At 61.5% G+C, this 42,823-nt stretch carries 50 protein-coding genes and 2 pseudogenes; 25 read left to right on the top strand and 27 right to left on the bottom strand.

What is annotated here, in order from left to right:
* From ACXJKO_RS11085 to ACXJKO_RS11070, 4 genes and pseudogenes are all read left to right on the top strand, one after another.
* Nucleotides 1-190, top strand: a pseudogene (locus ACXJKO_RS11085) (ISNCY family transposase); the annotation flags it as partial.
* A gap of 177 nt (nt 191-367) precedes the next feature.
* Complete coding sequence (gene ctrA / locus ACXJKO_RS11080; RefSeq protein ID WP_457091145.1) at nt 368-1,063, top strand: response regulator transcription factor CtrA; 696 nt, start codon at nt 368-370, stop codon at nt 1,061-1,063.
* A 506-nt stretch (nt 1,064-1,569) separates the two neighbouring features.
* Nucleotides 1,570-1,938, top strand: coding sequence for a hypothetical protein (locus ACXJKO_RS11075; protein ID WP_457091144.1), 369 nt, complete (start codon nt 1,570-1,572; stop codon nt 1,936-1,938).
* 246 nt (nt 1,939-2,184) lie between these two features.
* Nucleotides 2,185-2,652: an HU family DNA-binding protein gene (locus ACXJKO_RS11070; protein WP_457091143.1), complete on the top strand. Its 468-nt coding sequence runs from the start codon at nt 2,185-2,187 to the stop codon at nt 2,650-2,652.
* Between the two features lie 84 nt (nt 2,653-2,736).
* Here ACXJKO_RS11070 and ACXJKO_RS11065 read toward each other — a convergent pair whose 3' ends face one another.
* A complete protein-coding gene (locus ACXJKO_RS11065; RefSeq protein ID WP_457091147.1) occupies nt 2,737-3,030 on the bottom strand; it encodes an SWIB/MDM2 domain-containing protein in 294 nt (97 codons plus the stop codon).
* A 174-nt stretch (nt 3,031-3,204) separates the two neighbouring features.
* A complete protein-coding gene (locus tag ACXJKO_RS11060) occupies nt 3,205-3,495 on the bottom strand; it encodes a hypothetical protein (protein WP_457091142.1) in 291 nt (96 codons plus the stop codon).
* A 112-nt stretch (nt 3,496-3,607) separates the two neighbouring features.
* On the opposite strand from ACXJKO_RS11060, the gene ACXJKO_RS11055 reads away from it, so the two are divergent.
* From ACXJKO_RS11055 to ACXJKO_RS11040, 4 genes are all read left to right on the top strand, one after another.
* Complete coding sequence (locus ACXJKO_RS11055) at nt 3,608-3,874, top strand: hypothetical protein (protein ID WP_457091141.1); 267 nt, start codon at nt 3,608-3,610, stop codon at nt 3,872-3,874.
* 407 nt (nt 3,875-4,281) lie between these two features.
* On the top strand, nt 4,282-5,124 hold the full coding sequence (locus ACXJKO_RS11050) for a hypothetical protein (protein ID WP_457091140.1): 843 nt from the start codon (nt 4,282-4,284) through the stop codon (nt 5,122-5,124).
* 221 nt (nt 5,125-5,345) lie between these two features.
* Nucleotides 5,346-5,747: a hypothetical protein gene (locus ACXJKO_RS11045; protein WP_457091139.1), complete on the top strand. Its 402-nt coding sequence runs from the start codon at nt 5,346-5,348 to the stop codon at nt 5,745-5,747.
* Between the two features lie 433 nt (nt 5,748-6,180).
* Nucleotides 6,181-6,336, top strand: a complete 156-nt coding sequence (locus ACXJKO_RS11040) for a hypothetical protein (protein WP_457091138.1) — start codon at nt 6,181-6,183, stop codon at nt 6,334-6,336.
* A 371-nt stretch (nt 6,337-6,707) separates the two neighbouring features.
* On the opposite strand, the gene ACXJKO_RS11035 is transcribed toward ACXJKO_RS11040, so the two are convergent.
* From ACXJKO_RS11035 to ACXJKO_RS11020, 4 genes are all read right to left on the bottom strand, one after another.
* Nucleotides 6,708-6,932, bottom strand: coding sequence for a hypothetical protein (locus ACXJKO_RS11035; protein WP_457091137.1), 225 nt, complete (start codon nt 6,930-6,932; stop codon nt 6,708-6,710).
* A gap of 136 nt (nt 6,933-7,068) precedes the next feature.
* Nucleotides 7,069-8,211 carry a nucleotidyltransferase family protein gene (locus ACXJKO_RS11030; protein WP_457091136.1) on the bottom strand — a complete coding sequence of 381 codons (1,143 nt, stop codon included), beginning with the start codon at nt 8,209-8,211 and terminating at the stop codon, nt 7,069-7,071.
* A 69-nt stretch (nt 8,212-8,280) separates the two neighbouring features.
* Nucleotides 8,281-8,733, bottom strand: a complete 453-nt coding sequence (locus ACXJKO_RS11025; RefSeq protein ID WP_457091135.1) for a hypothetical protein — start codon at nt 8,731-8,733, stop codon at nt 8,281-8,283.
* 140 nt (nt 8,734-8,873) lie between these two features.
* Complete coding sequence (locus ACXJKO_RS11020; RefSeq protein ID WP_457091134.1) at nt 8,874-9,278, bottom strand: hypothetical protein; 405 nt, start codon at nt 9,276-9,278, stop codon at nt 8,874-8,876.
* 372 nt (nt 9,279-9,650) lie between these two features.
* On the opposite strand from ACXJKO_RS11020, the gene ACXJKO_RS11015 reads away from it, so the two are divergent.
* On the top strand, nt 9,651-10,115 hold the full coding sequence (locus ACXJKO_RS11015) for a hypothetical protein (protein ID WP_457091133.1): 465 nt from the start codon (nt 9,651-9,653) through the stop codon (nt 10,113-10,115).
* A 263-nt stretch (nt 10,116-10,378) separates the two neighbouring features.
* Here the strand turns inward: ACXJKO_RS11015 and ACXJKO_RS11010 are convergent, their stop codons facing one another.
* Nucleotides 10,379-10,588, bottom strand: a complete 210-nt coding sequence (locus ACXJKO_RS11010) for a hypothetical protein (RefSeq protein ID WP_457091132.1) — start codon at nt 10,586-10,588, stop codon at nt 10,379-10,381.
* 416 nt (nt 10,589-11,004) lie between these two features.
* Entirely contained in the window at nt 11,005-11,145 is a 141-nt protein-coding gene (locus ACXJKO_RS11005) for a hypothetical protein (RefSeq protein ID WP_457091131.1), read from the bottom strand.
* Between the two features lie 72 nt (nt 11,146-11,217).
* On the opposite strand from ACXJKO_RS11005, the gene ACXJKO_RS11000 reads away from it, so the two are divergent.
* Both ACXJKO_RS11000 and ACXJKO_RS10995 read left to right on the top strand, forming a co-directional pair.
* A complete protein-coding gene (locus tag ACXJKO_RS11000) occupies nt 11,218-11,916 on the top strand; it encodes a DUF5983 family protein (protein ID WP_457091130.1) in 699 nt (232 codons plus the stop codon).
* Between the two features lie 145 nt (nt 11,917-12,061).
* Nucleotides 12,062-12,760: a DUF1281 family ferredoxin-like fold protein gene (locus ACXJKO_RS10995; RefSeq protein WP_457091129.1), complete on the top strand. Its 699-nt coding sequence runs from the start codon at nt 12,062-12,064 to the stop codon at nt 12,758-12,760.
* 17 nt (nt 12,761-12,777) lie between these two features.
* On the opposite strand, the gene ACXJKO_RS10990 is transcribed toward ACXJKO_RS10995, so the two are convergent.
* The 7 genes from ACXJKO_RS10990 to ACXJKO_RS10960 all read right to left on the bottom strand — a co-directional run bounded on the left by ACXJKO_RS10990 (nt 12,778) and on the right by ACXJKO_RS10960 (nt 17,399).
* Nucleotides 12,778-13,230, bottom strand: a complete 453-nt coding sequence (locus tag ACXJKO_RS10990) for a hypothetical protein (protein WP_457091128.1) — start codon at nt 13,228-13,230, stop codon at nt 12,778-12,780.
* Between the two features lie 2 nt (nt 13,231-13,232).
* The gene (locus ACXJKO_RS10985; protein ID WP_457091127.1) at nt 13,233-13,415 is read right to left on the bottom strand and encodes a hypothetical protein; all 183 of its coding nucleotides are present in this window, start codon (nt 13,413-13,415) and stop codon (nt 13,233-13,235) included.
* Nucleotides 13,416-13,574: 159 nt separating this feature from the next.
* Nucleotides 13,575-13,871: a hypothetical protein gene (locus ACXJKO_RS10980; protein WP_457091126.1), complete on the bottom strand. Its 297-nt coding sequence runs from the start codon at nt 13,869-13,871 to the stop codon at nt 13,575-13,577.
* Between the two features lie 16 nt (nt 13,872-13,887).
* Nucleotides 13,888-14,685, bottom strand: a complete 798-nt coding sequence (locus ACXJKO_RS10975; protein WP_457091125.1) for a metallophosphoesterase — start codon at nt 14,683-14,685, stop codon at nt 13,888-13,890.
* Nucleotides 14,686-14,991: 306 nt separating this feature from the next.
* A complete protein-coding gene (locus tag ACXJKO_RS10970; protein ID WP_457091124.1) occupies nt 14,992-16,542 on the bottom strand; it encodes a hypothetical protein in 1,551 nt (516 codons plus the stop codon).
* A 79-nt stretch (nt 16,543-16,621) separates the two neighbouring features.
* The gene (locus tag ACXJKO_RS10965) at nt 16,622-16,981 is read right to left on the bottom strand and encodes a DUF6634 family protein (RefSeq protein ID WP_457091123.1); all 360 of its coding nucleotides are present in this window, start codon (nt 16,979-16,981) and stop codon (nt 16,622-16,624) included.
* A gap of 109 nt (nt 16,982-17,090) precedes the next feature.
* The gene (locus tag ACXJKO_RS10960) at nt 17,091-17,399 is read right to left on the bottom strand and encodes a hypothetical protein (RefSeq protein ID WP_457091122.1); all 309 of its coding nucleotides are present in this window, start codon (nt 17,397-17,399) and stop codon (nt 17,091-17,093) included.
* A gap of 250 nt (nt 17,400-17,649) precedes the next feature.
* On the opposite strand from ACXJKO_RS10960, the gene ACXJKO_RS10955 reads away from it, so the two are divergent.
* Nucleotides 17,650-17,868, top strand: a complete 219-nt coding sequence (locus ACXJKO_RS10955) for a hypothetical protein (protein WP_457091121.1) — start codon at nt 17,650-17,652, stop codon at nt 17,866-17,868.
* Nucleotides 17,869-18,396: 528 nt separating this feature from the next.
* Here the strand turns inward: ACXJKO_RS10955 and ACXJKO_RS10950 are convergent.
* The 4 genes from ACXJKO_RS10950 to ACXJKO_RS10935 form a co-directional block, all read right to left on the bottom strand.
* Nucleotides 18,397-19,863 (bottom strand): hypothetical protein, encoded by a 1,467-nt coding sequence (locus tag ACXJKO_RS10950; protein ID WP_457091120.1) that lies wholly within the window; start codon nt 19,861-19,863, stop codon nt 18,397-18,399.
* 76 nt (nt 19,864-19,939) lie between these two features.
* Nucleotides 19,940-20,368, bottom strand: coding sequence for a hypothetical protein (locus ACXJKO_RS10945; RefSeq protein ID WP_457091119.1), 429 nt, complete (start codon nt 20,366-20,368; stop codon nt 19,940-19,942).
* A gap of 184 nt (nt 20,369-20,552) precedes the next feature.
* Complete coding sequence (locus ACXJKO_RS10940; RefSeq protein ID WP_457091118.1) at nt 20,553-22,154, bottom strand: DNA cytosine methyltransferase; 1,602 nt, start codon at nt 22,152-22,154, stop codon at nt 20,553-20,555.
* Nucleotides 22,112-22,426, bottom strand: coding sequence for a hypothetical protein (locus ACXJKO_RS10935; protein WP_457091117.1), 315 nt, complete (start codon nt 22,424-22,426; stop codon nt 22,112-22,114). The genes ACXJKO_RS10940 and ACXJKO_RS10935 overlap by 43 nt, the downstream gene beginning before the upstream one ends.
* Nucleotides 22,427-23,234: 808 nt before the next feature.
* Here ACXJKO_RS10935 and ACXJKO_RS10930 point away from each other — a divergent pair.
* The gene (locus ACXJKO_RS10930; RefSeq protein WP_457091116.1) at nt 23,235-25,169 is read left to right on the top strand and encodes a hypothetical protein; all 1,935 of its coding nucleotides are present in this window, start codon (nt 23,235-23,237) and stop codon (nt 25,167-25,169) included.
* A 120-nt stretch (nt 25,170-25,289) separates the two neighbouring features.
* Here the strand turns inward: ACXJKO_RS10930 and ACXJKO_RS10925 are convergent, their stop codons facing one another.
* From ACXJKO_RS10925 to ACXJKO_RS10915, 3 genes are all read right to left on the bottom strand, one after another.
* Nucleotides 25,290-26,090, bottom strand: a complete 801-nt coding sequence (locus tag ACXJKO_RS10925; RefSeq protein WP_457091115.1) for a restriction endonuclease — start codon at nt 26,088-26,090, stop codon at nt 25,290-25,292.
* A gap of 90 nt (nt 26,091-26,180) precedes the next feature.
* On the bottom strand, nt 26,181-26,528 hold the full coding sequence (locus ACXJKO_RS10920) for a PIN domain-containing protein (protein ID WP_457091114.1): 348 nt from the start codon (nt 26,526-26,528) through the stop codon (nt 26,181-26,183).
* 80 nt (nt 26,529-26,608) lie between these two features.
* The gene (locus ACXJKO_RS10915; protein WP_457091113.1) at nt 26,609-27,229 is read right to left on the bottom strand and encodes a DUF433 domain-containing protein; all 621 of its coding nucleotides are present in this window, start codon (nt 27,227-27,229) and stop codon (nt 26,609-26,611) included.
* A gap of 350 nt (nt 27,230-27,579) precedes the next feature.
* Here ACXJKO_RS10915 and ACXJKO_RS10910 point away from each other — a divergent pair, with 350 nt between their 5' ends.
* The 5 genes from ACXJKO_RS10910 (at nt 27,580) to ACXJKO_RS10890 (ending at nt 31,259) form a co-directional block, all read left to right on the top strand.
* Nucleotides 27,580-27,825, top strand: a complete 246-nt coding sequence (locus ACXJKO_RS10910; protein ID WP_457091112.1) for a DUF4262 domain-containing protein — start codon at nt 27,580-27,582, stop codon at nt 27,823-27,825.
* 13 nt (nt 27,826-27,838) lie between these two features.
* Nucleotides 27,839-28,060, top strand: coding sequence for a DUF4262 domain-containing protein (locus ACXJKO_RS10905; protein WP_457091146.1), 222 nt, complete (start codon nt 27,839-27,841; stop codon nt 28,058-28,060).
* 8 nt (nt 28,061-28,068) lie between these two features.
* The gene (locus ACXJKO_RS10900) at nt 28,069-28,389 is read left to right on the top strand and encodes a hypothetical protein (protein ID WP_457091111.1); all 321 of its coding nucleotides are present in this window, start codon (nt 28,069-28,071) and stop codon (nt 28,387-28,389) included.
* Nucleotides 28,390-29,614: 1,225 nt separating this feature from the next.
* Nucleotides 29,615-30,475: a hypothetical protein gene (locus ACXJKO_RS10895; protein WP_457091110.1), complete on the top strand. Its 861-nt coding sequence runs from the start codon at nt 29,615-29,617 to the stop codon at nt 30,473-30,475.
* Nucleotides 30,476-30,638: 163 nt separating this feature from the next.
* Entirely contained in the window at nt 30,639-31,259 is a 621-nt protein-coding gene (locus ACXJKO_RS10890) for a hypothetical protein (protein WP_457091109.1), read from the top strand.
* Between the two features lie 210 nt (nt 31,260-31,469).
* Here ACXJKO_RS10890 and ACXJKO_RS10885 read toward each other — a convergent pair whose 3' ends face one another.
* Nucleotides 31,470-32,177, bottom strand: a complete 708-nt coding sequence (locus ACXJKO_RS10885) for a hypothetical protein (protein ID WP_457091108.1) — start codon at nt 32,175-32,177, stop codon at nt 31,470-31,472.
* Between the two features lie 492 nt (nt 32,178-32,669).
* On the opposite strand from ACXJKO_RS10885, the gene ACXJKO_RS10880 reads away from it, so the two are divergent.
* Entirely contained in the window at nt 32,670-33,110 is a 441-nt protein-coding gene (locus ACXJKO_RS10880; RefSeq protein ID WP_457091107.1) for a hypothetical protein, read from the top strand.
* Nucleotides 33,111-33,179: 69 nt separating this feature from the next.
* Here ACXJKO_RS10880 and ACXJKO_RS10875 read toward each other — a convergent pair whose 3' ends face one another.
* Nucleotides 33,180-33,452 (bottom strand): hypothetical protein, encoded by a 273-nt coding sequence (locus tag ACXJKO_RS10875; RefSeq protein ID WP_457091106.1) that lies wholly within the window; start codon nt 33,450-33,452, stop codon nt 33,180-33,182.
* A gap of 325 nt (nt 33,453-33,777) precedes the next feature.
* Here ACXJKO_RS10875 and ACXJKO_RS10870 point away from each other — a divergent pair, with 325 nt between their 5' ends.
* The 4 genes from ACXJKO_RS10870 (at nt 33,778) to ACXJKO_RS10855 (ending at nt 37,819) form a co-directional block, all read left to right on the top strand.
* Entirely contained in the window at nt 33,778-34,563 is a 786-nt protein-coding gene (locus ACXJKO_RS10870) for an ImuA family protein (RefSeq protein WP_457091105.1), read from the top strand.
* Nucleotides 34,481-35,983, top strand: coding sequence for a Y-family DNA polymerase (locus ACXJKO_RS10865; protein WP_457091104.1), 1,503 nt, complete (start codon nt 34,481-34,483; stop codon nt 35,981-35,983). The genes ACXJKO_RS10870 and ACXJKO_RS10865 overlap by 83 nt, the downstream gene beginning before the upstream one ends.
* A 190-nt stretch (nt 35,984-36,173) precedes the next feature.
* Nucleotides 36,174-36,935, top strand: a complete 762-nt coding sequence (locus ACXJKO_RS10860) for a histidine phosphatase family protein (protein WP_457091103.1) — start codon at nt 36,174-36,176, stop codon at nt 36,933-36,935.
* Nucleotides 36,932-37,819 (top strand): NAD(P)H-hydrate dehydratase, encoded by an 888-nt coding sequence (locus ACXJKO_RS10855; protein WP_457091102.1) that lies wholly within the window; start codon nt 36,932-36,934, stop codon nt 37,817-37,819. The genes ACXJKO_RS10860 and ACXJKO_RS10855 overlap by 4 nt, the downstream gene beginning before the upstream one ends.
* A gap of 8 nt (nt 37,820-37,827) precedes the next feature.
* On the opposite strand, the gene ligD is transcribed toward ACXJKO_RS10855, so the two are convergent.
* On the bottom strand, nt 37,828-40,410 hold the full coding sequence (gene ligD, locus ACXJKO_RS10850; RefSeq protein WP_457091101.1) for a DNA ligase D: 2,583 nt from the start codon (nt 40,408-40,410) through the stop codon (nt 37,828-37,830).
* Nucleotides 40,411-40,444: 34 nt separating this feature from the next.
* Nucleotides 40,445-41,329, bottom strand: a complete 885-nt coding sequence (ku, locus tag ACXJKO_RS10845) for a non-homologous end joining protein Ku (RefSeq protein ID WP_457091100.1) — start codon at nt 41,327-41,329, stop codon at nt 40,445-40,447.
* 197 nt (nt 41,330-41,526) lie between these two features.
* On the opposite strand from ku, the gene ACXJKO_RS10840 reads away from it, so the two are divergent.
* On the top strand, nt 41,527-41,715 hold the full coding sequence (locus ACXJKO_RS10840; RefSeq protein WP_457091099.1) for a DUF3606 domain-containing protein: 189 nt from the start codon (nt 41,527-41,529) through the stop codon (nt 41,713-41,715).
* Nucleotides 41,716-41,770: 55 nt separating this feature from the next.
* On the top strand, nt 41,771-42,502 hold the full coding sequence (locus ACXJKO_RS10835) for a DUF72 domain-containing protein (RefSeq protein ID WP_457091098.1): 732 nt from the start codon (nt 41,771-41,773) through the stop codon (nt 42,500-42,502).
* Nucleotides 42,503-42,578: 76 nt separating this feature from the next.
* Here ACXJKO_RS10835 and ACXJKO_RS10830 read toward each other — a convergent pair.
* Nucleotides 42,579-42,776: pseudogene (locus tag ACXJKO_RS10830) on the bottom strand (transposase); the annotation flags it as partial.
* Between the last annotated feature and the right edge of the window lie 47 nt (nt 42,777-42,823).

The raw sequence follows: 42,823 nt of genomic DNA, 5'->3' as shown, positions 1-42,823 counted from the left end.
GGGCGAGGTGCTGGCCTATATCAAGGAGCGGCAGGACCAGCTTCCTCGACCGAAGGTCAAGACCAACAGCGAGAAGACCGGCTACAAGCCGCGGGGTTCCAAACCGGGACGCAAGACTGATGTGATGTCCGATCCGGCCATCGCCGCCAAACGTGAGCGGGCACTGGCTCGCCTCGCCGCCGCGGAGTGACATTTCTGCTTTGCAGGCTAGCGGACATTTCAATCTGGCAGCCACATAGTTAGCCGGCTAATCCTCTTGACCCTTGGAACAGGGTCGGCGCCGTAAAAGCGTGAACGTGCCACCGGCGTTAACTCCTCGTTGAGCATACTTCCCTCACAGTAGCTGAGGTCTCGGGGAGGTGGTGAGATGCGGGTGTTGCTGATTGAGGATGACATCTCTGTCACTCAGAGCATTGAGCTTATGCTCCAGCGCCTCAACGTCCAGATCTCCGTGGCCGATCTGGGCGAGCACGGCATCGATCTCGGCCGGCTCCCCGACTACGACATCATCCTGCTCGATCTCAACCTCCCGGACATGTCAGGCTATGAGGTCCTGCGCCAGCTGCGGCTTGCCAAGGTGAGCACGCCCGTCCTGATCCTCTCAGGCCTAGACGGTATCCAGAACAAGGTCAGAGGCCTCGGCTATGGCGCCGATGATTACCTCACCAAGCCGTTTCACAAGGACGAACTCATCGCCCGCATGCAGGCCATCATCCGCCGCTCGTCCGATCAGACCGAAGCGGTGCTCCAATGCGGCGATCTGACGGTCAAACCTCAGGCTCAACAGGCTGAGATCGCAGGACGTCGGGTGAACCTGACCGGCACGGAATACAAGATCCTGGCGTTTCTGGCTCAGCGCCAGGGCAGCACGCTCACCAAAGAGATGCTCCTCAATCATCTGTATAGCGGTATGGATGAACCTGAGATCAAGATTATCGACGTGTTCATCTGCAAGCTGCGCAAGAAGCTCGCGGAGGCTTCAGGCGGCAGGAACTACATCGAGACCGTCTGGGGCCGCGGCTACATGCTGCGCGAGCCACAGCTCGTCAAGTTGGCAAGCTAAGTCTCAGGGCCACGATTGCATCCCACATCCTCTGCTCCGCGTTCTGTCGGCGGATTGCAGGTTTTCTGGTTTCGATTGCCCTTGTGAAGCCAGTCCCCTCGCCCCAATCTGTGGCAGCATCGCCACCTGTCGAAATGAGGACGCCCTAACTGAAGCCTCTTCCAAGCTCCAGTCAGGGCGCATGCGATGCCGGTTGCAACACCGCGCTGCTATCCTACCCTTCTCCCGAAGTGCGTCAACAACAGGCGAAACAGAGGCAGCGCAGCGGCGGCCGAACCTTAGATTTCCTGGGAGGGAACATGAGATCGGTTCTGATAGTGCTCTGCAAATATGGCCACTGAAGTAGTGAGAAAAGCGTGTGAGAGCGCTTCCCATGCAATCGTGGCAGGCCCTTGTTGTGTCGCTTTCCCTTCTCGCTCGAAGCCCTTAGTTAACCATGAAAGTGCATGTTTTCTCGTGTGGACGCAGGGCTGGGCGGGCGTCCTCTGACCTGGAGACGGTTGCTCATGACGGAGAAATCTTTCACCGACGCGATCGAGGAGAAGTTGGCACCGATCGCCCCAACTGTGAGGGCCATCGAGTTCGGAGGAGACCTGCCCTACCTGCGTGAACTGCAGACGCTCCTCAGGCAGCACTTGGCAGGCCTTGTCCTGTTCGAGCGGGATACCGGCCTGGATGCCGCCACCGCCGATCTGTACGCGGCGGCTGCCGCCGTTGTGCAGGCCACCACAACAGCCTCCCAGCCGCTCGCCCGAAAACGCCGTCTGCTCAACGAGGCTCAAACCCGCTTTCAGGCGCGCATTGCGACAGCGCGCCCGAACGGAGGACGAGCCTGCCCGGCTTGGCGAGAGAATGAACTCTTCCTGGTAGCCTGATCCAAGCCTGGGTCCCGCATCAGCAACGCTGTGTGTCGGAACCCAGTCCCTGCCCTTCTCCCGCAGGAGTTGCTCGTCTGGTTGCCTGACGAGCAATCCGTCGCAAATCTCGTGCTGACCCAAGATCCTGTGAACTCATGCTTGTATGGCTATTGAGGAAACAACTCTCTGGATCAATTCTGAGAGGCAAGCACTTTGCTCATCGACTGACCGCAAGGTTAATAGCCCATCAGGAGGGTCTCACGCATGGCGAAATCTGCAACCAAAGCCACAGCCAGGAAAGCCCCGGCCCGTAAAGCCGCAGCAAACAAGACGGCTAAAGCGACGGGAACTGCCCGCACAGCAGCCAAGAAGCCCACGAAGACAGCGGCTAAGACGGCTGCCAAGACCACTGCAAAGGCAGCCAAGAAGTCTGCGAAAGCGGCTGCCAGCACCAACGGTATCCTGACCCTGCGCCACATCGCGGAGACGCTTTCCACAGTGCACGAACTCCCGAAGYGTCAGGCGAATGAGATGCTCACCCAAGTGATCGAGATCATCGCCAAGAGCCTGAAGAAGGGCGACAAGATCCGCCTGACGGGTCTTGGCATTCTGCAGGTCCGCAAGCGCGCTGCGCGCATGGGGCGCAACCCGCAGACCGGCGAACCGGTGAAGATCAAAGCCTCGAAGAAGATCGCCTTCCGCGCTGCTAAGGACCTCAAGGAATCGATCTAACCGAGTACGACAGGTAAGGTGACAGACGGCACGCCCGCCTCGCCAGACCTCTGGCGGGGCAGGCGTGTCATTGCATGCTCCTACTCAGGAGAGATACTGAGCGAAGTATTTGTTCATCTCGAACATGCTGATTTTGTCCTTGCCGCCAAACACCGCCTGGAGCTTTTCGTCAGCCAAGATCTCGCGTTTGTTCTCAGGGTTCTGCAGATTGTTGGCCTTGATGTATTCCCACACCTTGCTCACAACTTCCGTGCGCGGCAGCGGGGACGATCCGACCACAGCAGCCAACTCGGGCGAGGGCTGCAACGGCTTCCTCAATGCCGGGTTCGCCTTCGTGGTTGCCGTTGTACCAGCTTTGGCTGTTTTTGATGCTGCTATTGTCAAACTCCATTGTTCCGTCCCTCGACCCTGTGTGAGGGCAAGATGTCGTGACTATGGCGATCAAAGAACTAACAGCCTCTTGACTTGGAGCGTTCTCATCAAGGTTCGACGGCAGCCGGACAGGGCTGAGCCTGGAAGATCTGCTTTCTGTCCGGCCGATCACTGCGTTGGCTAGGTGCCTGCCGAGGACTTCTTGCGCGAGAAGGACCGTCTGCGGCCTTTGCTGCTTTCACCGTTGCCGCGGTCCTCGCCCGACGAACCGCCCAAGGCGCTGGTTACGACCTCCCCTGCGGCTCCGATGGCCGCCRCTGCGACCTCCAGCGGAGCAGCGACGATCTCAGCGCCAAGGCTTCCTGCGGCCGACACGGCGTCCCTGCCCTGCTGCAGGCCGCTGCCCTGCTCCTGCTCGCTACCTTGTGGCTTCTCCAGAACGTTCGCGACCGCCCTGAGAGCTTCCGCCATTACCGCGCGTGCTTGTGGGGAAATGAGCGTTGTCTCAAGACTCGAGAGCCATGCCATCGGGTTCAGCAGACTGCTTTGAGACCGTGAGCGGGACGCGGAGCGGGCCCGCGTCGTGGAACGTGATTGCGATGCCCCGGAGGTCGAACGTGCTGCCGTGCGCGATCCTGCGGAGGAACGGGACTTTGCGGGAACCGCCTGGGACTTCGTCGCGGACCGGGAGCCTGCCATCCCCTTGGGCTGTGCAGGCTTGGGCGCGCCAGCTTCCTTCTTCGTGGCAGACCGGGAGACGGACTTGGAGGCCGACTTCGTCGGCGCCTTCCGGCTCCTGCTGGGTTGTGAAGGTCCGTCCTTCTGTTTCGTAGCCATGATCATTCCTTAGTTTGCTGAGGCCGCAAGCCGGCCGTGCCGAGGAACAGTGATCCTCAATCATAACAATGAAAACGTGGCTGTTCGGTTCGTACACACCGTCTCAAACTGGGCCGACGAGGGAGACTATCTGGGTGTCTACTGTTGGTCGCCATTAGGGCGCTGCTCCTCATCGAGCATTTATGTGCCCGCTTTCCGGCAACATGCCGAGATGATCAAGCGCGAGGGACTGCCGCTCGGACTCCTCGACTGGATGGCGGGAACGATCCCGAAAGGTCGGGCCCTTCCGGTCGTTAACCGAGCGAACACGTCGCAGTTGTGAGGGTTGCCACGACACTCCCTCGAGCGGTGGCTGCATGGTAGACGGCTGTGCCGCAGTGCCGGCGGCGGATCGCAGGTGGCGACAGCAGAAGGTGTAAAGTGGATTACGTGACGTTTGTAGAGGCCTTAAGGAAGCGGCAGGTGCTTCAGGAGATGGGATCGGCGGGCCGCCCCAAGGCTTTGAATGAGATCTATCGACGCTTGGATTGGGCGATCCCCAATTACGATTTCGGGTCGCAGTTTTATTCCCCGGGGAGAAAGACGGGCCCTGCCTTGGATTTCTCCCGCATGTTTCTTCAATGGATGGCGGAGCGGCCAGTTCGGTTGCCGTTTCCCGAAGTCGTATTCCTGCTTGAAGGCCCCAGGCATCACTTCGCAGTGCGAGCGCAGGAGGAGGACGATGGCTACTTCGTTCTGCTGACATTTGCTCGTAGGAAAGACGGTGGGCCGATCGTTCGCTGGCCCGTTGCAATCCGGTTCCGCCGGCACCCCACGAGCGACAGTCTTGGCAGCTACGCCCCTGACATTGCACTGGCAATTGAGGAAGGCGCGGAAGGGGTCGGCGGCGACGTTACGATGAAATGGGCGCGGGGCATGATCTTCGACACGATGATTTGCTCTTTTGCGTTGGTCGCTGCGAAGCCAGATGGTGAATTTCTCGCAGCCACAGAAGCGGAGACGATCTCTCTCGAGTCAGCCAATAGAGGACGGGTATCGGCGGGACTGAACCCTCTCCCGGCGACGAAGGTTCTCACGGTCCGCTTCAACGCGCTCGACAAGCTCGTGTGGCGGAAGCGGGAAGGCTCCCACAGCCCGAAGGCTCCTCACATCCGCCGCGGTCACGAGCGTCGCTATCCAGACGGAAAGGTCCTCTGGATTGAGGCGACATCGGTCAAGGGTGGCGCGGCTCCGAAACCATTCACGGTCGATGTGGAACTCTAGTCATGGACTACGTGACGTTCGTTGAAGCCCTACGGAAGCGGCAGGTCCTTCAAGGCATGGGTGACGGATTCCCCAAGCCGTTGGCAGACTTCTATCGGCGGCAGGACTAGGCGATCCCAAGTTACGATTTCGGTGACGGGTTGGTTGCGGGCCGGGACGCGAACGAGGCATCTCGCCGGAAGCTCACGGACGCATTTACGCGCTGGGTTGCGGAAGGACGGATGCGGCTGCCATTCCCCGATTGCGTTTTCATTCATGAGTTGACCCACCATCCCGAGGTCCACCGTCCCGAGGTGACGGAACTCGTGACGAGGGCGACGGAACAGGATGACGGCTCAATCGTCCTGCTTAATTTCGGTCGTCGCCGCGGAAACTCGTTCATATACCGCTCCCTGTTTCTGCTCCGAGTCGAGACTCAGCAGGAAGGCACAGGCGCGGCCGAGATGGTGACGCGGGTCCGCGTGGAGGAAGGGGCCGATTGCGATCAGGCTTACCGCGATGCATGGTCAGGCATGATCTCTCTGCACGTCATGCTGTCCGCGTTCATGCTCACGTCCGTCCCTCCCGACGATGAGGCCTTCACCGTCACGACACAGGAAACGTCCGCGCTCCAAGTCGGCTAACCGAGGGCGTGTTTCGGCCGGGTTGGTCCCTCTCCTGGCGACAAGCGTCATCAAACTGCGCCTGAATGAGATCGACAGGATTGTCTGGCAACGGGGCGAAGGTTCCCATAGCCCCAAGTCTCCTCACCTCCGGCGCGGGCACGAGAGGCGATACAAAAATGGGAAAGTCGTCTGGATCGACGCAATGTCCATTAAAGGCGGGACCACTCCAACACCTCGCAAGGTCATCGTAGAGCTCTAGCGGCTCGAGTTCCCGGCTGGATGGATGTTGGTGCGGATGGCCCCGAGGGGGACGATCCCTCTGTTCGCCTCCCCTCCGGGGCGGACCTGCTTTTGGGTAGTTGGGTAAGAAAGGAGAAACCACATATAGTCTGACGACGTACGCCCAAGTCCTTTGCCCCGAGGATCGCATCCGGCTCGACCGGAAAAGACTGTGTCGATCAGTCGTGTCTCGGATGGTGGCGGCGTGAAGCCCAAAACCATCGGCGATGCCGTTGTGGTCCTTCAGTCCTGGCGCTTGGGCGACCTCACCTTCGATCTAACGAAGATTACCTCCTATAACGGCGTCCTGCAMTTGACGTCGCCGTAGCAGGACCATTCCCGCGACAGCCGTGTTCAAGGAAACGAACCGATCCAAATGTAAGGGTTGCAGAGGCCCTTCAGATTGGTTGCTGCCCCTCCCCCTTTATCCGACCGGGCCGGAGACCTCAGAACATTGCCGCGTCACTGCGGATGGGTTTGAGCTCTGGGTGGCCCAGCCACGCGCAGAGCTCGCCGAAGTTCGCGAAGGCACGTTCGATGTCCGTGAACGGTGCCGGCCAATACGCCGCGGGAAGCTCCTCGAGCAGTTCGGCCGTCCAGACCGCTGGTTTGCGTGATGCGCTCCGCACCACGCTGGCGACGATGGCGTCATCCAGGAGGAGGTCGAGCTGCCGGGAGTCAATTGGATCTGGCGGTCAGTCATGGGCTTTCCTGACCGCCTGCGGCATGGGCCTCGATCCACTGACGAGCCTTCGTCAGCACGGTTTCCTGATCCGCGGCAAGGATGATGCTCGGCCGCTCCCGGGGAGGCGTCATCACAGCCATCCACTCGAGCGCGGTTTGTTGGAGATGAACCGTGTAACCGTGGATCTCGATCACCTGCGGGATAAAGGCCTCGTGGCCTGGAGGATGCAGATCGGTCATTCCGTCTCAATCGTCTCAAAAGGTGACTCACGACGAGCGCTCTTGAGCTACCTCCTGGCGTCCGGTGTCAATCCTGACAAGGACAGACGGATCGGGCGAAGCCATCCTGTGGGTCCGCCTTGTTGCGTGGCTATTCCTAAAACCGCCTCTTCGCAGCCGATGCCCCAACGCCATACTTTTCGGGTTCCTCCTCAATCTCCGTGAGGCCGATGGCCAGGCCGTCCACGATCGGCGCAAGCAGCTTCCCGCTCATGAAGCCCATGCCCTTGGCGATGCCTTCCTTCCAGGACGGGCCGCGCTTCCAGGCTTCGGCGTAGGCTTCCGCCAGTTCCGAATGGCGCCGCGTCTTGATCAGGGCGTCCATCAGGATCTCGGCCTGTTTCACATCCTTGTCCCGCTTCAGGATGCCGTTGCCGTCGGCCTGGCGCCGCGAGGCCACGATCAGCTTGTGAACGGCATAACGCTCCGGGGCCGGAACGGTAACGGCAATCCCGCTGCGGTGGAGCATCACCGAGCGGACCGGATCGGTCAGGAGGAAGTCCAGGAAGCGAAGCGGTTGGGCGTAGGCACCCCCGAGCGCGGGCATGGGTGCAGGTTTCCCATCATGATCGGCAGATCCCATATTAGGGGTCAGGAACTCGATCCGGTAGCGGTCCTTGTTCTCGAACGCGAAGGATCTGCGTGCGTCCGTCTGGCTAGGGATCTCACGGAAGGTGGGATCGAGCTTGCGGAGAATGTCGAGCATCGGGGGAAGTGTGTCCGCGACGGCGGCCGAGATCGCATGGGACTGGGCGAAATCGGCATCGCCGGTCTGCAAGGCGGAGCCACCCAGCCTGACCCCAAGCAATCCGGCATAACACTGGAAGGCCACGGTCCCGACGAGAACGCCCCGGAGCCGGAACATGCCGGCCGCCGCCAGAGCGTCGACCACATCCCCGGTGAAGCGGTCGGGCGCAGGAAGGCCCGCCTCACGGACGAGCGTCGAAACGAGCTTGCGACGGGCCTTCTGATCGTCCTTGATGCGCTCGAACTCCTGCACCCGCTGGGTGATCTCGGAGTCGGCAACAGGACCGACATAGATCTGCTTGCGGCCATCCGCCGTGGATCCCTTGTGATACCAGTAGTCCCGCTCCTTGACCCTCATCTTGAAGAAGGCTCCCTCCACGGAAAAGGTGCCGTCCACCTTCTCGATCCGGAAGTCCCGAACGAATTGGGCGTCCATGCAACGCTGGCCGAGTTCTGCGAACATCGTCCGGTAAACGAGGTCGATTTCCCGCATGACACCCTCCGCTATAGACAATTTGTGGTTTGCCTATAGATAAGCTGTTATAGACATTTCGCAATATGTCTATAACGCTTTGCCACCGACAGGCTTGGCTGGCCGAGGCTCCCGCAGCAGTTCGAAGATGGGCCCGGTCAGCTCCTTTCCGGACGGCAGCTCCGCCAACTCTTTAACGCCTCCTGTTGACCAGTCGCGCATGAGCTCGTACGCCGCGCCTTGCGTGGCTCCGCGCCGATCGGCAGCGCTCAAGATCATCACCTCACGGCGGGCAGGCTGCTGGCTGGGTCGAAGCGCTGAACCAGCGTTTCCCATCCACGCTTCCGCGGCGAGCACGTAGCAGTCTGCTTCCAGCAGACGCAGCTTGAGCCGGAGATCGTCATAAATCGTCTCGCGGTCGTCCGCATCGTCGTCCGGGCACGACATCACGACGACGCCAACCGGCACAACAGCGAAGAGGCGAGGCACCCACACCTGGTGTGGACGAGCCGTCGCGTAGAAGGAGCGAACCTCTGCGGTCATGATCCTCATGAGATCGGCCATTGACGATAGGCTGGCGGTATTAAAGCTCGTATCCAACATCGCAATTCCCTTTCGTTCTGGGACCCACATTCCTCCGAAGCCTGATGACAGATCGCTTGAGATGCGACTGCCCCTAACAGTCAGTTGTCGAACCAAAACACAATGCGTTCAACGCCACATGTCTTCAGCTCCTGAAGCTCGTCGAAAAAGTCCTCTCCAAGCAGTTCGCGAACTGCCATCACTCCAACCTCCTCAGCCATAACTGCGCTCCCCCGATACTTGGAATGAACTGCCATCGCGGCACGGCGCTCTTCCACGGTGACGATGCGGTCGTAATCGTAGTCAAGGAGTTCTGATATGCTCAGCCAAGAGACTGAATGTGCGTCATCACACCTCCTGAAACCCGCCGCCACACCATCGCTGGTGTCATCCGGCAAATCGCGTGGCTGTGCAATTGGCGGAACTCCCTCATCGTTTCTAACGTCAGCCAAAAAGGCGAAGATCCTGTAATCGCGATGCCGGATCAGGTGCTTACCGCGCATCATTCGCCACCTTCCCCTGATTTTGCGCTCCGCGTAGCAATGGATGTCGCACCCCATGTCGGCACCTCCAGAATGTCCGCTTCTGAAGGGTACGCACCGTTTGTTTCGGATGACAATGGCCTTTCGTGTCCACGCGAGAGTTCGCGTGCGCGCATGTCCGGGCATGTAGGACAGAAGGAGCTCCGCTCTTGAAGCCGAAGCATCGGCTGTGGAAGACGCGCGGTGATGCTCGCGTCGGCCTCAGGGATTGCACCTGTCATCAATTCTCCGCATCCAACCTCCTCGCGTTCCGGCCGGCTCAACATCAGGGCTTGCCATCGCCATTTCCTGAGACCTCTAATTGAGAACGTGCTTATCCCCGGAAGGATCTACCTGATGCCAAATCTCGTCGACAACGTCATCACCATCACTGGTCCTGAAGCCGACATCGCACACTTCCTCGACCACTGTTTTGCAGTTGACGAGGAGGGGGATGACCCTGCGTTCGACTTCGATTGCATCATCCCGTTGCCGAGTGAAGACGAATGCGCAGGCCCATATTGGGGCACGCGCAAGAATGCCCTGGAAACCGCCTTCATGGACCAGCAGCCTGATTGCCTGCTCCTGTGGATCAGTACCGCCAATAACATTCCCGAGCCTGTCTATCGCAGGCTCGGAGAGCTTTATCCCGCACTCTATTTCTTCGTGATGGCAATCGAGCCGAGCAACGGCTGGGCGGTGACAATGCACGTGAGCGGTGAGCACTCTCGCGTGGACGGCGCCGACTTTTGCGCCGTCTATGAGTTGATCCACGGTGAACCGCTACCCGGCCTCGCGACTGATGAGGGCTCCGAGTGGTGAACAGAGGGAGCTGACATGGCATATCCGGCTTGTCTGAGACGCGCACCTGGCGCTCCCCTCACCTGTTCCTATGTCCAGCTGGTCCATCTCAATTCTTGAATCCGACGCTCATGATGCTGGTGAGCTTGCATTGTGTCGTGAGCCGTATTCACGAGACGCACGAGCATGGTTATCGTCAAAGCCTGACCGACCTGTCTCGCGCGAGAAGTGCGCTATGCTGCGTAGACCGGTCTCGCCAGACGTTTCCTCGCCGAGCCGGGGATTTATAGGTACGGCTCGGCCTGCGCTCTCGAAGTTTCGCTGAGGGCACGACGTCCCCAGTCCGGCAGCTCATCACTCACGACGAGATCCCATGCCTCCGGGTCGGCCAGGTAGCTCTCCTGCTCATCCCCGACCTTCCACCAGTGCCTTTCTCCCCCGTCGATCCATTCATTTCCGCCGCATGGCAGGACCTGCGCAACAAGGATCTCCATCCTCTGCCAGTCGGCGATCCAGCGGATTTCATCTTCGTCATAGGGATAAGGGAGCCCGGCGTGCGCCCTCTCACAAAGGACAAGCCGCGGAGGCTTACAACCGAGGGACATCCCAATCGATGGCCCCACGAGCGATAAGGCTGAAAAGGAACCGCCGGGTCAATCTCCCCTCCCTGGACGCCGCAGATCAGACTGACGCCCTTCCGGCTGCCCATTGGGCCAGAGAGACAAGAGACGGTGAGAACTCCAGCTTCCTGGCAGCATTCAACTAGGCTTCGCGGGAGTTCACAGAGCGCAGCGCATCAACCCAGGCATAGATATGAGTGCCGCATGTGCGCACATCGATGACTCTCCGACGGTCCGATGCTAGCAGGAGCTTCAGCTCATCACTCCATTCCAGCTGGTCCCAGGAGATTTCAAGCAGCGTGCATGTGTTGGCATATGGCGCTCATCTCCCATTTGATGCTGACCCCGGTTAGGCTCGCCGGCAGGTGAGCAATCTGGAAGTCCGGCACGTCGGCTGTCAGGCGGGACTTGAGGGCGACAAAGAATTTCATGTGATCATCACTGTGGGGGTTGCAGCGCTGAGAAAGTGACTACAGGCTTGATGTCAGCACATGGAGGACCTGATGTCGTTACGCACATTCCTTGATCTCTCAACAGCGCATCTCACGTACGTCGACGTCGAGCTCATCGAGGCAGAAGCAGTGCCTATGACATGCATGACATACGACTATGGATGGATCATCTCCACCGCTTCCCTGATAGATGCAGTTGAGCGAGAGCAACGCGTAGCTCAGCTCCGCGAAATTGGATTCTCGGAGGAATTTATCGCGCTGGCTGTCCACGCGGGGAAGATGGGATCTTGGCTGCTTCGGTTCGATTCGAGTGAAGAGATCAATCCCATGTTGCCCGTAGGGGGATATGGCATGCTCGACTATTATGATGAGATCGTACTCGACCAGTTCGGACATGGAACCGATAAGGATCTGGGATCCGGACGATACCTGGTTTGCAGTGAGGTGCAGTTTCCTTTCATCCATGAGGCGCAACGCCCGAGACACTGCGCTGAGCGGATGTTTGGCTGGAACAACAGCAAGAACCACTTGGCGGACATTCGGTGGGTGCTCGACCTCGCCACCATGGAACTGGTCCTGCTCCAGATCTATGACGATCGAGCCATCACCTGGAGCGATGCATCTCCTACCCAGCGTCAGGTGGTATCCGATTGCCTTCAGCAGCTTCGCTCATCTTTTCCGGTAATCAGCTTCTACGGCGAACTCCGCCGATGTGACGAAGTCCCTGACTGGACGCGTCAGACAACCTGAACCCGACGTCTCGGCTTGGCGTCATGCGAGATGAAGCGGTGCCCTCCTGGGCCAGGGTCGTTCTAACAGCTCACGATGCCAAGCAGGATAGCGCGTCAACAAACCACGCAAGGGCTTAGTCATGACAAACCATGTTGGATCCACCTTGACTGTTTCCGGCTCCGCACGAGAGTTGGCACGCTTCCGGGCGAGCTGCTTTAGCCCGAATCCTGATTGCCCTGGAGAGGTGCGTTTTGATTTCGAAAGGATCACGCCATCCCATCCGGCATTACTGGCGATTGAGGCGCTCTCCGATCATGACCAGCGCGCCGCGGAACTCTTGCTCCAACGTGCCGGCATCAATGTGTCGAAGGAATCTGTAGGCCCTCGGTTCTCCAGCGTTGACCAGCTCAAGTGTATGACGCCCGAGGGCCTCCGGGACATTCTCCTCTTGCAGACACGGGATGACCTCAATCCTTCCTGTGTGGAGGCCGCCCTGCTTATTCTTGAGTTTGTGAGCGCCACGGAATGTTACAATCCGGCCGGTTGGGCGATGAAGAATTGGGGTGCAAGGGGCAATGTGATCTACACCGAGATCGTTGAGGGCTGGGCAGAGGAACTGGAGGTCAGATTCGATACGGAATGGAGTGCGCCCCGGCCTATCTTCCGGAAGTTAGGCCTCATGTTCCCCGAACTCGATTTCCAGACCGCTTCACTGGATCCCGATGGGGACTGGGCGCTGGAAGGATCCATCAAAGGTTCCGCCTCCAAATTCTGGAACTCCGATTTCGCAAGCGTCTACGAGCTCGTTTATGGCGAGACCATGGACGAGGCGGACAAAGATGATTTCGAGGATGAGGAATGAATGCAGAGCCTGGCTCCCTACCGCCCCAGGTCCACAGGCTTCATCCACAGCAGCAGTTTGTCACTGCTTGAGGTGATGTTGCTCCAGGAGCCAAGTGAATCCTCTACAGATTGCATCGACGGTAGGCCTCGGACCAAGCACTCGCCCATGAGCTGCCACTGGTCCCGGCCCGTGATCCACTGCACGGTACGCTCCCCGATCTCTCCGCGCACGTACCGCCGTACCAGCTTGTCCTCGGTCGGCACCCTCGGTCCGGCCGCGAGGGCATCTGCGAGAAAGTCCCGCTCGCTAGCGAGATCCGGGCGGACTGGACGCATGCGGTCTGCGGGGGCGCAACGTCGTGGGGCGCTTCCACTCGACTCAGGCGACGGCAAGCACCCTTCCTCGTCGTCCCGAGCGAGGAAGGCACTCTTCCACATCAGCTTGCGCATACTCTGGATCAGTTCGGCGAAGTCAGCGGCTTTGTCCATCGCTACTCCAGCAGAAGCTCGTCGCCGCCGGGCGGTGCCGGAGGCGCAGGTTCTCCGAGGCCGTAGAGGCGCGAGAGCGTACGGGCGTATTTCTGTGCCGGGTCGATGGCCCATTGATCGTAATCGTCGGCACGATGTATGGCAGACCCGGCCGCTGGCGGCCGTACGCGGCTCCGGAGGGACACGTCACCTGCCTCCCCGCGAACCTACATCTGTCGATGCGCGGTGCTGTCCTGATCTCCTCGGTCGCCGGATGCCCGCCGTCGCGCAGCCGCCTGAGGTCGGCCAGCGGCCGCTCAAACCGCTCGATCTCGATGCGGAGGTTAGCGCGGTTGAACGTGCCGTCAGCAGCGACCTTGATCATCTAGTCGTCCTCCCGGCCAAGCGCAGCAGGGCTTGGTCTCGGTGATCGCTTGTCGATAGGCCACAAGCCGCTGACGGAGAACGTCCGGCACATCGGACGGCGACACGTCCACTGAGGCGAGGACGGCCCAGACCTGTCGCCCGTCTCCGAGTCTGATCAGGACAGCGGCGGTATCGAGTTCCCAGCCGCTCCAGAGCATGTCCGCAGAGCCGAGAATCTCGTAGTCCCTGGTGCTGTACTTGCCTTGCACGTAGCCATCGAGACGCCCTTTTCCCATTCCCTGATCGGCATTCTCATCTCCTTGGGACTGGCACCACCAAGCCCGGATTGAAGGCCGGGTTCTCGGTGCCGTATCCTCGAGGATTGCAGACGATCAGCGTCTCCTCGACAACGTACTGCGCCGAAGCGTGCATGTGGCCATGGACCCACATTGCCGGGCGCGTGTCGCGGATGAGCTCCGAAAGATCGGTGCTAAAGGCGGCATTGAGCACCGATCCGTAAAACTGCCTGTCAATGGAGCCGGGATGTGGCGCGTGATGGGTGACGACGACCGTCGGTCCTGGGAAACCGTCGGCGAGCACAGCCTCAAGATACGATCTCGTCCGCTTGTGCGCGGCCCGCGCGTGTTCCGGCTGGAAACGCTCGAGCGCGCCGTCGTCGAGGAGGATGGCGGTGTGGTCCCGGAGCATCGACCCGCAGGCGTTCATGCTGTGCGCGATGTCCAAGTCACGTTGTCGTCCGGGCCGACTCTCGGCCCCCAGCGCGTAGTCGGTCCAGAGCGTGCCGCCGACGAAGCGCACGTCGCCAATGCGCACCTCGCTGTCGTGCAGCATGTGAACTCCCTGGCTGGCGGCGGCAGCGGACAGCCCGCGCTTCGTGCTGCCTTCGTAGCTGCCGCCATAGTACTCGTGATTGCCGGGCACGTAGATCACGGGCATGTGCGGCGCGATCTTCTCATCGAGCCATTGGATTGCTTTCCAAATGGGTTTGTCCACGTCGCCGGCCACGACCGCGACATCCGCGTCAGGGACAGCAATGATGTCAATCGAGAAGCCCTCGAGGTGGAGATCGGAGAGAATCCACAGTCGCATCAGCCTCTCCAATCCTCATGCTTCTCGCAGCGTGTCGAAATCCATCCCCTGCCCTGTGTCCTGCCGCGCCCACCGCAGACGTCACACGTGATGCCGGACTTTGAGAGACTTGGAATCCTCCACGCTCTTCCGGTGTCACAAGTGTCGCCTCAATGCGCTCGAGCAGGTCCTTCATGAGGAAACGCCAGCCCCCCAGGTGCTCGAAGTGCAAACCGTACTTGCCTCCCATCCAACTATGGCGCTTGTTCAGCTCCTCACGCCAGCCGTCGTCCCGAATCTGTTCCTCACTCAACATCTGCTCCTCCCTCAATTTCGTGTTGCGTCCTTAGCTCGCACGTCCAGGACGCCCGCGACGTATCTCTGCAAGTCCCTGATGCTCACCTCGTCGCCGCATGCCTGCGCAATGGCGGCGATCTCCTCTCGATCAAGGGGCGGCTCCCAGCGCTCGTCGATGCCGCGATCCCGCAGCAGTTCGCGCAGCACCTGCGCGGCGATCACTGGCACGTGCTCACGCCTGGGACGAGGCATCCGAAGGACACGCAGTCTGTTCCTGAGTGCGCCTGGGATGCCGTCCAGGGAGTTGGCGGTGAAGATCCATGACAGGTGCGAAACATCGACCTCGGCATCAAGGAACTGGTCCCGCCACTTGCGTGCCGTCCMCTTCTCGAGGAGCGACAGCAAAGGGTCGTGAATGGAGCCGGCCGTGCTGCGTCCTGCCTTCTCGATCTCGTCGACGACAATCGCAGGGTTCGCGACACCGTACCGCTCGATCGTGAGGATCGGAAACGACGGATAGCCCGACGCCCACCGCCGCGGGCTGCCGATGATGCCTTGGTCCGTCGTCGTTGCGGCGTCGAGCACCGACCAGCCGATGCCAAGCAGGTCGAGCACGCGGCGGACGAGGCGCGACTTGCCGCCGCCGGGGTCGCCCAAGACGACACACGGCGGGAAGCAGACAGGGTCGCCCGGGCGGACATCGCCGAGCAGGGCATCAATGACGCCGACGGCATGCGGGAACTCATTTGCGAGTGTCGACCGGGCATCGGCGACCATCCTGACGTCGCCGCGCACGAACGGGAGGGGCTTGCCGAGAATCGACTTCACCGAGGCCGCCGCCTCCTTCCCGCCGGTCGTCGTGTCTGCGGCAACGGCCGCGACGACGACAATGCCGTCCTCGGATGGGAACGGACGCCCCTTACGCTGAGGCGGCGGCTCAACCGTTTCATCATCGGCAAAGGGATTTCCGTGCTTGCCAAGAATCTCGCGCTGCCTGTCCAGCCGCGCGCGCTTCCCATCGTTATAGCCGTCTCGCCACGCGGCAGCATGGACCGTGCTCCAGAGCATCGCATCCACCTCTGCTGCGATGGCTTCCGCGTGAGCAAGCGGGGCGCCGCCGGTGATGTGCTCGTGAGCCGGGGCGCCTGCCATTGCGCTCCACCCGACGGAAGCCATGGCGGCAACGCGCAGCCGTTCGTGGACAGAGTCGTCGGCCGTGTCTTCGATTGCCGTCGGCGTTTTCCAGCCTTCGGTCGTGATCCAGACCTCGAGCTCCAGCGCCGCCCTTGCAAAGGCGACCGCAAGCTGTTCGGCAGCGCCTGGCATTCCAGCCAGCGCGCATGCATGCCAGACATAGGCCCGCGCATCGTCCGACAGCAGCCCGAGCAAAGCCGCGCGGATCAGCTCGGCGGCGGCCCAGTCCTTTTTAACCAGGTCCACACCGAGGCGCGTGATCATCTCGATGAGATGTCCGTCCTTCGTCACGGCGATTGCTCCCTTGAGCGCGGTCTCGATCGAGCGGAGCGTGGACACCCTCTCAATCGGGAACGGCTCAGGCGGGTCTTTCCTAGGTGAATTCATGGGGCCTCCTCGTGTCCGGTCGCTCGCCGGACGGAAGGCGCCCGGCGTTAGGTGTCTGCGGTGGGTCGTATGAGCGGCATCAGTGAGTGCTCCGGAAAATCGCGCGGCACTCGGGCGTCTCGTCCCCGAGGCGATACCAGCGCGAGAGCGCGCGTGCGAAACCGCGCGTCCGATCGAGAATCCAGAGACCACTCGTAACGGTCGTCTGGCCTGGACCGCCGATCCCCGCGGGGTGGCCGGACACGGTGCCGATGAGGCACAGATCCTGGCGCAGCGCGTAGTCCCAACCGTCGATGACGGGTGCGTCGGCGTGGTCGCCGCGTTTCGGAGCACCCTCGGAGATCAGCCTGTGCAGGTCATGAGCCAACGCCTCCAAGCGCTCCGCCTCTGCTTCGACGGCGCCGCGGTCGAAGTTTCCGTGTTCGTCGATCCTGATCATCGGCCTCCCTCCGTCCTGATTTGCGGCGCATCCCCGATCCGCTTCCCTGCGACGGCCGCGTGCTCGTGCGGGAACTTGTGGCTCAAACGCGGTGCATTTCTGTCCGCCATCATACGCGTGCCTCCGGGTGAAGAGGCAGCGGTGACCGCCTTCTGAGCAGCGCGACACGGCCGTCACGAAGACGGGCCCACCTGTGGTCGGGAGACACCGACGAGACCTCAAGCACCAGGATCTCCTGGTACGAGTTGCCGATCAAGCTCGGTCCGTTGGCCACTGACCACATGTCGAGAGGGATTTCAGCTCCATTGACGGGCGCGTCCAACGGCTCGCCCTCATGTGCGTGGACGAGGTTGTTGATGAGCGAGGATTCGCGGAGCGCGAGGAGGTCGAGATAGCGGCGCCTGTGGCCGTTGCTCATGTGTGAGTCCTTTCATGCATAACTTCCCGCCCCGGAGAGGGCGTTGACGTGATCGTCAGAAGCGTATGCAGAAGAAGGACTTCATCTCGTGGTGTTCTCCGTAGGTTTGCCAGGGATAGCCGGCCCGCAAGTCTTCGTCAACGGGGCTGGCTTGAGGTTATCCCCGGGAGTACTCGGACGTCACCACCGTTTAGCGACCCGCACCTCCTTGAGCGTGACCTTTGGCACCTCTTGCCTCGGTGTCGAATAGATGATCGCGTCAACCTGCTGCGAGCGGTGCTGGGTGCACGGCACGTTCCGGAAGACTGGGAACGGCCCTTCCGGCCAGATGGATTCCAGCCTCGCGGTGAGGGTCACCCGGTTCCAGCGCAAGGACTCATTGGGGCTCGTATTGAGCGGCTTCCAAAGGTCTCAGTACGGACTGCCGCATCCCATCAACGGCCGCTACAAGTGGTTCGTCGACGAGTGAGTTTTCAGGGCCGTGACACGTGCAGGACGGGATGCAGGTGCTCGACGATCTCGACGCCGTCTGCGCCGAGCGTGACACGATCTCGCGTTCCATCTGGCAGTTCGCGGACGATCCCCCTGCATCGCTGTAGTATGCAGGCACCCCGGCGGCATGGGCCTCGGCGATCGCCTCGCGGCCCGATGCTTTCAGGGCCTCTACACACTCCTTCACATGCTCAAATAGCATCATGGATGTCTCCGTGGCGGCTAGCTCAGGCCCGGAAGGCAAACCGTCAGGTCCTGGACTTATCGCCGGCCTCCCCAAAAAGGATTCATGCGCCATACGATCCTGGCACTCCGGGGGGTCGAATGGCAGGCAGGAGCGACTTCGAGGACTATATATGGTCGGACGGGAAGCTGGCCCCGTCCGTTCGGCACGTCCACGATGCCCTTTGATCGGGCTTTGGGCCTAGATCACTTTAGAAGGAGCGCTCTGGAGCCACATCTGATTCCTTGTGCGCCCTCAAAAGGCCAGTGTCCAGCTAAGACCCTAGGTGGGGACCTTCATGTTCTGGCGCGCGCCGTAGCGCGAGAGGTCGAAGAGTCCGGGGTTCTCGAGCGCGAGCATGACCGCCTTGGCTCCCAGCCTCGTAAGTGCATCGTTGTACTTTGTCGACAGGTGGTTTGACTCGAACTCGTGGCCGAGCTCATGGATGACAAGGTCCACCTGCTCTTGGCGCAACGGCCCCTCGAACCATGTCTTGCCGAGATGGGTGACGTTGAAGCTCATGTTCCGGGCGCCGTAAGCGGCGGTCGCGTTGAACGACTTCAGGTAGGAGACGCTCACGTCTACGTCTGCGGCCGCCTTGCAGAAGGCCCGCACGAAGCCCTCGAAATGCTTCATGGCAAGAGTCGCCTCTACGAACTCCGCCGGCTTGCCCTCGGAGCTGAACGGCTTCGGCGTCGGGGTGACCTGCCCGGCCGGCTTCACGATGCCGGTCGCCTTCACGTTGTTCCACTGCTTCTTGTTGAACGTGCTGCTATGGAGCACGACGTATCCTTGGGCGACGGCACGGTCGTTGGCTTCCCTGTCGTTCACGTCGAAGGTGACAACCTTCTCGCCGAAGCGGCGGGTGATGACGCTGCTGACCGCCTCAGGGGCCGCCCCGTCCGTCCCAATCGCCTGTGCGACCCAGTCGGAGGCCAGCTCCCTCTCCTCGAGGAGTTCGCTTGCGCTGTTGAGGACCGCGACGCGGAGGTCGCGCAGGAAGGACGGCAGGAGCGCGTCCCGCTCGAAGCTCTGCGGCACCTTCTGGCCCACGTCCACATCGAACTGGTCCCCGGTCCCGTTAACGGGAATGCCCATCTCGTAAACGGTTCCCGTCATGCCCTCAGGCGGCTGGTACAGGCCGACCGTAACCTTGCGCCTCGTCCGCTTAAGCACGCCCTCCTCGTCCGCGATCTCGGTCGGCAGGACGCAATCGAAGGTCCGGACCGGAACCAGGTGCTCCAGCTCGATGCCGTTCACGAGCGTGCGGATGCCGTGCGGGGGGATAAAGCGGCGCGCTGCTCTGACGACGTCCTCGGCCTGGAGCTTGTTCAACCGCATCACCCCACGGAAGGCGGTTCCCTGCGCACGCCTGATGCGGCTGTTGCGGCGTCCCTCGGGACCGAAATAGATGGTGCCCGTGGTGGTGAAGATCTCCGCCTCGTCGCAGAGGGAGAGGACGAGCTTCTCGCCGAGATTGAAGCGGCCGCGTAGGGACGGGTCGCCCTTCTTCCCAGACTCGGCGAACAGAGTGAATGCGTGCGTGAGGTTCGAGAACCCGACCGGGCTGTCGTCCTCGACGATAACCTCCGTAAGCCCGCGGCCCGCCGCAGATACGCTGACCTCCACTCGGGTCACTCCGGGAGCATCCCAGGCATTCTGGAGCAATTCGGCGAGGATCCAATGGCTCCCACGCCGTGCAACCAGTTTCGAGAGTCCATCCTTGCTAACATCAAACCACGCGGTCATGCAGTTTCTCCAGTTTCAATATCGTTGAGGTAGCTATTCAGCGCGAAGGACGCGCCGCGATGCAGGGAAACCAGGATCACGCGGCCTCCTTCCGCTCGGTCTTCACGGTGATCCGGTTGGTGCGCAGGAGCGCCGCCAACATGGCGTCGTGATGCTTCTGCTGAAACACCAGGTCCAGCTTGCCACCCTGCTTCGGGTAGACGCCGACCATGTCGTAGCTGACGAGCCGCCAGCCGTCCTTCGACCGCTTGAGGGTGATCTTGCTTCCCTTCACGCCGTAGCTGTAGCTGTTTGCTGACGGCCCCTCGCTCGTCTGCACGGCTTCGATCCCAATCCTATTGGTCTGCGGAATGCCAACGGTCTCAAGACGCGCCTCGGCCCGTGCGGCGATGTTGCGTATCCCGGAAGCGGAATGGCTCCATGTCGTGGCGCGGCCCCGGATCGATTCAATCGCCGTTTTCAGTGCGGCTTCATCAGAAACAAGAACGTTCAGTCTCTTGCTCATGCGGTAATTCCCTTGGTTGGCTAAAATCAGTTCAAGCGTTCGGATGCCTCTGGGCATCTCCGCCAGAAGTCCTGGAAGTTTTGGTTGAGACGGGTTCCCATGCTTGAGCCAAACGGCGCAACGGGCTCGCCCAACGGGCTATCGGTTGTTTGGCCCAAACGGATCGGTCGAATCCATGGGGAGCTCAGCAGAGCAGGACCCTGCCTCCACTCTGCTCCGTGACCCGGAGGGCGGTGTTGTGAATCCCAACGGATGTCACCCCTCCCCGATCAAACGATGCATCTCCTAGTCGGGACTGTGGGCTTGGAGCACGCCGATCAGGAGGGCGGATGAGCGTCAGCTGCGATGGATCGGCCTCCTCCAAAGTCCATGTGGCCAGGTTGTCCTTCGGCTGCTCGGGTTCGGCGACCTGTCGCTTCGGCACCGCAGCTTGGCGATCCGGGTAGAGTTCGGGCGAAGTCATCTTCCCGGAAGCAACGAGTGCGGCAATGCGCCGGCCGAGCCACTGCATTACGGGAACGGCCATGGAATTCCCCAAGGCCTTGTACCTCAGGGTATCGGCTGCGATCCCACGTTTCCGGAAAGGGATTGCGGTCCATCCATCAGGGAAGCCCTGACGCCGCTCGGATTCGAGCGGCGTCAGGCGCCGAACAATCCAGCGGATACCAGAGACAGCTTGTGCAACAACGAAATCGAGTTCGTTGCATTGGCCTGCCGTACGCGACAATCCGGCTCCACTCGCGCACAAGGTGCCCACGACTTCGGGGTACGCGGCGGCGTTCATATTACCGCCGCCCTCGGTCCTGGCTGTCAGAGTCGGTACGGTTCCTTCGGATACGGTCTCGGAGTCGACAATGCCGTACACAACGGAAGGAGTCATGTTCGTTCCGGAAGTGCTTGCCCGAAGCGTCGGCGTCACCTCATCAGCGAAACCGATGCTCCGGGCCTTTTCGGAGTTGCCCGCCGAGAAGGCAGCCGCCTGGACGATCAGTGCCTCCGATCCGCCACCGCAATCTCCTCCAGATGCTCTCAGGGTTGGTAATTCGTCGCCGTAGCTGGCGTGGTCGATGACTCCGAAAGCGCTTGCGCGAGGAGTGTCGGCAACCGCTTGCCTCTTCTTTGGGCGCGGCGGAGAATCCCTTCTTTCGCCTTCGTACTCAAACAATACGTCGCCAGCGTCTCGGGCTCGAGCACACGCGACAACGAACACGCGCTTGCGTCGTTGTGCCAGTCCGCAATGTTGAGCGTCGAGAACGCGCCATGCAACTGTTCGCCGTGGTCCAGCAACGTGACCTGCGTTCGGCCATTTGGACCCTGAGCTGACCAGCGGACCGCTCGACTCTCCGGCAAGCGCTGCCAGGAGACATCCGAATGCGTTGTCTTTTGTGCTGAGGACTCCCGGGACGTTTTCCCAGCACACGAAGTCGGGGTCGAGCTCATCTGCAATCTCCGTAAATCTGAGCATGAGGTTACCCCTGTCATCCGACAGGGATTGGCGCTTGCCCGCGAAGCTGAATGCCTGACAAGGGCTGCCGCCGACAAGGACCTCAATCGGGCCGCACGCTCGTGCCCGCTCGACGAAATCGTGCGCCGACACGTCTCCGAGGTTCGGCACGGTCGGAAATCTGTGCGCGAGGTGGGCACATGCGAAGGGGTCGACTTCAGCTACGAAGGCCGTGTCCCAGCCCAGCGGCTCCCATGCAGCGCTGGCCGCCTCGATCCCCGAAAAGAGAGAACCGAACCTCACGACACGACTCCCAGGAACTTCGGCCCGATCCGACGGCATCTAGATGTGTCGACCTCCTCGAGCGAGGCCCAGTCGATCCGGATGCCTGCCATCTGAAGGTCATGGATGATGCCGTCGAGGTCCGATTGAGCCTTGCATGTCCACGCCTCACGCATGGTGACAAGAACGTCCTCGGGCGGGACGCGACTGCTGGCATGGTTCGAGACGTACTGACGGGTCGTGTTGAGCGACCGTCCGATTAGCGATGCGACCTCCACCGCGGGTAATCCAAGCCGCTTGTAGAGCCCTTGGAACTCCTGCTTCCTGTTCATGTGCCCCTCCTAACTGCCGGGGCCTCTCATCAGCCCGACATGTGCAATGGTCATGCACATCCGCAGCGAAAGCAAGGGCTATGTTCTACTATCTATCTGATATCATTGATTTTTTTATGACATTTGATGGCGTCTGTCAAACGGAAAATACCCGTAAGCCCCTGATTCTTCGTAGCGAGGCGCTTGCGTCTTAACTTGATTTCGGTTCACAGATTTTTTCTTGGGATCATCGGCGAACGCTGTTCGCACGATGCAGAGCGATGATGATGACGTACGTCAAGACAGGGTGTTGACACGATGGGCATCGCGATCGCTCTCGCCATCATTGCCAGAGGCCACGTCAATTGATCGCATCAACAGGCTAGGCATGCGCCTCGATGGTCCACCGATTCCCGCAATTGTACTGCTACATCGACGTCGCCTCGGCGCTTGCCGTAGGGAACGGATCCGTATGCGGGAATGGCTCGAGAGCCTTGTTATACTTTGCGGTGCCTCACAATGCGTTCCCGAAAACACATCTCAAATTGCGGGCTTCTATTTCAAAGCTCGAGACGAATGATTCAGAGCGTGAGGCGGTCACGTCGAATTAACGGGCGGAATACCCAACAGAAGGCGCCAGACCAACGGCGTCGGTTTCGTCAGTAAGGTGGTCGATCACGTCGCCCAACGTTAACGGGCTCCACCAGGCATCCTCTTCTCGCGTTCCACGATCAGGCCCTTGTCGCCGATTTAGTCCCGGGACACCCTCATCTATGAGCGGGCCCACAGCGACCTGCCGTTCAGGGATCAGCAGAATGGTGGGGGCGCGATGAAACACATGGATGATGGGCGCGACAAGCCCCTGAGCTGTCACTGGAACGTCGCATACTCGACCTTGCGCGAGCTGGTTCCTCTGCTTCCCGAGGGCCTACCCGAACGCATGGAGCGCGTGGTGGCCTCGATTGTCGCCGACGCGATGATCGCCGCTGCGGCCGCCCCTTCGAAAGAGGAATGCCAGCGCATCTCTTATTCCCGCCGCAAGACTTTTTACGCTGCTGCAAGACGGTACATGGGGCACGACTACTCCTATGCCTATGTCGTGGCTGCGGTCGACATGCTCGTTGAACTCGGAATCCTCGCCGATCATTTCAAGGCTAAAGGCGGCAGCTTCAAGCCGCGCAAAGAGGGCGAGCCGATCCGGTACCAGTCGAGTTTCCGCCCGGGGGACTGCCTGTTTGATCTCGCGTTGCCGGAAATCGTCCGCCGCAAAGCTGAGTCCATCCGCCTGAAGGACTCCAAAGGCAACCTCATCGATTTTCGCGAGACCGAGCGGGTGCGCCGCGAGAAAGCCTTTCTCGATGAGATCAACCGGGTGATCGGGTCTGCCCAGATCGATCTCGACGTCGCCGGTATGGTGAAAGCGGGCATGCTGTTCCACTTTCCTGCCCGCAACGACAGGAAGGCCGGCTATGCCGTGAACATCTCAATGATCAGCCTCTACCGGGTTTTCAACGGGGGCTGGACGCTGGGCGGAAGAATGTATGGGGGCTGGTGGCAAGCCGTCGGGAAGGAGCACCGGAAAGGCCTCCTGATCAACGGCAGCCGGGTCCACGAGGAGGACTACAGCCAGATCCATCCCCGGCTGCTCTACATCATGGCCGGTGAGGAGCTGGGCGACCGGGATGCCTACACGATCCCGGGCTACGAGAAGCACCGGGACACCCTGTGCAAGACGGCATGGAACATCCTGGTGAACGCCCCGACCCACATGAGCGCCCTGCTCGCGATCTCTAAGAAGCTGGACGTCTCCCGCACGGACGCAGCCGACCTGATCTGGGCGATCAAGGCCGCTCACCCAAGGATTGCGCGGTTCTTTCACTCCGGCATTGGAACGCGGCTTCAGTTTTTCGACAGTGAGATTGCGAAGTCTGTCCTTGCCGATATGACGCTCAAGCGCGGGATCATTGTCCTGCCCGTGTTCGATTCCTTCATCGTCCGGGAGGAGGATCGGGATACGCTCGTAATGGTCATGAAGGAAGCCTTTGACAAGCACGTCCCGATTGTCAGGAAATCCCGTTTCCGCGCAGGGACATCCGGCCAAAAGGGACCACAGACCCTACCAACCCACTCTGTCCCGTCCGTTCCTGCCTCCCCTGTCCCCGCCTCTCCCTCCCTCCCCGCCTGCTCCGCCGGTTCAGAATATGACTCTAAGGACGACGCAGACGAGTCCTTTGCGGACGAATGCTACTGGGCATCGGTCGAGATGGACGCCTTATACGGTCCCGAGGATGTGGACGGACTCGAGCACGGGTGGAGTTCAGCGGCAACCGGGGAAGAGGATGACACGCAGGTGGATGTCATCAGGACTCAAGAACCGATATTGAGACAGGCCCGCCAAGGACTGGAGACCACGACGAACGAAGCAACGCCTATACAAGATGATCTCAAGGGGGATCTGAGCACGGCTCCGACCGCAGAAGCGCTCAACCCGGTCAGAGCGGGCATGGCTCCAGGAATGTCCACAGAGGGCCACACAGCGGCCAAACAGGAGCCGGACATCCACTCACCCGTCAGTGGCTCTGGGGTGGCCCAGATAGTCGCGCAGGAGGCATCCGCACTCACCTCGATCCTGCCACATCTTCCAGTCGTCAACCGCTGGCTTCCCCCGGCCTTCATCCTGCAAGCGGAGAGGCAGGCCGCCGCCGAATACCGGGTAAAGGTGGAAAGAAGCCGTCGGAGACGTGAAAGCCGATGGGCATCCTGAGCAGGATTGAGACGGAGCAGCTCGTGGCCTCATGGTGTTCGCTATAACGGGCTTCAGACTGCCGCCTGTGGGCGCAAACGGATGTCCTTGCCTCCAGCACCACGATCAGGCCCCCACAACCTAGACGCTGAACAACTCTTGGACGGGCACGTGGATGCGTCCAGTTTCGGCCGCCCGCCGGATCTTCCGCTCGAGTACGCTCTTCAACGGGATCTCGCGCTCGAGCGTCTCGTGGATGTCACGGCCATCCATGCAGATGATCCGCTTGCCCGTCCCGAAAGTGGCGAGCCCATCGGGAGTGAAGCCGTTGAAGCTGACGAAGAGGCCGCGCGTCCAAGCCGCCTTCTGGTCGAGCTTGCCGTGAAAGACGTGGAGATCGGCGGCCGGCGTCAACGCGGCCTGCCATTTGGCCTCGAAGAGGTAAACTTCGCCGCCCAGAAGAAAGCTGCCATCGATCTGTTCGCCGATGTTGCGAAACGGTTCGGGAGCGGCGAGGCTAGCGGCGTTGAAAGCGTGCTTCAGGAAGGCTTCAAAGGCGTAGCCCCGCTGATGTGGCGGGAGATCGCGAACCTGGAGCAATTCGGCCTTTAGCGTCGCGAGTAGCCGCCGATCAGTCGCTGGTCGGGGTGGTTGCGCGGAGTGGTCGCCGGATCCGCCCTGTAGCCTCGAAATCAACGACAGGAAGTGTCCCTCGGCGTTGGGGACGGGATCGGGCTGCTGGGTGCTGGCAAGGAACTTAGCCCGGTGCTCCCAAAGCGCGTGAAGCGTGCGGACCGCTGTCGGGTCATCGACCTTTTGCAGGAAGCAGCGGAGGCGCCTTCCCTTCGATCCGCCATGCCCTGAGTAGATTGGATCGTCGATGTCGACGTCCAGTTCGCTGCCGAAGAAGTCGGCGAAGGTCGCGTCCGAGAAGTCGAGCACGTACCCTCGCCCTCGGATAAAATCGACGAGGTCGTCGATCAGTTTGAGATCGATGGAACGGAGCGAGCTGATGGCGAGGTCCTCGTCTTGTTAGGGCCGATTGATCTTCGGCTTGGCTTTGAAAGGATCGAGCGTCGCTGCCCCACGGCCTTTCACATGGTCGAGGTTGCGGGTCACCAGCACGAGGTCGTGCACGCGTGCCGTCGCAGCAAGCCCCGTATCGTCGACGTGCTTCTCGCTACTTGCCAGCATCTCACCCCAGAGCTTTGCGATCTCCTGACTGACAGGCAGGACCCGGTCACCGAACGCCTGGTAAGCCTCATCCACCCGGGCCTCAATCGCGGCTACGATAGCCGGCTTTTTCGCCCGGAGCCTCTCGATTCCCTTCGTCACCTCACGGATGGTCAGAGTGCTGATCGCGAGATCGGCGTCGTCCACGTGCCCAAGCCATGCCTGTACGTTCTAATGCGGATCTGTCTTTCCAACTTCCCGGAAGACGTTGGTGTCGAGCAGGTACTTCACGCTTGCTCGTCTCCGAGCGCCTCGTCCAAGGATTCGAGACCGGCACCTTTGAGCGCGCGCTTGGCTGTCGTGCGAAGATAGGGCCGTCCCGTCTTGGGGTGCGCCTCGGCATATGCCCGAGCCGTCTCAATGTCCTGGGCACTGAGCGAGGGATAGTCCTCGCGAACTTCGTCGACTGACAACCCGCCCGAAAGTAACGCTGCGATGCGATGGACCTCAACCGACGTGTTCTTCAGGACGGGCTCGCCGTCGCCGCGAAACTCCACCCTGTCCGCAAGCTCGCGAAGCTCCCGCGACCGAGCTTCCACCTCGGCCTTGAGATCGTCGATCGCCACGGAAAGGCGGCCGAACCTCACTTCCCGGGCTCGATCGACCTGAACGCCTTTCAGGGCATGGTAGAATTCGTTCCGGCCCTTGGGCGTGAGCTCATCCCGAAGCACGCGGACCGCATAAAGGTAGAGGAGGTCGGACCATTCGATGGTACGCACGGGCCCACCTGGCTTGGATACGAGCCTAGCCTGCACAGGACCGTCGTCCAGTGCCTTCTTGACGGCCCTGACCGGCTCCCGCAGCACAAAGGCGGCTTCGGCGGCAGTGTATGCGACAGCTTCAGCCATGATGACCTGCTAACTCAACCCTAATATTGGGGCTGAATTGGCCACACGTCAAGCCTAGTGCTCGGTTGAACATGTTCGGGCACCACAAGCCCTGTCTCAGCCCGGCATGGCATCGCCAACTCTGCCGCAGAGCGGCTACGGGTGGGCGGCAGAGCCTGCTGGAAGCCGGTGTCATGGCCACATGCTCGACCTTGCCGAGGCAATAAGGACCCGCATGGCATCGTCTGCGAGGGGTTTGCTCGGCACCGGGATAAGGGAGGGCATCCCGCTCCTGGACTTTCGGATGGGCTCCGCGAGTCCTTCACCCGGGGCATACATCCCCCGGGCATCTGGACCCGCGAGGACAGGGCATGGCAGCGCGATTGGATGACTACATCAAACGCGGTCGCAAGATCGTCGGGCAGCACGGCTGGATGGTGCAAGGCGTCCTGCCCGACGCGCAGCAGGCCTCGTACGCGTACACGGTTGGCCTCTCCAAAGGATACAGCCATCCCGAAATCTTCATGGTGGGTTTCGATCCTGAGCTCGCCCGCCAACTCCTGAACATCGTCGGCCGGCGCCTGAAGGGCGGCGCCCGCCTCGACACGCCGGTGTAACCTCAAGGAGGTAATCGACGCCTTCCCCGTCGCCTTCCGCCCTCTCGCGCGTGCGTCCGTTGACGAGCACTCGAACGCGGGCCGGGCGATCCTCGGGTCCGGGTTCGATGGTGTGCAGCTCTTCCTCCCCGACGCGGGCGGACTGTTCCCTTGGGACGTCGGATGTGACCTGACTTATGCCCGGATCCAGACGTCCTTGCTCAAGACCGTTGGCGATCCCCCTGCCCGCCAGTGAGGCTGCAAGTGTACAGAAATGTCATGCGGGCCTGCTGGAGTATCCGCAGAGGCGGCCGCATCGTGGCTCACGAGCAGCGTGTGGTCCTGAAATCGTGCATCCTGCGGGTTCGCGAGAGCGGCAGGTGCCGTGCCGTCCGCCAGGGGCAGCGCAACGTGCATGCGTGGGTCGAGGGATCGCCCTGCGACAGCGCCGACGGTGAGCTGGTCGAGATCGGCTACAATCCTTTCCTGGCGTCGACGTTCACGATCCGTCCGGGCTTCGATCCCGTGCATGAAGCCCACTTCGTCGTACTCGGCGCCGACGGGAGGGCTCATGCTGTGCTTTAAGGCTCTTTCCCTCCCAGTGTCGCCATGGTTGGAGGTACGCCGCCGCACGTCATGGGAAGGGTCCAAGGCAGCAAGCCGGCCCATGTGGGATCCTTCTCGCTGCACCCAGAGAGTGATTGATGCACTCTCCCCGCGCTGCGAGACGATCATTGTCAGCTCAGGCACGGAGGCCAACACCCGAGAGCCTGACACGCCAACCCAAGCTCCAAACCGTGGCCGAACCGCTGCTCAAGTCAGGGCGCAGGAATCCTATAGATGAAGGAAGCGTGCCTTCTCCGCAGAATTCAACCGGCCCAACGAGACCACGAGTGCGAGAGGCAGCTCCGGAATAGAGGAAACCCTCGCTCCTACTCTCTCACGGGAGCCTTGCGGAAGGCCTCAACGGTGTCCCTTCTTTGCCTGCATGGCGTCCTCGGCTTACTCGCCGGTGTTCCTTGCTAGTGCCTGCCTGATACTCACCGAGTGATGGGGAGGAAGCAGGCGAATGGCGAGGCGATCGGAAGGAAGCACTTCAACAGAGGCCGACAGGGCGGCCCATCGCGAGCGACAGCGCCGTTACAGGGAACGGCTCAAAGTGGAGCGCCATCCAGAGTCGGATGATGTGCAGCGCGCGGTCTTCAGGGCCGTTCGCACTGCCATCTTCAATGTGAGACGAGGCCACCGGTCAGGAGATGAGCTATACGACGAATTCGTGAGGACATTCCTCAAAAGCATTGTTGAGAGAGCAATCAACGATCTGGAACAGCAAGGATTCAGTCGTCGCAGGGTCAAGCGCCGGCTGCACCTTGCATTGATTCCTCCTCTTCCGGGTTCGGACGAGCCAAACAGCTTGTGATGCGCTGGAGGCTTCTCCCCGCATTACTCCGTCGTTCACGGAGGACTCACAGGGTGATGTTCTCAAGCCCCGACCTACCGCACCTTTCTAAAATTCGTGACCTCGGGCGCCCAGCAGCCCAAAACACAGTCCTATGGTCACCAAGCCGTTCCGTTCAAATGTGGAGGCAGTTCGCGATACGTTGCATGCAGTCCATTCTGACGTGCAGGCAACCTGTAAAAAAGCGAAATAAATTATGCGAAACCGTTTCATACCTTTGATGAGACGTTTCAAAACTCGAAATTCCTGATTCAGCGGTCTGCCTAAAGTGATCAAAATGCAACAACGGGCGCCGTACGTTGATAGAGGCGTCCRTGGTCCCTTGTCTCCTCGATCAGCCCAGGGAACCCTTTGAACTGTGACGCGCTGCTTAACAGTTCAGGGGGAGTAATGGTGCGACGTGTAGGACCAATTGGATTCGAATTCTCGGTCCAACTCGACACTCTCGAAGAGGCTGACCGGATCGACATCGCTGCTTTCATCGACAAGTGGCTCGATGCATTCACAGGTGAAGAGACTGAGATTTACCAGCACGCTCAAAGCAGGATCCTCAGGCCGATGTACAGGGACCACGATGCGATTGGCTTCGACGCGATGCTTGAGGACGATCTCTGGGAGCAATGGAACGACAATCTTGAAGGCGTCTGTCCTCAGTGGCTGTCGAAGCCGCAGAACCGCCGCACGCTTGAGCGCAGCACCGCCGTCGAGGTGGACATCATCATGGAAGCTCTCAGAGCAACCGGTGGCGTCCCCAAATACGATCTGCTGGATGTGCTTTGGAATGCGCTCTCGTTCCAAGCACGTGAGGAAATCGGTATGAAGGCTTCTGCGGACATCATGATGTCACCGGAACGCGCCGAGATTCGCGACGAACTTGTGCGTCTCCATAACAAACTTACCCAGGAATACCGTGAGCGCATGGATCATAAGATCAGATCCTACGACTGGGAAAGCGTCGTACTGATTGAGCAGAGCTCAAACACTGTTTGTGCCCAAGGCGCTGACGTACGGCATGCAATCGACGATCTCTCAGCATTCATGGCGCTCAGGTATATCCTGGAGCCGACATCCCACAGCACGACAGGTGATCGCGTCTACCATGCTTTTCGTGTCCCCGAGTGCATGGCGTTCGACCGCGAGGACGCCCACCTGGTCGAGCGGTGGGGCGTATACATCCGAAGCTTCGTCAATGTCGCCTCTGGCACTGCATAGCCTAGGCTGGGGCACATTGGGTTTAGGATGAGATTTGCGCTTATCCCATCACCGTCCACCCGAAATGAAATCCCTTGCAGGCAGGTCAGTTCCGGGGAACCCTTTGTATCAAGCATTTGCTGCAACAGTCGACACTCGGCTGTGGGATCACAAGGAGAACGTCATGGAGCTGGAGCCAAATCCTCAATGGGGTCTTCAAGGCCTCACCGAGTGTATTGCCCTGTTTGAGGACACAGAAACGGGAAAGCTCGTCGAGGAGCGAGTGGATGAATTCCTGGAGTGTGTCACGAGCTGTGACCCCTTCGTTCAGCCACTTGGTCATGGTGACAGGTACTCGGCCGTCCCGGAGTTCGAGTTTGATATCCATAGTCTTGAAGTCAAAGTCTCCGTCGGTTTCCCATGGGGTGTCTGGATGGACGTACTCAAACGTCGGCGCCCGGACTGGCTGTTGAATCCCTGCGACAAGGATTCGCTCACGGAGGATGTTGTGGACGAGATCCTGACGATCAGGCAGGAGGTCGAGGGAACTAGCTCCATTCCGGAACGCTATCGCTGCTACTTGATCTGGGACATGCTCTCAGGCGCCGCTCAAGACGCGGTCGATGCAAGCATCTCAGAGGCCGAATGGCGAGGCTCCGGCCGGGACGAGATCCGGAGTTCACTCGTTGTCTCGATCTCCACGGTTTTAGACGAGGAAATCGAGGCTTGGAAACAGGAGCTGGACAGCGCCAGACAGAGGTATAGCCTCACCAAGAGATCATCTGAGCCTGTGGCTGTAGAGTGATGGATGTTGTGGCGGAGCAGGCATCTTGAGGGCTCCTGAAGTATGCGAAGATGACCGATCATCCGCAGCCTTCAGGTCTCACTTACCACCGCGATCGCATTTCCAGCCTATCAGACTCACACGGGGCCTCATCGGCTCGGCAAGCCGCACGGTTGCACCGTCGCCCAAACACAACGGAGATGCAGCAATGTGCGGCTTGCCTTGCCAAACTCAGGTGGCACGCTGAAGAGCAAGCCGCTTATGCTCCAGAATCCTGAACGCCTCCCGCACGATAGGCTTCCAGGCCTTCGGATCGGCATCGGGCGTTTGGCTCCAGCCACAGGTGTCCCTTTCTACAGACGGAGGCAACTCGAAGTACGCGACGCGACACCCGCCCTTCGTTTCACCGAGCGCATAGCAACGCGCCTTGAAAATGCCCCCATCCAGGATTGCCTCGCGCCTATGCCGAGGCTTCAGCATGGTAAGTGCAGCGAAACGGCCAACATCGTGCCACGGACTCTGGAGCTGCTCCAGCGTGGGATCGAACAGAATGTTGCCGAAGTGGACGACGACATGGGCGTTGATCATGCCCGGCAGGCTCGGCACGGAAGGGTATCCGATGCTCGTACGGCGCCCTCGGTAGGAGATTTCAAGGCCGCACCGGAACGGCTTCGCATCCCTGACCTCAAGCGCGTGCAGGATTCCGGCGACAGCCTGAGACGCCAGAATGCAGGAGTTGATCTTCAGCTTCAAGTCAAGCGAGCGGACAGCCTGCCTGTACAGAAGATGCGCCAGCGTCACGGTACTAAAGCTCTTGTGAACGACAGGATCGTTCATCGCGCTGGGACTGAAGCCGTAGGGGTGGATCGTCGGATCGCTGGCTTGGAAATCAGGCGCACGAGCGGAAGTGGCGAAGTTCGCCGCGATGAGGTTGTCCATGGTGTCTCCCTTCTGTTGGACGATGCGTGGCGGTCAGCGCGCCACATATGCGCAGCGCGGTCCCCTGAGGGACGGCCGTGTGCATCGTCGACATAAGAGGGTGAATGGACATGAATTCCTTGAGTAAGGTCGCGCTGTTTACAGAATCCGCTTCCGACAGTCAACGACCAAGCTTGAGAAAGCGACGGCAAGGATTGCCGACACCGGTCGTCACGATCAAATCGATGCGCTCTGATCCTCGGCTCGTGGCAAGCGCCTTCGCCGACCGGATTTGCTGCATGCAATGCTTGAAGGCATCCTTTCCGCAGAACAGGGAAGGAGAGCCATATGAGACTCGCAGCCATTCTTGCCGCAATCTTCCGAGCTGTCGCTCAGGCAGCGTCGTTCACGTGGCGTTGGTGTGCCACATCCGGGCGATGGATTGTCGACACAGCTCGAGCGACAGCCTCAATACCGGGTGCCTTTATCGGTAGCTTTTTTGGAGGTGGGCAAATGCCCCCTGCCCCGGAACCGACTTCGGAGAGTGCGGATGCCGTCAAGGATGCACTCGACACTTTGGCCGAGCGGCGCCGGAAGATCGACGTGCAAGACCAGATGATGCGCCGGTCCGATCCGGTTGGCGAGACCATCCACGCCTATGCAGCCGCATCGGAGGACGAGCGTCTGGAGATGGATCTTGATCCACTGCCAGATCATGTGAGGGTCTGGCTCCTAACGCGCAAGGAAACTGACCTGAAACGGCTCGCCGCAGCCGGCCCAGTGAAATGCGGCCTCGTTGCCGCTGGCAAACGATCCGGCATCGTCGGCATCGAGCCTCCAGACCCTGACCAGCCGGTGTCACCAGAACCTGTCGTGAGGAGGCTTGATGCAGATGAGCTTTTTGCCCGGATTGCAAAAGCGAAGGGCATCCACGGAAGAGTTCCGATGCATTAAGGCGGGATTCGTCCTCGTTGCGTCAGAAGGCCCAGCGCAGTCTGGGCCTTCTGCCTTTCGGGCTCTGGTTTATCGCGCGACCGTCTTCAGAGCGTCCGTCCGCTGCCTGAGCGCCCGGCGCAGGCGTGCAACCTCTTCCTCGAGTTCTCCGACACGGTCGATGGCGGCGACTGCAATTTGGGACATCTGATGAGCATCCCCACGCGCAGACGCCAGTGCCGTCGCCCAGGCGTCCTGGATGCGCGCCTGCTGGGTCTCGGTCACCGCACGCCCGGCACTTATGAGCATGTCGGTCATCCCATAAGCCAGCATTCCGGCAAAGGCATTCGGGTGCATTGTCATGAGGGACCTCCACAAGTTGGATCGAGTTCATGAGCTCGCCTTGGAATGGCGTCAAGGATCCCGGCAATGGCGTCCCCGGGAATTCTGCAGCCAGTTCAAGGAGATCCGACGTGACGCACCATCATCGAATTCTGTGCGTGCGGATCACAGCAGGCCGTAGGGAGTGATCGATCCTGAGCTGCGGGACTAAACGGCCGCGCACCAGCCCTGCCCTCATCGCAAGAGTGCTCCTCCCCGATATCCACAGGGTTGCGTGAGCAACTCGCATTGACCGCGCTGCGTTGCTCATGTTCTTGGTTTGTTCACTTTGGCGCACCGGGACCCGATGTCGCCACCGCCTCGCCCAGCCTTCTCTGCCCTCCCGCCCGTCACCTCTGCGACGGTCGCGGAGTTGCGCCGGCAGATTGAGCGCCTCGAGGGCAGCGCGCGGACGCGCGTGCCATTGCCCTTCGGCATCGCCGCCGTCGACGATCACCTGCCGGGCGGCGGCTTGGCGCGCGGGGCGCTGCACGAGGTCGTCGAGGCAGGACCCGCCGCCGAGTTCGCCGGCTCCGCGACCCTTTTCACCGCCGGGATTGCCGCGCGGCTCAAAGGATCTGTCCTGTGGTGCCTGACCCGGCGCGATCTCTTCGCCCCAGGCCTTGCCCTGGCAGGCCTCGCGCCGGGTCGCGTCATCTATGCCGAGGCTAGCCGTGACCGTGATGTGCTGCCTCTCGTCGAGGAGGGCTTGCGCGAGCGCGGTCTGGTGGCCGTCGTAGGCGAGGTCACGCGCCTCAACCTCATCGCCTCGCGCCGCTTGCAGCTCGCCGCAGAAGCGTCGGGTGTCACCGCGCTTCTGCTCCGGCGCTGGTGGACCGTCGCCGAGAAGGATCTGGCTGCCCTTCCCTCAGCGGCCGTCACCCGATGGCGCATCGCGCCCTCCCCGTCCGAGCCCGTCCCTGCCCCGGGCCTCGGCCGCGCCCAGTGGCAGGTCGACCTTGTGCGCTGCCGCGGCGGCGAAACCCGTTCCTGGATCCTGGAGGCCTGCGATGCGAAGGGTCGTCTCGCTGTACCTGCCTCACTGGCCCGTCGACCGGATCAGACGCCGATACGGCGAGCCATCGCGCGATGACCCGCTCGTGACCGTGCAGACCGCAGGATCGCGCCGCACGATCGCGGCCGCCTGTCCGGCCGCGCAGCGGCTCGGCCTTCACGCCGGCATGGCCGTCGCCCAGGCGCAGGCGATGGTCCCTGGGCTCCACGTCTGGGACGCCACGCCCGACGAGGACGAGGCGGCCCTGCGCGAGCTGGCGCGCTGGGCGATCGGCTACTCGCCGGTGGTTGCACCCGACCCGCCCGACGGGGTCTGGATCGACATCGCCGGCTGCGCGCATCTCCATGGCAGCGAAGAGAAGCTCCTCGAGCACCTGCTCGGCCGCCTGAACGGCCAGGGCGTCGCTGCCCGGGCAGCCGTCGCCGACGCGCCCGGCGCGGCGTGGGCCATGGCGCGATTCCGCGGCGGGGGCGTTATCCCGGTTGGCCGTTCCATCGAGGCCGTGGCAGTCCTGCCCGTCGCCGCGCTGCGCATCGCCCCGTCCATCGTTGCCGTCATGCAGAAGCTCGGAGTGGAGCGTGTCGGGCAACTCGCCGCGATGCCGCGCGCGCCGATGGTGCGCCGCTTCGGTAAGGACGTGGCATTGCGGCTCGACCAAGCGATGGGCCACGCCTTCGAGCCGATCAACCCGCTGATCCCGGAGGAGACGCCGCTCGCCACCCTCGCCTTCGCGGAGCCGATCGGCAAGCTCGAGGCGCTGAAGGACGTGGTGCGCCGCCTCGCCGAAGACCTCTGCAAGCAGCTCGTGAAACGCGGCCAGGGCGTGCGCCGGCTCGACCTGATCCTGCGCCGCGTCGACCAGAAGGGGGCCAACCTGAGGGTCGGCACCGCCAAGCCCACGCGGGACGCGCCGCACCTGGCGAAGCTCTTCGACGAGCGGCTTGAGACCGTCGACCCGGGCTTCGGGATCGAGGAGATGGTGCTCGTCGCCAGCAAGACGGAGCCGCTGTCCGAGACGCAGACGGAGGCGCGCGGCATCGCTGGCGTGTCCGCGCCCGACGTCGACATGAGCCGCCTCGTCGACCGGCTCAGCGCGAAGGTCGGGGCGCATCGCGTGTACCGCCTCGAGCCGGTGCAGACGCTCGTGCCGGAGCGCATGGCGCGGAAGGTGCCGGCTCTCGCGCCGGTGACCGACGCCGCCTGGCCGGACAACCTGCCCCGGCCGACGCGGCTGCTCGACCCGCCCGAGCCCGTGGTCGCGACGGCGCTCCTGCCGGACCATCCGCCGGCGCAGATCACCTGGCGCAGGGTCCGGCACAAGGTCACGCATGCGGACGGTCCGGAGCGCATCGCGCCGGAGTGGTGGGCCGGCGATCCGGACGGGCCGTCCCGGGACTACTACCGCATCGAGACCGACCGCGGCGGCCGCTTCTGGGTCTTCCGTGACGCGCCCGCGGCCGAAGGTGGACGCTGGTGGCTGCACGGGCTGTTCGCATGACAGACTACGCCGAGCTTCAGGTCACGAGGCATTTCAGCTCTAGCGGTTCCCCTCACGCCCGGTTTCGCCGGTTGGTCAGCTGCTCGTCCTTCCCGAACACTATCAATACGCCCGCGAGTGGCCGGAACCTATGGCCAAGCCTCACGTTCAGTTCCTCATCTGACACTGCCGGACGCGAGGATGCTGACAGATGCAACGCTGGCCTGAGCGCCTCTGGATCGTCCGTCATGGTGAGAGCGCCGGCAATGTCGCACGCGATGCCGCCCATGCGGCCGGTTTGTCCCGCATCGACATCGCCCACAGGGACGTCGACGTTCCATTGAGCCCGCTCGGGGAAGAGCAATCGAGTGCCCTAGGACGCTGGTTTGCCGCCCTGCCTCCAGATGAACGCCCCAACGTCGTTCTGACTTCCCCCTATCTCCGTGCGCAACACACCGCCGAGATCATCGAGGCTGAGGGAGGCGTCTGTGTCGAGCGCCATACGTTCGTCGTCGACGAGCGTCTGCGTGAGAAGGAGTTCGGTGTCCTCGACCGCCTTACCCGCTCGGGCATTGAGGAGCTTCATCCCGACCAAGCCGAGTTCCGCCGGCTACTGGGCAAGTTCTATCACCGGCCTCCTGGCGGCGAGAGCTGGTGCGACGTCATCTTGCGCCTCAGAAGTGCGCTCGACACGATCTCCTTGCACCATAGCGGCTGCCGCGTGTTGATCGTAGGTCACCAAGTGGTCGTCCTGTGCCTACGCTATCTTCTGGAGAACATGACGGAGCAGAAGATCCTGGAGATTGATGCCCAGGGCGACGTGGCGAACTGCTCCGTGACTGAATATCGCCTCGACCCCGGCATCGGCGAGCATGGACAACTGATGTTGCATCACTACAACTTCGTCGCGCCCCTTGAAGAGGCTGGCGCGCCCGTGACAACGGAGCCCGACGCCAAAGTCGCGGTACGATGAGCAACAGCGCAATCACCTCCGAATTCCTCAGCCGAATACCTCTCCCGCAGCCCTCTGAGGACGGGGATAAAGACCAGCGCGGACGTGTCCTTGTCATCGCAGGGAGCGCATCGGTTCCGGGGGCGGCCCTGCTCGCAGCGACTGCTGCGTTGCGCGCCGGAGCCGGGAAGCTTCAGATCGCGACCTGCAAGAGCATCGCAACCCACCTCGGCATCGCTGTGCCGGAGGCGCTGGTCCTTGGCCTGCCGGAGACACCCTCGGGTGAGATCGACCCAAGCGCCGCTGTCCTGCTGCACGAGCGGATCGCGCGTTGCGATGCAGTTCTCATCGGCCCTGGGATGGTCGACGAAGACGCTGTCTCCGCCCTCACCGCAGATCTCTTGGACTGTGATCCAGGATCGGCCTTCGTCCTGGATGCTGGGGCGCTGGGTCAGTTGAAGGAGATTGCAGCCATTCTGGCGCGCCACAAGGGACGCTTGGTGATCACTCCTCATGCCGGTGAGATGGCCAATCTGCTCGGCGTCGACAAGCATGACGTCCTGAGCAACCCAGCTGAGATTGCTGGCCAAGCAGCGAGCCTGCTCCACTGTGTGGTGGCCCTCAAGGGACCATGCACCTACATCGCCACGCCTGACGGGGCCACATGGACCTACAGCGACGGCAATGTCGGCTTGGCGACATCCGGATCCGGAGACACGCTGGCGGGCATCGTCGCAGGCCTGCTGGCTCGCGGCGTAAGTCCGCTCGAGGCGGCACAGTGGGGCGTCTTCCTTCATGGCGAGGCCGGCAACCGCTTGGCCCAGACCCGTGGTCCGCTTGGCTTCCTCGCGCGGGAGCTCCTCGCCGAAATCCCTGCGATCATGGCGACGTTTCGTGAGACCTGACCACACGGTCACGGCTTGCGCCTCTTTGAAGCCGGAACCACTTGGCCGACCGCTTCGAAGTCCGGCCAAGGATCGCTGCTGAGATTCGGCAGCCGGGCCGCCAGATTACCGACCCGATACTGATTGCCACTGCGAATGGATGGCAGTTCGTCCCATGACACTGGTGTGGAAACGGGTGCGCCCGACCGCGCTCGCGTCGAGAAGGCAGCCACCGCAGTTGCACCCCTCCCATTGCGCAGATAGTCGATGAAGATTCGGCCTGTCCGGGCACGCTTGGCCATCGTGTCGGTATACAGGGCTGGGCTAGCCTTCGTCATGGCAGCCGCCACACCGGCCGCGAACGTCTTGGCCTCGTCCCAGGACACCGTCGGGCGGATCGGAACCACGACATGCAGGCCTTTGCCTCCGGACGTCTTGACGAAGCTCTCAAGGCCGCGCCCCCGCAAGTGCTCGCGCACGTCGACGGCTCCCTGGACAACGGCGTCCCATCCGACACCCTCCCCTGGATCGAGATCAAAGACCAGGCGGTCGGGCCGCTCCGGCTTCGTCAGCGTCGAGCCCCATGGATGGATCTCGAGCACGCCAGCCTGAACCAGGGCGAGAAGGCCCGTGAGGTCCTGGATCGCGACGGCCTCGTCGTCGCCCACGGTGACCCGCTGCACCAAGTCGTTATCGAGGCCGGCCCAAGCATGTTTCTGGAAAAAGCACTCCTTCTGCGACCCGCCCGGACAGCGCAGAAGCGACAGCGGCCGGTTCACGATATGCGGCAGGATCTGGTCCGCGATCTCCGTATAGAACTCGGCGAGACCGAGCTTTGTGATGCCCACATCCTCCCAAAGAACCCGATCGGGATGGGTGAGCCGAGCTCCCTCGAGGATCGCAGCATTTGGGGTCTCGTCGGACGGAGTTTCGACGGCGGTCTCCCGGACCACCTCGCGCGGATCCTTGTCCTCGCGCAGGCCCTGGAAGGAGCCCTGCCGGACCATGCGGTCATGGGTCCACCCCCGGAACTCGACCTCCGCGACCAGTTCCGGCTTGACCCACTTTACGCCACGGCTGGCCATCGCAGGGATCTTGTCTGCAAAGGACGACGCGGCAACCTCGATCGGCGCGAGTGTCTTGTAGAGCGAGGCCGCCGTCTCCGCGGTGAAGCCGGTCCCGACGCGCCCGGCATGGAGCAGCTTCCCGGCGTCATAGACACCCATGACCAGCGAGCCCACAGCCTTCTTGCTCGTGCTGGAGGGCAGGTAACCGGCGATCACCAGTTCCTGGCGCTGAGTGCACTTCGACTTGACCCAGCCGTTGCCCCGGCCCGACCGGTAGGGCTGATCGGCGCGCTTCGAGATGATGCCTTCCAGGCCCATGCGGCAGGCATGCCTGACGAGAGTGGCGCCATCTTCCTCGATATGGTCGCTGAAGCGGATCGGTCCGCCCTGGGGGAGGTCATCGAACAGGAGGCGCAAGGCCGCCTTTCGATCCGCCAGGGCCGCCTTCCTGAGATCCTTGCCGTCCAGGTAGAGCAGATCGAAGACGTAGTAGACGAAGCGCTCGCCTTTGCCCTTCAGCTCCTGCTGAAGCGCCGAGAAGCTTGAGACGCCAGCCTCGTCCTCGACAACGATCTCGCCGTCGAGCAGCGCCGACGGGATCTTCAGGTCCTTCAAGGCCTTGGCGATTGGCTTGAACTTCGCCGTCCAGTCGAGGCCCTTCCGGGTCAGGAGTTGCACCTCGCCGCCATCGATTCGGGCTTGCATGCGGTAGCCATCGAGCTTGATCTCGTGCAGCCACTCGCTTCCTCTCGGAGCTCTCTCAACCAGTTTCGCCAGGGCCGGCTCGACGAAGGTGGGCAGGATGCCCTTCTTCGCGCCCTCCACTCTCGTGGGCCGTCGCGACTTGTCCGGTCGGGACTTCGCCACCTTTTCGCGTGTGGCATGATCGACGCGGACATCGCCCTTGGTGGAGAGCTCCTCGATCGTCAGACCCGACTTCAGCGAAGTCGTTTCCTCCTCCAAAATGTCGGGGTCGCCGACAGCACGGGTAGCCTCGTCGTCGAACTTGAGCAACAGCCATTGCTCGTTCTTCTGACCCGGCTTGCCGCGCGTCCGGACGAGGTGCCACTTGCCCTTGAGGCGCTCGCCCTTGAGGATGAAAGTCAGGCGGCCGCGGGCATAATCGGCGTGCGGGTCGCCTTCGGGGATCCAGCGGCCCTGATCCCAGACGATCATGGTCCCGCCGCCGTACTGGCCCGCCGGAATGACGCCCTCGAAGTCGATGTACTGTAGCGGGTGGTCCTCGGTGTGGACGGAGAGGCGCTTCTCTCCGGGAACCAGGCTGGGGCCGCGAGTGACTGCCCAACTCTTGAGCACACCATCAAGCTCCAGCCGCAGGTCATAATGCAGACGGCGGGCGTCATGCTTCTGGATCACGAAGCGGTCACCCTGCGCCTGGCCGCGTTTCGCCTTCGGCTCGTTCGTAACCGAGAAATCTCGCTTCGTCTGGTAGGCGGCGAGAGATTCGGAAGATTTTGGCTTAGTGGCGGGCTTGGCGCGGGACCGAGCGGTCCGGGGTTTCATCTCCGACGATCCGGCGACCATGGCATTCTCCTACGCAACACAACTCGTCGGTGGTTCAACCAGCCTTGCGTGCCTTCGCCTTCGCGACAGGCTTTCTAGTGGGCTTGGACTTCGCCGCAGCCTTCTTCGGCGGAGCGGTTTTGTTGTCCTTGGAACCAGCCTTCTCGGCCGACACGCTGCGCTTAAGCGCGTCCATGAGGTTGACGACGTTCGAAGACTTTGGCTGCTCTTCGTCGTTCTTGACCGACTTCCCGGTTTGCTTCGCCTTCAAAAGTTCGGCAACAGCCTCTTCGTAGCGGTCATCGAATTGCTTCGGATCGAAGTGTGCCGCCTTACTCTCAATGATGTGGGCGGCAAGGTCCTTCATCTCCTTCGGATACTTCACCTCGCTGATCTCGTCGAAGACCTTGTCCTCGTCTCGCACCTCATCGGCGGCATGAAGCGTCGTGCCGACAAGGCCCTCATCGAGGGGCTCCAGCAGGATCATGCGCTCCCGCCGTGCCAGCACAATGCGGGCAATGCCAGCCATGCCTTTGTCGCGAATAGCATCGCGAATGACGCAGAAGGCCTCGTTCGACACCTTATCGGTCGGTGCGATGTAGTACGCCGTATCGAGGAAGCGCTCGTCGACCTCCTCGCGCGGCACGAAACTCTCGATGTCGATGGTGTGGGTGCTTTCCACCTTCAGGGCGTCGAGCTCCTCGTCCTCGACCTGAATGTAACTGCCCTTGCCGACAAGGTAGCCCTTCACTTGCTCCTCGCTCTCGACCACCTCCTCGGTCTCGCTGTCGATGAATTGGCGCTTCACGCGATTGCCGGTCTTGCGGTTGAGGGTGTTGAACCGGATCTTGCCGCCCGAGGACGTCGACGGGTAGAGGCCGACCGCGCAGGACACGAGAGACAGCTTGATGTGGCCTTTCCAGACCGTCCGCCCAGCCATGGGTAGAACTCCCAATGATACGCTACCATATGAGGGCGCCGGTAACCTTGGCGGCACCCCCACGAGTCAGCAACGTCGCCCCGGAATGACTCGTTCCGAGTTCTCCACAGACATCTCCGATGCGGTTAACACCACATGAAACCGCTACGCTCCTCGGCGCATTTTGGAACTGAACTTGTAGCGAGAGGAGTAGCAGAATGTCTGATGATAAAGCCAATCGCGGCGGTGCGGATCGCACCCGGGTGGCCGGCGGAGAAGAATACGAGGTCGAGTACTTTGCCAGGAAGCACGGGATCAGCGTCGCGCAGGCCGAGGCGTTGATCAAAGAGCACGGGAATAACCGCGAGAAGCTCGACGCTGCTGCAGGAAAGCTCAAGAGAGGCTAGCCGCTAGTGGCATCTCCGCCTTTCGTGCGACCCCGCTGCCTGGAATACGTAGAACGTGTGTGAGCGCCGCATCTATATTGGGACCGCCGCTTGGGCGATCCCAAAGGCACACCAGGATGCCTTCCCGAATGAGGGTAGCCATCTGGTGCGATACGCGACCCGGTTTGACGGCGTCGAGATCAACTCGTCGTTCTATCGGCCTCATCGCCTGTCGACCTATCAGCGCTGGGCGGATGATGTTCCCGACCACTTCCGCTTCGCGGTGAAGATGCCGAAGACGATCACCCACGAAGGTCGGCTCCGCAATGTCGCGGAACCCTTGCAGCGGTTCCTGAGCGAAATCACCGGTTTGGGTGGCAAGCTCGGCCCGGTCCTCATCCAGCTTCCCCCCAGCTTGAAATTCGACCCCGATGCAGCCGAAGCATTCTTCCGGAGTATCCGCGATTCCTTTGGCGGCGATATCGTCTGTGAGCCCCGGCACGCAACGTGGTTTACGGCCGACGTCGACGCCTTCATGACAGAGCGGCAGGTCGCGCGGGTCGCGGCCGACCCTCAGCCACACCCGGAGGCGAAACAGCCGGGCGGCTGGCGCGGACTTGCGTACTATCGGCTGCATGGCTCGCCGAAGATGTACTATTCATCCTACTCCGACGAAGACATCACCCAGATCGCCGGAGAACTAAAAGGGCTTCAGGCTAAGGGAACACGGACGTGGTGCATCTTCGATAACACGGCGGAATTCGCCGCGACGGCAAACGCCCTCGCCACCGCCGTGCTCGTTCGATGATGAGCAGGTTTCACAGGCCTGCCTCTCCCCTTCGATCCAGACAGCTCTGTGACGGACTGCCTAGAGCATCGGATGTTTAATCGGACGCATATCCAGCAGCCTTGAGGTAGTTCCAACATTCTTGTGGCTCGAACAGGTTGCAGATCTCACCGAGGGTGCGCCAGAGCGCGTCCAAGGTGCGGGCTTCGGCTTTGCGCAGATGCGCTTTGATCTTGGCAAAGGCTTGCTCGATCGGGTTCAGATCGGGCGAATAAGCCGGCAGGAACAGGAACCAGGCTCCGCGTCGCCTCAGACACTCGCCTCAGACACTGAGCGGCCTTT

It is taken from the genome of Microvirga sp. P5_D2, from assembly GCF_054049475.1.
Note: the sequence above shows the minus strand (reverse complement) of the source record. Positions and strands in the feature narration are given on the sequence as shown.

Excerpts from the sequence above, each read along its gene's own strand:
- ctrA (WP_457091145.1), top strand. The coding sequence starts at position 368 with ATGCGGGTGTTGCTGATTGAGGATGACATCTCTGTCACTCAGAGCATT.
- ACXJKO_RS11075 (WP_457091144.1), top strand. The coding sequence starts at position 1,570 with ATGACGGAGAAATCTTTCACCGACGCGATCGAGGAGAAGTTGGCACCG.
- ACXJKO_RS11045 (WP_457091139.1), top strand. The coding sequence starts at position 5,346 with ATGCGGCTGCCATTCCCCGATTGCGTTTTCATTCATGAGTTGACCCAC.
- ACXJKO_RS11035 (WP_457091137.1), bottom strand. The coding sequence starts at position 6,932 with ATGACCGATCTGCATCCTCCAGGCCACGAGGCCTTTATCCCGCAGGTG.
- ACXJKO_RS11030 (WP_457091136.1), bottom strand. The coding sequence starts at position 8,211 with ATGCGGGAAATCGACCTCGTTTACCGGACGATGTTCGCAGAACTCGGC.
- ACXJKO_RS11025 (WP_457091135.1), bottom strand. The coding sequence starts at position 8,733 with ATGACCGCAGAGGTTCGCTCCTTCTACGCGACGGCTCGTCCACACCAG.
- ACXJKO_RS11020 (WP_457091134.1), bottom strand. The coding sequence starts at position 9,278 with ATGATGCGCGGTAAGCACCTGATCCGGCATCGCGATTACAGGATCTTC.
- ACXJKO_RS11015 (WP_457091133.1), top strand. The coding sequence starts at position 9,651 with ATGCCAAATCTCGTCGACAACGTCATCACCATCACTGGTCCTGAAGCC.
- ACXJKO_RS11010 (WP_457091132.1), bottom strand. The coding sequence starts at position 10,588 with ATGGAGATCCTTGTTGCGCAGGTCCTGCCATGCGGCGGAAATGAATGG.
- ACXJKO_RS11005 (WP_457091131.1), bottom strand. The coding sequence starts at position 11,145 with ATGAAATTCTTTGTCGCCCTCAAGTCCCGCCTGACAGCCGACGTGCCG.
- ACXJKO_RS11000 (WP_457091130.1), top strand. The coding sequence starts at position 11,218 with ATGTCGTTACGCACATTCCTTGATCTCTCAACAGCGCATCTCACGTAC.
- ACXJKO_RS10990 (WP_457091128.1), bottom strand. The coding sequence starts at position 13,230 with ATGGACAAAGCCGCTGACTTCGCCGAACTGATCCAGAGTATGCGCAAG.
- ACXJKO_RS10980 (WP_457091126.1), bottom strand. The coding sequence starts at position 13,871 with ATGGGAAAAGGGCGTCTCGATGGCTACGTGCAAGGCAAGTACAGCACC.
- ACXJKO_RS10975 (WP_457091125.1), bottom strand. The coding sequence starts at position 14,685 with ATGCGACTGTGGATTCTCTCCGATCTCCACCTCGAGGGCTTCTCGATT.
- ACXJKO_RS10965 (WP_457091123.1), bottom strand. The coding sequence starts at position 16,981 with ATGATCAGGATCGACGAACACGGAAACTTCGACCGCGGCGCCGTCGAA.
- ACXJKO_RS10960 (WP_457091122.1), bottom strand. The coding sequence starts at position 17,399 with ATGAGCAACGGCCACAGGCGCCGCTATCTCGACCTCCTCGCGCTCCGC.
- ACXJKO_RS10955 (WP_457091121.1), top strand. The coding sequence starts at position 17,650 with ATGATCGCGTCAACCTGCTGCGAGCGGTGCTGGGTGCACGGCACGTTC.
- ACXJKO_RS10950 (WP_457091120.1), bottom strand. The coding sequence starts at position 19,863 with ATGACCGCGTGGTTTGATGTTAGCAAGGATGGACTCTCGAAACTGGTT.
- ACXJKO_RS10945 (WP_457091119.1), bottom strand. The coding sequence starts at position 20,368 with ATGAGCAAGAGACTGAACGTTCTTGTTTCTGATGAAGCCGCACTGAAA.
- ACXJKO_RS10940 (WP_457091118.1), bottom strand. The coding sequence starts at position 22,154 with ATGCCGTCGGATCGGGCCGAAGTTCCTGGGAGTCGTGTCGTGAGGTTC.
- ACXJKO_RS10935 (WP_457091117.1), bottom strand. The coding sequence starts at position 22,426 with ATGAACAGGAAGCAGGAGTTCCAAGGGCTCTACAAGCGGCTTGGATTA.
- ACXJKO_RS10930 (WP_457091116.1), top strand. The coding sequence starts at position 23,235 with ATGAAACACATGGATGATGGGCGCGACAAGCCCCTGAGCTGTCACTGG.
- ACXJKO_RS10915 (WP_457091113.1), bottom strand. The coding sequence starts at position 27,229 with ATGGCTGAAGCTGTCGCATACACTGCCGCCGAAGCCGCCTTTGTGCTG.
- ACXJKO_RS10910 (WP_457091112.1), top strand. The coding sequence starts at position 27,580 with ATGGCAGCGCGATTGGATGACTACATCAAACGCGGTCGCAAGATCGTC.
- ACXJKO_RS10890 (WP_457091109.1), top strand. The coding sequence starts at position 30,639 with ATGGAGCTGGAGCCAAATCCTCAATGGGGTCTTCAAGGCCTCACCGAG.
- ACXJKO_RS10885 (WP_457091108.1), bottom strand. The coding sequence starts at position 32,177 with ATGGACAACCTCATCGCGGCGAACTTCGCCACTTCCGCTCGTGCGCCT.
- ACXJKO_RS10880 (WP_457091107.1), top strand. The coding sequence starts at position 32,670 with ATGCCCCCTGCCCCGGAACCGACTTCGGAGAGTGCGGATGCCGTCAAG.
- ACXJKO_RS10875 (WP_457091106.1), bottom strand. The coding sequence starts at position 33,452 with ATGACAATGCACCCGAATGCCTTTGCCGGAATGCTGGCTTATGGGATG.
- ACXJKO_RS10870 (WP_457091105.1), top strand. The coding sequence starts at position 33,778 with ATGTCGCCACCGCCTCGCCCAGCCTTCTCTGCCCTCCCGCCCGTCACC.
- ACXJKO_RS10865 (WP_457091104.1), top strand. The coding sequence starts at position 34,481 with ATGCGAAGGGTCGTCTCGCTGTACCTGCCTCACTGGCCCGTCGACCGG.
- ACXJKO_RS10860 (WP_457091103.1), top strand. The coding sequence starts at position 36,174 with ATGCAACGCTGGCCTGAGCGCCTCTGGATCGTCCGTCATGGTGAGAGC.
- ACXJKO_RS10855 (WP_457091102.1), top strand. The coding sequence starts at position 36,932 with ATGAGCAACAGCGCAATCACCTCCGAATTCCTCAGCCGAATACCTCTC.
- ligD (WP_457091101.1), bottom strand. The coding sequence starts at position 40,410 with ATGGTCGCCGGATCGTCGGAGATGAAACCCCGGACCGCTCGGTCCCGC.
- ku (WP_457091100.1), bottom strand. The coding sequence starts at position 41,329 with ATGGCTGGGCGGACGGTCTGGAAAGGCCACATCAAGCTGTCTCTCGTG.
- ACXJKO_RS10840 (WP_457091099.1), top strand. The coding sequence starts at position 41,527 with ATGTCTGATGATAAAGCCAATCGCGGCGGTGCGGATCGCACCCGGGTG.